Here is a 55093-nt window from a genome sequence, read left to right on the forward strand (position 1 = left end):
ACGACCGTATTCTTCTGGAAGCCGCCGCAATCGACCCGCCGCGGGCGCTCCTCCAGCAACTGACCGATGACGGTCGACTGGTGATGCCGCTTGGCACCGGTGAACAGTCCCTCGCTGTCGTGGAGGCCGACGGCTCGGTCACGCAACACGGCACCGTCGCGTTCCAGCCGATGCTCGTCGAGGGCGAGCAGGCCGACACCGTCGAGCGCAACCGGACCCATCGTGAAGACCGCGAGCGCGCCCGGCGGGCGGCCCAGTCCCGCGCCGGCTGGGAGCAGGAGTGGATCGACTGGGACGGCTAGGGCGACTCGACGACGAGCAGGTCGGTGTTCGAGCGGGCGTCCTCGTAGTTGCTCCCCGCTGGTGGTTTCACCTCGAACGTGACCGTGCCGTCCTGTTGATTCGGTCCGAGCGACGGCGACAGTGAGAGGGTCGCGTTCCCTGCACTCCCTGTCTCGCCAGTCTTGACCGACGAGAGCGTTGCTGTCCCGCTTTTCGCGACCACCGTCGCGCCGGAGACGGGCGACCCCTTCGAGTCGACGACAGTGACAACTACGTCCTGTGTCCCCGGATTAGCTACTTCGGGGTGTGGCTCAACGTCGACCTCTGTCACCTGCAGCGTCTCGATTCCGGAGATGGTGCTCATCATCACGGAGAGGCAGGCGACGCCGACCACCAGCGCGATGACCAGGCGGATCGGCAGTCCCTCGATAGCACGTTCGTCGTGCCACAACGAATCTGACATGTGCTGGGGTGGCCCCGGGTTCGTACTTGAATCCCCGGACAAACGTTCAAATATCAGAGCGAAGCAACCGCCGGCATGGTCGTTATCGGACGTGAGGGGGCGACGGGGGCGACGGCGCGGCTGGGTCACTATCGGGCCCGCGACGGGAGCCGCGGCGCTGCGGTCGACCTCGATGTCGACCGGCCACACGTCGGTCTCGTCGTCGGCAAACGCGGGTCGGGGAAGACGTACACGCTCGGCGTCCTCGCCGAGGGCCTGCTGGCTGCCGAGGGGGTCGCGCCGGTCGTCGTCGACCCGATGGGAGCGTTCACGCCACTTAGCGCCGCGGACGTGTCTGCCACGGTGGTCGACCCCAGCGTTCGCGCGGACGCGCTCGACCCGCGCCAGTGGTGTACGGTGCTCGGCCTCAACCCCGAACGGGGCGCGGGCGCGCTCGTGTGGCGAGCGGCGAGCGAGCGTGCGACGCTTGGCGGGATGCGTTCATGGGTGGCCGATGCCGATGTGGCGGCGAGCACCGCCCGCGCGGCGACGAACCATCTCGCGCTCGCCGCGTCCTGGGGCGTCTTCGAGCCTTCGGGTATCGAGGTGGAGACGCTGTGCAGCGACGGCCTGACCGTGCTCGATATGTCGGGATTCGCTTCCCGGCCGGCCGGTGCGGTCCTCGCCGCTGTCGCGACCGCGCTGTACGATGCCCGGGTGACTGACCGGACGGACCGACTGCCCTGGCTGCTGGTCGACGAAGCCCACGCGTTCACCGACGGCGTCGCCCGGCGTCCGCTCCGTCGGCTCGTCACCCGGGGCCGCCAGCCCGGCGTGAGTTGTGTGCTCGCGACACAGCGACCTAGCGCTGTGCCACCGACGACCGTCTCACAGACGGACCTGCTCGTCGCCCACCGACTGACGAGTACGGCAGACATCGACGCGCTACAGGCGGCCCAGCCGACGTATCTCGACGGCGATTTCACGGCTCGACTGCCAGAGACGACCGGCGACGCGCTCGTCGTCGACGACGATACTGAATCCGTTCATCATGTAACGGTCCGCGAGCGGCGGACGCCCCACGGCGGCGAGACGCCGCGAGCCAGCGATCTCAAAGCAGACAGGGAGCACGAAGCTCGTACAGGGGGTTCTGAAATCTGATGGTCCGGCACGAATCACACGATCTGTACGACGCCCCAGGCCAATCCGATCCCGGCCAGCGCACAGGCGAGGTTGGCGACGGCGTTGAGTACGGCCAGCGCCACGTAGCCGTCCTCCCATAGCCGCACCGTCCCGACCGAAAACGAGGAAAACGTCGTGAACGAGCCACACGCGCCGACACCGACCAGCAGCGCTGCATCGCCGGTGACGCCAGCAAACGTCAGCAGTCCGAGGACGAAGCTCCCGATGACGTTCACCGTGAGCGTCCCGAGCGGGAACGTCTCTCGCTGGACAGCCCCCGCCAGGTAGTGACGACAGAGCGCGCCGATAGCGCCGCCGGTCCCGACCAGATGCGCCGGCTCGATAGCGACCATCAGCGGCCACCTCCGGCGAACAGCCGGACGGCCTCACGGCCGACGAGGACACCGGCAAACCCCAGAGCGTAGCTGCCGACGATGTTCGCGACAGCCCACTCGGGCGTTAACACCGTCTCCACTGCGAACGTGCTGTAGGTGGTAAACGACGAGATGAAGCCGGTCGACGCGGCCAGTTTCGTCTCGCTGGCCAGCGCACCGACCTGCAGCCCTTCGTACACGAGCACGCCGAGCGCGAAACTGCCGCAGACGTTGACCAGCAGTGTCCCCTGTAACCCCGGAACAAAGAGGCCGACGAAGTACCGGAGGTTCGAGCCGGCGAAGCCCCCCAGACCCACAAGGACGATAGTTTCGACCGTCACCAGTGGGTGGGTGTCTGCCATCTTCACTCCCCAAGTATCTCCGCTAGCCGCGCTTCACCGAGCGTGTCGACGAGCTGTGCGAGTTCGATAACCCGTTCTTCGCCGAGCGCGTCGACGAGTTCACGGATCTCTGCCGGGTCGAACGTTCGGGCGACGTAGCCGAGGTTCTCCACCATCCGCGTCGTCCGGTCTAGTGTCTCTTCGTCGGGTCGTAGCGTTAGCGGCCGGTTCGTGAACTTGCCGTTTTCGTTGAAGTAGCAGAACCGTAACTCGGCGGTGTCGCTGTCATCCGGATCGACGATCTGCAAGACACCGTACCCACTGTCCCACTCGTCCAGTTCGACCTCGAGCAGCGTTTCGTAACGGGTCATACGACCTGCTTCCGATCACGCCGACTTATAGGTTGGCATCTGAAGAGACTCACAAGCGGTTAAGATTGCTATCCACAATAAAACAGTAGTATAAGAGAGAAAAACCTCCTCTCCCTCCCGTCAATCCTTCTGTATCGGAATAATATTGGTACAGGTGTTATTCCGGAATCGACTGTCAGTCTGTGCGCTGTCTGCCGTGTCTCATCGCCGTCGAGTCTGGCGTGTCCGCCCGCACTCGGGGCGCCAAGTGTGTAATTTGGTTTTCGGCAATGAAATTATTTTTATATCCGCTCCGACTACAGCAGACCAATGCCAGAATCAAAGCAAGGATCTAGTGTCGCCCATTTTGATGTCACCAATATCGGTGGGATCGACGAGACATCAGTCGATATTCCACCGGGTGTGACGGTGCTGACGGGAAAGAACGCCACAAACCGGACGTCGTTTCTGCAGTCTATTATGGCGGCAATGGGGAGTACGCAGGCCACGCTGAAAGGCGACGCCGACGAGGGGAGCGTTGCCCTCACGTATGGGGATGAGGTGTACGAACGGACGCTCACGCGGGCGGGGGATGCTGTTCAGTTTGACGGCGACGGCTACCTCGACGACCCCGAGGTCGCCGACCTGTTCGCGTTCCTCCTCGAAACCAACGAGGCGCGCCGGTCCGTGGCTCGTGGCGACGATCTCCGCGAGATCATCATGCGGCCGGTCGATATCGACGCGATCCGTTCGGAAGTCGAACAGCTGGAAGCGGAGAAAGGCGACATCAACGACGAACTCGCCACGGTTGAATCCCGCCAGCGCGACCTTCCGGACCTCGAACAGCGCCGGACCGAACTCCGCGAGCAGATCGAGGAGAAGCGCGAGGAACTGGCCGAGCGCGAGGAGGAGATCGACAACAGCAGCCGGGACATCGAGGAGAGCCGTCAGGAACAGGACGTCCTCGAAGAGAAACTCGACGAACTCCGCTCGACGCGGTCGGACCTCGAATCCGTCCGGCGGGACATCGAGGCACAGGAGGAGAGCATCTCCTCGCTGAAACGCGAACGGTCCGACCTCGAAGACGAACTGGACGAACTGCCGGAGACGCCGATGGGCGACCAGCAGCACCTCGAAGACGAGATCGCAAGCCTGCGCGACCAGCGCCAGCGGCTGAACAGCGAGATCTCCGACCTTCAGAGCCTCATCCAGTACAACGAGGAACGGCTCGAAGAGGAAGACTACGACGTCATTCAGTCACTCGAAGACGCGCCCGAAGGCTCCGACGGCGCGGTGACGGAGCAACTCCTCGAAGGCGAGGACGAGGAATCCGTCGTCTGCTGGACGTGTGGCTCGACGGTCGACCGCGAGCAGATCGAAGACACCGTCGACCGCCTGCAGGACCTCCGCCGGGGGAAGGTCGAGGACCTCAACGACATCAAGTCGGAACTCGACGATCTCAAGACCGACCAGCGCGAGGCGGAAAAGAAGCAGCGCCGTCGCGAGAACGTCGAGCGGAAGATACAGGAGACCGAAACGGAGATCGAACGCCGCGAAGAGCAGATCACCTCGCTGAAGGAGCGACGCGAGGAACTGACTGACGACGTCGAGTCGCTGGAAGACGAGGTCGACAACCTCGAATCCGAGGACTTTGACGAGATCCTCTCACTACACCGGGAGGCAAACCAGCTCGAGTTCGAGATCGACAGCCTGGAATCCGACCTCGACGACGTATCAGCCGAAATCGAAGAGATCGAGGAGATGGTCAAGCGGGCCGACGACCTCCGCGAGGAACGCGACGCCCTCGTTGAGGAACTCACCGACAAGCGGACGAAAATCGACCAGATCGAGGCTAACGCTGTCGACGAGTTCAACGAGCACATGGACGCTATCCTCGGCATTCTGGAGTACGAGAACCTCGAACGCATCTGGATCGAACGCGTCGAGCAGACCGTCCGCGAGGGGCGCCAGAAGGTCGACCGAACGGTGTTCGAACTCCACATCGTCCGGACCACCGAGAACGGCGCGGCTTACGAGGACACCATCGAGCACCTCAGCGAGAGCGAGCGCGAAGTGACCGGGCTCATCTTCGCTCTCGCGGGCTATCTGGTACACGACCTCCACGAGAGCGTTCCGTTCATGCTGCTCGACTCGCTGGAGGCCATCGATTCGGCGCGGATCGCCGAACTCGTCGAGTACTTCGCCGACTACGCCGAGCATCTCGTCGTCGCCCTCTTGCCGGAGGACGCGCAGGCGCTGGACGACGACTTCAACCGCATCACCTCAATCTAACCCCGTAGTCTTTTAGTTCCGGTTACCGTACGTGGGAACAACAGATGGCGAATACGACAGACGGCCGGCCGTCGAGCAAAGTCGCTCGGCTCATCGACGAGTACGAACTCGATGGACTCGGTGCGGAGATGGAGGCCCGCTGGACGGGCGACGGTGAAGAGCGCATGAGCCTTCGTGACCTCGCGGAGTTTTTCAACAAGCGCCTCCTCGAACGCGAGTTGGTCGATGCGGGCCTGAGTGCCCTCGAAAGCGACGTGGAATCGACCTACGAGAACCTCACCGGTGACGACATCAGCACAGGTGTCAGGACCGACACCGTCAACCGACTCGAACGCAACGGCGTCGACGTCGATGGTCTCGAAACCGATTTCATCACCTACCAGGCTATCCGGTCGTATCTGAAGGAGTGGCGCGGCGCGGAGTACCAGGGGCTGTCCGACGACGAGAAGATCGAAAAGGACCTCGAGAGCATTCAGCGGCTACTGACCCGAACGCTGTCGGTCACCGACCAGCGCATCGAGAAACTACGCGATACGGGCCGCATTGACATCGAGGACTTCGAGGTGTTTCTGGACGCGCAGGTGCTGTGCCAGTCGTGTGGCAGCCAGTACGCCGTCGCGGAGTTCTTCGAGCAGGGCGGTTGTGAGTGCCAGCAAGACTGAGTTACCACTCTACGTCTTCCCTGACTGTCGGGATAGACTCAACGATTCGAAAACGTCGAAACAATCGACAGAGTTTGTGAAACACAACAAAGTAGAATATACGGTAGCTACGGGTAGTCGCAGAACCAGAATCGTACTACTGTTCCGGAACCCCGACTGCGAAACTGCCTACTGGCTCACACAGGGCTGAAGGCGTCGGGGGCCATCGGAACGGACATGGACCCAGCCGAGCTCCGAGCGTCGATTCCGGCACTCGAACGGTGTACGTACTTCAACACGGGGGCAAGCGGGCCGACGCCGCGCCCCGTAGTCGACGCTGCGACGGCGTTTCTCGAACGCCACGCCTTCGATGCACCTGCCGGCGACGGCCCTTACACGGTTGCGTGGGACGCTATCGCGGCGGCCCGCGAAGTCGTCGCCGGCCACATCGGAACCGAGGCCGCCAACGTCGCGTTCACTCGCAGTACCGCCGATGGGGTCAACATGGTTGCAGGGGCTATCGACTGGCAGCCCGGCGACGTAGTGGTCCGGACTGACCTCGAACACCCCGCCGGAACGCTCCCGTGGGACCGGCTGGCCGACACCCACGATATCGAGGTCCGCGTACTGGAAACCGAGGGTGGTCGGCTCGACATGGCTGACGTAAAAGACGCCGTGGCCGACGCCAGACTGGTGGCGCTGAGTTCGCTCACCTGGACACACGGGACCAGACTTCCGGTCGGGGATGTCGTCGACGTGGTCCACGACGCCGGCGCACAGGTGCTCGTCGACGCCGTCCAGTCCGTCGGGCAACACCCCGTCGACGTGACCGAGTGGGGCGCGGATTTCGTGGCCGCAGCGGGGCACAAGTGGTTGCTTGGTATCTGGGGCGGCGGGTTCCTCTACGTCGACCCCGACGCCTACGACCGACTGCGCCAGACTCGCATCGGCTACCGGAGCGTCGAGAATCCCACTGGGGACGGATACGAGTACTACCCGGGCGCGCGCCGGTTCGAGGTCGGCACTACCTCACCGGTCCCGTACGTCGCGCTCGCGAACGCCATCGAGACGGTCGAGGCCGTCGGATTCGATACGATTCAGGCCCGCGTCGAACGGCTGACCGACCGGCTCAAGGACGGCCTCGGCGACCGGCTGCTGAGCCCCCGCGACTACGAGTCGGGACTCGTGACGTTCACTGCCGACGACCCCGAGGCGACCGTCGAGCGACTCGCGGCCGAGGGTGTCATTATCAGGTCACTCTCCCACCCCGAGGCGCTTCGGGCGTCGGTCCATGCGTTCAACACGGCTGACGATGTCGACCGCTTGCTCGACGCGCTGTAGTTCTCTCAACGCATCCCGCCTCGACTGTGGCTCTCACTGGCCCGGACTTTATTGCCCCGGCCAGCCGTTCACGCCCGTATGGAGACACGCCCTGTCGTGACGTGCTTCCTACGCAGCGATGGCGAGGTGTTGCTGTTGCGCCGGAGCGATGCAGTCGGCTCGTATCAGGGCCAGTGGAGCGGGGTCGCGGGACACGTCGCCGACGACGCCGGGCGAGATCGGGACCCGGAGACGGCCGCACGGGCCGAAATCGACGAGGAGACCGGGCTGGTCGACGCGGTGACGCTCGTCCGGCAGGGCGACTCGTTTCGGGTCGCTGACGACGACCGGGGCGTTCGATGGGTCGTTCATCCGTTCCTGTTCGACTGCGAGGCCCGCACAGTCGCGACTAACGAGGAGACGACCGAGACTGCGTGGGTCCACCCGCCCGACATACTGGTCCGCGAGACGGTCCCGCGGCTGTGGACCTCCTGGGACCGCGTTCGCCCGCGAGTGGCGACAGTACGCGAGGACCGGACCCACGGCTCGGCGTGGCTGTCGCTCCGGGCACTGGAGGTGCTGCGCGACGAGGCCGCCCTGGCCGATGCCGGACGGTCTGACGACCTGGAGACGGCCGAGCGGGACGGTGACGGCTGGGACATGCTCGCTGCCCTCGCCGCTGAAATCCGCGAAGCGCGCTCCTCGATGGTCGTCGTCGCGAACCGTCTCAACCGAGCGATGGCTGCCGTGACCGATGAATCGCCAGCGGCTGTCGAGCGGGCGGCGACCGAAACGCTGAATCACGCGGTGACCGCCGACCGCGTCGCCGCCGCCGTCGCCGCCGAGCACGTCGGTGACCGCCTCGCGACGCTGTCTCGCTCCGGGACAGTCCGTGCAGTGGTCGACGCCGCTGCCCCAGCGGCCGTGCTCGTCGCCGAGTCACGGCCCGGCGGTGAAGGCGTTGGCGTCGCGGAGACGTTCGCCGACAGCGCCGCGGTGACGCTGACTACTGACGCAGCGTTCGGTCACGAACTGGATGTGTGGAATGCCGACACGCTCGTCGTCGGGGCCGACCGAGTTCTTCCGGATGGCCGCGTGGTCAACAAAGTTGGAACCTGCCCAGCAGCTCTGTCGGCGGCCGCCGCGGCCGTGGACTGCTACGCCGTGTGTGCCACGGACAAGATCGCGCCACGCGCTGCGTGGGGCCGAGAAGAGCGGGAGCCAGAGGAGGTGTACGACGGTGACGCCGACATCGCTGTGTCCAACCCCACCTTCGACCTGACGCCGGCATCGGCAGTGACGGTCGTCACCGAACGCGGCGTTCTGGGGACGGACGACATCGAGGAGATCGCTGAGGCCCACCGGGAGCGGAGCGGGTGGGCCGACGGTGGCTAACGCCGATCTTTCGCCCGCTCACTGCTCGTCTAACACGACCGGGACGCCGGCTTCGGCTACGTCGGCAGCGAACTCGCGGGAGTCGGCTTCGAGGTTGGAAAAGGTGTTGTAGTGGACCGGCATCACGAGGTCCGGGTCGATGGTCGCGGCCAGCGAGGCGGCCTCGTGGCGGTCCATGGTCGCCCGCGGGCCGATAGGCGGACACAGCAGCGATACCTCAAGGGTCCGATGCCCCGGCAGTACGTCCGAATCGCCCGGATAGAACGCTCTGGTCCCCTCGACGGCGATCATGAAGCCACAGCCGAAGCCCTCCGGGTGGTAGGGCGTTCCATCGGGGAGCGTATGCGGGCCGTCCGGTTCGTTGTACGCCGGCGTCGACCAGATCGGTACGTCTTTGACGGTCTTCTGCGATTTCATTCCGACCTCGACCACGTCGTAGGGCAGCGAGGACAGTGGTGGGAGGTCCCGGTCGCCCACGCGCTCGTCGATACCCTCGTAGGCGACGATAGTCGCGTCCTCGCTCGCGACGCGCTCGATGCCGTCTGGGTCGTAGTGGTGGACGTGGGTCACACACACCACGTCGCCGTCTTCCGCGCGGTAGTCGCTGCTTGGCGGGTGGCCGATACCGTCCGTATGGGGCTCCCATTCGCCGGTGAGCACGCCGTACCGGCCCGGGTCGACGTACACCACCGTGTCGTCGCTGGCGAACCGGAGCGTCGCGTACCCCAGCCAGTCGACGATCAGCCCGTCGTGTCGAACTGTCATTAGGTGTCCGTACACGCTACACCCTGAATAAGGCCGCTACTCGCTGGCGTCGCCCCCATCAGAAGATATACCCGGCCACTGTCCGTTTGCTTGCCCGTGCGAAACTTCCACATCACGACGGTCTGGGGGATTCCGATACGGGTCAACGTCTCGCTGCTGATTTTCCTGCCGGTGCTGGCCTGGATTATCGGTAGCGGGGCTCAGATATCGGTGTACGCCGGCATCGTGAGCGCTCTCTCCGGCGTGACGCTCGACCCCACGGTGCTGACCGCGGGCCAGACGCCGTGGCTCATCGGCACCGCCGCGGCGGTGGGTCTGTTCGCCAGCGTCGCACTGCACGAACTGGGCCACGCCTGGGCGGCGATGCGCTACGGGCTCCGGGTAGAGTCGATCACGCTCTGGATTCTCGGCGGCCTTGCCAGCCTCGAATCCATGCCCAAGGAGTGGAACCGGGAACTCGTCATCGCGCTGGCCGGCCCGGCCGTGAGTATTCTGACTGGCATCGCCTGCTACGCCGCGCTGTTTGCCCTGCCAGCGAGCGCGCAGGTGACGCTGTTTGTCGTTGGCTGGCTGGCCGTCACCAATCTCTTCCTCGCCGTGTTCAATATGCTGCCGGCGTTCCCGATGGACGGGGGCCGCGTGCTCCGGGCGCTGCTCGCGCGAAAGCGACCCTACGCGACGGCGACTCGCATCGCCGCTCGTATCGGGACCGGGTTCGCCGTGCTGTTCGCCGTCGTCGGCGTCCTCTCGTTCAGCCCGCTGTTGTTGCTGCTCGCGCTGTTCGTCTACGGTGCTGCGTCGAGCGAATCCCGCACGGTTGCCCTGGCCGCCCTGCTGGAAGGGCTGACCGTCGACGACGTGGCCAGCCCGCTCGACGCGACTATCGAGGCCAGCGCCAGTATCGAGGACCTCGTCGACCGGATGTTCGCCGACCGGCGGACGGAGTTCGCTGTCACGCGCGGCGGCGACGTGGTCGGCGTCGTCACCGTCGGCGATTTCAGGGAACTCTCGAAGGCCGAACGTGAGGCCGACACCGTCGCCGACCTGATGGAGACCGACCTGCCGCGCTTTGCCTCGGAAACTGCCGCTTTCGACGTGCTCGTCGAACTCGACACCGCCAGAGCCACCGCCGCCTTCGTCGACGGCCCCGAGGGGACCCGTGTGGTCTCCCGCGAGGACTTCTCCAGTGCGATGGAGATGCAGCGGCTCGTTGGGTCGCCGGAACCGTTCTAACACAGCGTTTACTCGCTCGAATATGGTCCCTACCAGCTAGAAGGCGCTACCTGAAGCCGGCTGGACAACCTGGGCGAGCCGGGGTTTTCCGATTCTGTACGGAGACGACGCCAGAACCTGAGACGCCACCTCCCGACTGCCGGTACATCCAAGAGGGGGCGACGTCCACTACTCGACAATGCAAACCGGGTTCGTCGAACTGTTTGTCGACCTCGTCGGCACCGACCCGCTCATAAACGGCCTCGTAGGTGGGACCATCATCGCGACGATGAACCTCTTCGGCGCGTCGCTCGTGCTGGTCTGGCGTGACCCCTCGGAGCGGGCGCTGGACACGGCGCTCGGGTTCGCCGCCGGCGTGATGCTGGCCGCCGCGTTCACGAGCCTTATCATCCCCGGCATCGAGGAGTACTCGGGCGGGAACCCGATTCCGACACTCGTCGGTGTCGCACTGGGGGCGCTGTTTCTCGACCGCGCGGACGGCCTCGTCCCGCACGCCCACTACCTCCTGACCGGGAGCCGGCGGTCGGACGCCGCCAACCCCAGCCAGGACCTCTCGATTGACGAATCCAAACTGACGGGCGTCATCCTGTTTATCCTCGCGATCACGCTGCACAACATCCCGGAAGGGCTGGCCGTCGGCGTCGGCTTCGGCGCGGCCGCCGGCGACCCGCTCCGGATCGGGGGCGCGCTCTCGCTGATGCTCGCCATCGGCATCCAGAACATCCCCGAGGGGCTGGCCGTCTCCGTCGCAGCGATCAACGCTGGTCTGGACCGTCGGCTCTACGCCGTCTTCACCGGGATTCGTTCCGGCGTCGTGGAAATCCCGCTCGCGGTGCTCGGCGCTGTCGCCGTCGTGACCGTCGAACCGCTCCTGCCCTACGCGATGGGGTTTGCGGCGGGCGCGATGCTGTTCGTGATTTCCGACGAGATAATCCCCGAGACCCACCAGCGCGGCTACGAGCGCGTCGCGACGCTCGGACTGATGGCGGGCGTCATCGTCATGCTGTACCTAGATATCGCGCTCGCAGCTTGAGTCCTGTTTCGTATCTGCTATTCCTCGTAAGGCCAGTTCGGGTCGCGGTCGAGGCCGGTCGGCTCCTCGCAGTCCCCGGCCTCGTCGGGGGAACACGCCCCGTGTTCGCTGAAGTTCTCGCGCGCTTCCGTCAGCGACACATGGTTCGTATCGCTGACGAACTCCGCGTCGCCGAACTGGATTGGGTCGTCGAGCCAGTGACACACCGGACACATCTCGTACGACCCGGGCCGCCCCTCGGGGAGTGTCTGGTAGCCACAGCACGGGCAGTAGCCCAGCTCCCGTGCGGCTGGATTACCGGGCGTCTCGGTTGACATATTTCGTGGTATGTGTCTTCACACCATAGAATTACCGACCCGTAGCGGTGCACGCTGAGACGAACAGACTACTCCGATTGCGCGTCTTCGACCTTCCCGGCGTACTCCTCCAGTTCGGCGGCGAGTTCGCGTGCCTGGGCCGCCGACAGCGTCACTGAGTCCGCGTGTGGCTTCACTGCGTCGAGATCGGTGTTGTCCATCTCTAACTGGAGTTCGACGTGGTCCGGGTTCTTCCGCGGCGCGGTCACGTTCAGCACGGCCAGGGCCTCCTCCTCGAAGCCGTGGCCCTCTACCTCACCGTCGAGCAGGTCGAAGGTCGTGTACGCGTTGACCTTCATGATGCGGTCGACCATACCGCGTGTTCGCGGGCCCGAGACTTAACGCCCGTTACTCGGCTGCGGTCGCGCCTTCGTAGTCGACCCGTTCGGCGTCCGCCGCCGCGCGGTCGATGGCCCCGTCGAGGTCGAACTCCCTGACGATGTCTCCGTCACGAATCAGTGGGTCCAGTAGCGATTCGGCGTCCTCCGGCGCGTCGCGGTCGGCCAGGCCGATGTGGTGGCCGCCGTCGGCGGTACGGTACACCGATTTTGTGCCGGTAAGCTTCCCCCGCTTGGCCGCCGGCTCGCCGTCCAGTTCCACGATATCCAGCGCGAAGTCCAGCGGATCGGCGTTGGCGACGTAGCCCCCGACGCCGAAGCCGTCGGCCACGTCCCGTAGCTCCCGGAGCGTCGTCGGGGTAAGTCCGCCGGAGAGGAACAGGTCCACGTCCTCGTGGCCGTGGGCGTCCAGCGTCCAGCGAACCTCCCGGACGATGTGGCGGAAGTCCCCGCGGCGGGATCCAGTCGTATCCAGTCGGACGCCCGCGAGGTCGTCGACGGCTTCCGCTGCGCGGAGCGCCTCGTCGACCTCGTCGCTGTAGGTGTCTGTCAGCGCGATGCGGGGCGTCTCCTCGGGGACGGCGGCGTCGAACGCCTGCCACGCCTGTTCCTGATTACCGCGGCCGAAACAGATCATGAGCGCGTGGGGCATCGTCCCACCAGCGTCCCGGTCGATGACCTCGCCCGCAGCGACGTTCGAGATACCGTCGAGACCGCCCAGCAGCGCCGAGCGCTCGATCATCGCCGCTATCGACGGGTGGACGTGACGCGAGCCAAAGGAGAGCACCGTCGACTCCGGTGCGGCGTAGCGGGCCTCTAGCGCCCGCGTCGCGATGCCTGTCGGATGCGAGAGAAAACCAAGGAGCGCCGTCTCCAGGCGACAGAACTCCCGGTACGGCCCCTCGATTCGCATTACCGGGCCGCCGTCGAACAGTTGTCCTTCGGGGAGCGCGTCAACGTCGACGCTCCGTCCTTCAAGCAACTCGGCGGCGTCTTTCAGCCCCGCCAGCAGCTTCCACTGCCCCGTCGCGAACTGGTTCGCCGTCACTTCGGCGACCACGTCCGGGTTCTTTCCGGCGTGTTCCAGCGTCTCCATTGTCCGGTCGAAGTAGGCGTCGGTCGCCCGCCCCTCGCGAATCGCCTCTGGCGAGACGACGTCGAACTCCTCGGTCATAACACGGTGTTTTCAGTGTGGCGAAAAAAGCGGTCCGGTCGGCGACTGGCCCTCAGGACTCCGCTGGCTGGTGAATCTCGTCGAGATCGCTCACTGTCGGGCCGTTGACGATGCGGACGGTCTTGCCGGACCGGACGACGCGGAAGGCGTCGTTGAACTGGTCGTCCGCTGGGACGACGTAGACGTTACTCCGGGGCTGGCTGGCGTCGTGTTCCTCGGTCAGTGCCGCCCGATACGCCTGTGCGAACTCGCTGGCGTCCTCCTCGGTATCCCAGCGGATCTCCCAGACGTAGCCGTAGCCGCCGGAGCCGTTGCGGTAGGGAACGACGAGATCACCGCCCCAGCCCGCCGACATCTCGCTCTCGTAGCTGTAGCGGTCGCCCTCCGTCTGGCCGTTGTGGTACATCATCGCGTACATCGAGGTCTCCCCGACCGTGTCGCCGACCGGGTCGTGGTCGAAGCGGCTCCACTCGTCGGTCGAGCGGTCAGCGACGCTGACGTTCACGGGCTCTTCGTCGGGATATTTCTCCGGATGGAGCACCTGCTCGGTGCTGTCGGGGAAGTCGTCGTGGAGGGCGTCGACGGCGTCCCAGCCGCCGTCAGCGCGCACCTGGTCGACGAACCGCGGCCCGGTGACGTACGGCTGGTAGAGGACGGTGAACAGCCCCTCGTTGTAGCTCGGCTGCTGGCTGGCGTCGTCTCCGTCGCTGCTTCCGCCGTCGTCACTGGTCCGGTCCGGGAGCGCGATACAGCCCCAGCCGTCACCACAGCGGCGCTCGTAGAGGATGCGGACGTAGTTGGCCTCGCCCTCGGTGACGCCCTGCCGTGACAGTTGCGTGTCCTGCGTCTCCGCGGAGCCGTTCAGCCCGAAGTGCTGGTCCTGCAGGGCGTGAACGAGTTCGTGTGAGAGCGTGCGCCGGTCGATCTGTGGCGTCTCCGTCGGGCTGACGATGACGATTTCGTCCTCGCTCGGTGAGTAGTAGCCCTGCACTGTCGTCGAGAGCGTGTCGTCGATTTCGTCGCTGCTGCCCGAATCCTCGCCGATGAGCAAGAGCGCTTCCCACACCTGGTCGTTCCAGGGGTCCTGTGGACGACTGCTGCCGCCGCCCTCGTTGCCCCCGGACCGGTTCTGGTACTCCGCCCGGGAGATGACCGAAACCGGGACTGGCTCTTTGAATTCCAAGTCACGGACCTGCTCGACGCGGGCCATCGTCCGGGCGACGACAGCCTCTCGCTCCGTCTCGTTCAGGCCGTCGTCGGTCGTCACCGACACCGAGTCGTCGTACCAGTAGCCGCTCTCGTAGCCGATGGCATCGTCACCGGTCGGTGTTGCAGGGTGGTCGCTGCCGCCGAAGGATGGGACCGTACAGCCCGCCAAGACGACCGCCAGCGCAATGAGCAGTTCCTTACGCATCGTGGACCTCGTCGAGTTCGTCGGCTGTCGGCGCGTTCACGACGGTGACCGTCTCCCCATCGACTCTGACGGCGACAGCGTCGGTGTAGGGGCTATCTTCCTCGATGACCCAGTGGCCCTCCGCGGTTCTGGTACCGCCCCAGTGGGCGATGACCGCTTCCCAAGCGTCAGCGAACTCGCGGGCGTCGGCCTCGCTGTCCCAGGTCGTCTTCCAGACGTAGGCCGTCTCGTCGCCGTTGTCGTAGATGTGCATCCGGCCGCCCTGCCAGCCGTCGGTGGCGGGCAGGTCGTAGTTGTACGGGTCGTCGCTGTCCAGCGATCCGTCCTCGTAGTTGATGACGTCACGCGTCCGGACGACGCTCGACTCGTTGTAGTCATCGGCGATGGTGTACGCCATCGACCCGGCGATGGCAGAGGGACCGACGACGGCGTAGTCGGGCCGGTCCCGGTCGGTCGAGGGTCTGACCCGCTCCCAGTCGTCGCTGGACCGGTCCGCCAGCGAGACGGACTCGGGTTCCCATTCGGGGTAGCGCTCGGGGTAGGTCACTTCGGCGGCCCCGTCGGGATAGTCGTCGTAGGCGTCGTTGACAGCACTCCAGCCGCCGCGTTCTCGGAGGGCTCCAATCAAGCCGGGACCGTCGCTGTAGGGGAAATACTGCATGAAGTTGATGCCGAAGTGACGGTCGCCGCCGCCACCGCCGCTCTGGGCGGGCCTGTCGATACAGCGCCATTCCTCGCCACAGCGGTCGGTGTAGGTCTGGGTGACGGCGACGGCGTCGCCTTCGACCATTCCGTTTCGACCCTGCACCTGATCCCGCGTCCGCGCGTCACTTTCGAGGCCGAAGTGCTGGTCCTGCAGGGCGTGGACGAGTTCGTGGGCCAGCGTCCCCCGGCTTATCGTCGGCGTCTCGGAATCACTGACGATGACGATTTCACCGCGCTGGCTGCTGTAGTAGCCAAGCACGCTCTCCCCGCGGTTGCTGTTCTGGACGGCGATGGAGTCGCGGTCCTCGCCGATGAAAAACAGCGCCTCGAACTTCGCGTTGTCGAACCGACGCAGCGAATCGCCGGTTTCGCCGCCGCCCGTGTTGTTTCGATACTCGGCTCGCGAGACGACGGAGACCGGCACTGTCTCCTCGAACTCCAGCCCGCGAACCCGCTCGACGCGGGCCATCGTCCGGGCGACGACGGCTTCCCGCTCCGTCTCGTTCAGCCCGTCCCCGGTTGTTATCGACAGCGATTCGTTGTACCAGTAGCCATTCTCGTAGCCCAGCCGGTCCGTCGCAGGCGCTGGCGGGGCGGAGTCGTTGCTCCCGTAGTCGGTCGCGGGCTCACTTGGCGTCAGGTCGTCGCCACCAGTTTCCATCTCGGGCGACGCACTGGGTGCCTGACAGCCCGCCAGTAACAGCACAACGGCACAGAGAACGACGAGGGCGAAAGGGCGGCGCATCTACCTTTACGCTGGGTTACCACAGTGAAAAGTCACACGCTAATCGCGGGAACGTTCGTCGGTCAGAAAGACTGCTCGTGTTTGTTCCCGCCGTCCGAAATTCACCGTGGGAGTAACTTTCGTAGTCGCGCCCTCCCAAGGTCCCGCATGGAACTCGACCCAGCACAGACCGCTCTGGTCGTCGTCGATATGCAGAACGGCTTCTGTCACCCCGATGGAAGCCTCTATGCACCGGACAGCGAAGCAGCCATCGAACCCTGTGCCGAACTCGTCGACCGCGCCCGTGAGGCCGGCGCGAAAGTCGTGTTCACTCGCGACGTGCATCCGCCCGACCAGTTCGAGGACACCCACTACTACGACGAGTTCGACCGATGGGGCGAACACGTCGTCGAAGGTTCCTGGGAGACCGAACTCGTCGAGGACCTCGACCCGCAGGACGAGGACCTGACCGTGGTCAAGCACACCTATGACGCCTTCTACCAGACGGAACTGGAGGGATGGCTCGACGCCCACGGCGTCACGGACCTGGCTATCTGTGGCACGCTCGCGAACGTCTGCGTGCTCCACACCGCCTCTAGCGCCGGCCTGCGGGACTACCGCCCGATCCTCGTCGAGGACGCCGTCGGCTACATCGAGGACGACCACCGCGAGTACGCACTAGATCACGCCGACTGGCTGTTCGGCGAACTGACCGACCGGGGCGAACTCGCCTTCGCCTGAGATGGGGGCTGACCCATTCGCGGCGACATGGCCGAGGTCAAGGAAGGTCCCGAGTACGACCTGGACTTCCGCGCACATCCCGAGCGGTACGACAAATCGTAGTTACAGAGACGCCTCGTCACCGGTCGTGGCCTGCTCGATAGTCACCTGCACCTCGTCACCGACGGCGAGGTCGATGGTCTCACCGACGAGCTTCGCGCCGAAGCGTTCGCGGCCACAGAACAGCGCGATGCCGGTTATCGGTTCGCCGTTTGCCAGGACGGTCAGGTCGTCCCATGTGACCGTGCGGCCGTCCGCTGTCCCGACGTGCTGGCCTGCAAGGGCTGCGGCGTCGGTTCCGTCACGGCCCAGCAGCCCGCCTCCGGAGTAGTGTGGGAGCCCGCCGTCGAGGACTCCGGAATCGCCGCCGTCGGCGTCGTTGGCGATGCCGACGAAGGATTCACCAGGTGCCGGATGAGCAGGTTCGTCAAGTCGGACCCACGTTTCGCCGCCGGCGACGACGGTGCCGGTCCCGTCCCAGGAAAGCGGCGTCACGTCGACAGCCACGTCGACCGGCAGCGACCCCGACGCCCGGTAGGGGTTCGCGTCGGGATCACGGAAGCCGAGGTGGATGTGGTTCGGGACCCACGGCGCGAAAAAGCCCGCCCGGACCAGCTCCCCGAGGTCGTCGCCGACGGCCACCGTCTCGCCGGGTTCGACGGCGGGGTCGACATGCAGCAGCCGAGCCACAGTGTCGCCGGTGTCGATCAGGATGAGATGGTCGTGTTCGGCGGCGTAGGCCTTCGGCGGGGCCTGCACCGTCTTCGTGTCCAGCACTTCGCCGGCGACCGGCGACGGCGCGCGCTCGCCGTCTGGGTAGAGGTCGATGGCACACCCCTTGTCGTGGGCGTCGAACGGCGAGTTGTACAGGGAAAAGCGGTAATACTGAAAGAGTACGCCTCGCGGTATCGTGACGACCATCGGCGGCGATTAGGCGTGTGTCGGTATGGCTCTGTCGCCCGAGAGTTCAAGACCCATGCCGAGGCCACCGGTTCGTGTGCGCTGACGACGACCGCGGCGGGGGCAGCGGGAGCGCGACACGTCCCGCCGCGACGGCCATGTGTCGCCTGTTCGCTATCCACCGCTGAGGGGTATCTGCTTGACCGGCGGACCGTTTTAAGCCCGAGGGGCCGTACGGTCCGCTATGCGTCTGCTACGGGGTCGCACCGCTGACCCGGAAACTGACTTCGAGCGGACCCGCAAGATGGCCGAGACGGTCGCCGAGGACCGCGAGCCAGCCCTGCGAGCCTGGCGACCGCACAGACAGGTCGCATTCGGCCGCCGTGACACGAACAGCGACGGCTACAACCGAGCGCGCCGGGCCGCTCGCGACCGGGGCTACACCGTCATCGAGCGCGCCGTGGGGGGTCGCGCCGTCGCCTACACCGGGTCGACTGTCTCGTTTTCCATTGCCGTCCCGACCGATGACCCGCGAGGGTCTATCGATGACCGCTACGAGTGGGCCAAAGCCGCTGTGAAGCGCGCGCTCGACGACTGCGGCGTCACCGCTCGGACGGGCGAACCGGACGCCTCTTTCTGTCCGGGGAGCCACTCGCTGCAGGCCGATGGCAAAATCGCGGGGCTCGCACAGCGCGTCCGCCAGTCCGTCGCTGTCGTCGGCGGCATCGTCGTCGTTCGGGACCACGAGGCTATCGCCGAGGTGCTGGCTCCCATCTACGAGGCAATCGATGTCCCGTTCGACCCCCAGAGCGTCGGGAGCGTCGCCAACGCTGGGGGAACCGACGACCCCGAACAGGTTATCGTGGCGCTGGAGCGGTCGCTGGCTGACGGCCCCGACGTGTCGGTGAGCGCTATCCGAGAGACTTAGGGGTGCGCCCGGCCGACTGGGCGTATGCTCATCCGTAACGCGACGCTGCCGGACGGCCATCAACGCGATGTCCGGGTGCGTGGCGAGTCCATCGTCGAAGTCGGCCGCGACCTCGACGCATCCGACCAGCACGTCATCGAAGCGACTGGCAAGCGTCTGTTCCCGGGAATGATTGACGCTCATGTCCACTTTCGCCAGCCCGGCTACCCGCACAAGGAAACGTGGGAGACGGGATCACGGTCGGCGGCGGCCGGCGGCGTCACGACGGTCGTCGACCAGCCAAACACCGACCCGCCGACCGTCGACGGTGAGGCGTTCGACCAGAAAGCCGAGTTCGCCGCCGACTCCGTCGTCGACTGGGGTATCAACGGCGGCGTCACGGCCGACTGGATTCCGAACGTCCTCCTGCGCCGTCGCCTGTTCGCACTCGGCGAGGTGTTCCTCGCGGATTCGACCGGCGACATGGGTATCGAGGCCGACCTGTTCGCCGACGCGCTGGAGGCCGCTGCTGACACCGACGTGCCGGTCACGGTCCACGCCGAGGACGCCGACTACTTCAACGACGATGCCAAGGCTCGCGACGACGCCGACGCATGGAGTGCGTTCCGGACCGCAAAGGCAGAAGCGGAGGCCGTCGAGCGGGCCTGTACAGTCGCGAAAGAACACGACGCGACCATTCACATCGCTCACACCTCCACGCCGGAGGGCGTCGACATCGCCAGCGAGGCCGGAATGACGACCGAAGTGACGCCCCATCACTTGCTGCTCTCTCGGCGCGACCTTTCGGAACTGGGGACGTTCGGGCGAATGAATCCGCCACTGCGCCGCGAGAAGCGCCGCCAGAAGCTCTACGAGCGTGTCGTCGACGGCACCGTCGACATGATCGCGACGGACCACGCGCCACACACCCGCGAGGAGAAAGACGCCAGCATCTGGGACGCGCCGTCGGGTGTTCCCGGCGTCGAGACTGTCCTCCCGCTCCTACTAGCCGAAGCCCGGGACCCGGACAGCGGGCTCACCTACGAGCGCGTTCGGGACCTCACTGCACGCAACCCGGCCGACGTGTTCGACATCCCACAGAAGGGTGCCATCGAAGCCGGCAAGGACGCCGACCTCGTGCTCGTCGACACGACCGAGACGAGTGAGATCAGCGGTGCGGCGCTCCACTCGAAATGCGACTGGACGCCGTTCGAGGGCCACGATGCGGTGTTCCCTGAATGGACGATGGTCCGGGGGACGGTCGTCTACGAGCGCGGCGACGCGTTGGCTGACGATGCAACGCCGCAGGAAGACGTGTTCTACGACCATCAGGGCGAGAACGTCTGCGGCGCGGACAGCGAGCGGCTAGAGTAACGCCGCGACGACTGAGGTCCCGACCATTATTCCGCCGCCACCGCCACAGAGTCGGGCCATCGCCCGCCGGGAGTCGCGTTCGGTCCAGTTGCTTCGCGTGTCCATGTGTTCCTGCATGGCTTCGATGCCGCGGCCGGCGAGTATCGACCCCGACCAGCCCAGCAGGCCGAAGCCGAACACGAGCGCACCGATGGCGAACACCGTCGCTTCACTCGACCGTGCATCACCGGTGTAGAGCGTCCAGCCCGCCGTTCCGAGGCCGCCAAGTACCAGCCCAACGACCAGGCCGCTCCCCACCAGTCGTGCCCGGGCCGCAACGTACTGCCGGAGTCGGGGTGGGTCACCGCTCTGGGCCATCAGTCGATCGCGTCGCGCATCCGCGGATCGAGTGCGTCCCGCATCCCGTCACCGAGCAGATTGAACCCGAGCACGGTGATTGCGAGGAACAGCCCTGGGAAGAAGGAGAGCCACCACTCGCCGGTCAGGAGGCCGTTCTCGACACCGCGGGATAGCATCAGGCCCCACGATGGCGTCCCTGCCTGCGCACCGAACCCGAGGAACGACAGCGCCGCGAGGTCGATGATGGCGAGCCCGAAGTTCAGCGTGGACTGGACGGTAATCGGCGCGAGCGTGTTCGGCAGGATGTGCCGGACGAGAACTCGCGGGTCGGTCGCGCCAAGCGCAACTGTGGCGTCGACGTACTCGTCTTCGAGCACTTTGAGCGCGGCACCGCGGACAACCCGGGCGAACCGCGGCGTGTACACCAGCACGAGCGCCACCACGGCCCGCCAGAGCCCCAGGTCCCGTGGGAAGATGGCGACCAGCGCGAGGGCGAGCAACAGTGGCGGGAACGCCAGCAGCACGTCCATCGTCCGCATGATGACGTTGTCGGTCACATCGCCGTAATACGCCGCAATAATCCCCAGGCCGACACCAACGGTCGTCGAGGTCCCAACCGTGATCGTCCCGAACTTCAGGGCCAACCACGCACCGTACAGGCTCCGCTTGTAGATGTCACGGGCCGCCGCGTCCGTGCCGAACAGTTGCTGGTTCGCCGGAGCGGGACCGAGCCAGCCGGGCGGCGCGCGGTCGGCGATTTCGGTGCCGAGCTGCGAGCTCGTAAGCGCGCCGAAGTCGTAGGTCACGCGGGCGTAGATGGCGACAGCGGCCATGCTGAGGATAATCGTCAGCCCGACGACGGCGAGGCGGTTCGTCAGCAGGTCGGCGAGGAACGGGGACGCCCGCAGGCGTCCCAGCGTGCCCCGTGTCTCGGTGTCCGTACTCATTGTTGAATCCGTGGGTCGAGATAGCTGTATGTGACGTCGACGAAGAGGTTCACGAGCGTAAACAGCAGGGCGAAGGTGAGCACCGTTCCCTGTACGACCGGGTAGTCCGAGACGCCGATGGCGGTGACGATAGTCAGCCCCATCCCGTTGATACCGAACACGGTCTCGGTCAGGACTGCCCCGCCCAGCAGCGTCCCGAACTGGATACCGATGACGGTGACGACCGGAATCAGCGCGTTCCGGAAGCCGTGTTTCATCAGCGTGATTTTCGCGCCCTGACCCTTCGCCCGCGCGGTCCGGATGTAGTCCTGCCGGATGACTTCGAGCATCGAGGAGCGCATCATCCGCGAGATCAGTGCCGTCGAGTAGACGCCGATGACCACCGCCGGCAGGAACAGGTGATGCGCCGCCGAGAGGAAGGCCTCGGTGTTCCCGAGCAGGATCGTATCGACTGTTATCATCCCGGTAAGGGGCAGCTCACGGCCGAGCAGCGTCCAGGTGTCGGGCAGAAATAGCGTTGAGGCGATACGCCCGCTGGTCGGGAACACGTCAAGGTACGTCGAGAACAGCAGGATGAGCAGCGGACCGGACCAGAATATCGGGACGGAAATACCCGTCAGTGCTCCGATCCGAGTGACGTGGTCCGTCAGCGAATCCTGCTTGACCGCGGAGATGATGCCCAGCGGCAGTCCGAGCAGGATACCCGCTGCCTGGCCGTAAATCGCGAGTTCGAGCGTGATCGGCAGTCGGTCGGAGATGACCGAGCGGACGCTGTTCCCGCGGCTAATGCTGTAGGACTGTCCGAAGTCGAACCGTGCTGCGTCCCACAGGAAGGTCAGGTACTGCTCCCAGAGCGGCCGCCGAAGTCCCAGTTCAACACGTATCTGTTCGAGCTGTTCGGCCGACGCTCGCTGGCCGGCGATAATGATAGCCGGGTCGCCCGGAGCCAGGTGGAGGATCGCAAAGACGACCGACGCGACGCCGAACAGCACCGGGATGAGCAACAGCAGTCGCTTGATGACGAACCGTGGCGGTACCACCGGCTCAGCCAGCCTGAAAAGAAACTGTGTCCAGTTCATTCGGAAGTTCCCTTGAAGCGCTACTGCAGTTCGACTGTGTTAAGATACGGGCCACCTACGGAGCTGATCGTGTAGGTGTCTTCGACGACAGCCTCGTTGACCGCCCGGAGCGTCTCGGCGTAGTCGATGAACACCCACGGGGACTCGTCGTAGGCTATCTGGCTGGCCTCTTCGTACATCGTCTCGCGGTCGCTCTCCGCGTAGGTCTTCTGGGCTTCCCGGACCAGTTCCATGTAGTCGGCGTTGGCCCAGCCGGACACGTTGAGGGTGTTGTACCCGTCGGCGTCGAAACTGACCCAGTCCTGCCCGTCGGGGACGGCGTCCATCTCGACCTGTGGGTCCAGCAGGACGTACAGGAAGTTGTCCGGGTCGGCGTTGTCGGTGTACCAGCCGAGGAAACACGCGTCGTGTTTCCCGGCCGACGTGTAGTCCAGATACGGCCCGAAGTTGGAGAACTGGTTGATGTTGACCGTCAGACCGATTTCCTCCAGGTCAGACTTCACCTGGTTCGCCGTGTTGACCGGGCTGGGGTTGTATCCGCGAGGGTTCGAGAACGTCGCGAGTTCGAACTCGAAGCCGTCGCCGTAGCCCGCCTCTTCGAGCATCGACTGGGCCTTCTCCTTGTCCGTCGGATACGGATCGAGGTCGTCGTTGTGCCCGAGCACGTCCGGTGGGAGCGGCTGGGAGGCCTGGGTCGCAAAGCCCTGGTAGATCTGGTTGACGATGGCCTCGGTGTTGACGGCGTGGGCGATGGCCTGGCGGACCTGCCGGTCCCGGAACGGCTCGAACCGCGCCATGTTCATCGCCATGTAGCCGTGGTTGATGCCGTCCTTCCGCAACAGCGTCGCCGTCCCGCTTTCCTCGGCGCGCTGGAAGCCGGAGGAGTCGAGGTTGTCTGTGATGTGTGAGGCCCCGTTGATGACGTCCTGCACTCGCGTGCTGTTTTCGGTGATGGTCTTGAAGATGACCGTTCCGACGTTCGGGCCGTCGCCCCAGTAGTCGTTGTTGGCCCGCAGTCGGATGCGCTCGTTCGGGTTGTCGAGCGTATCGAACTGGAAGGCCCCGGTGCCCGCGGGTTCGCTTCCGAGGTCGGCCTGATTGTCGCCCATCGATTCGATCTGGGCTTTCGAGAGGACTGCCGAGGCGAACATCGCGAGGTTCCGAAGGAACGGCGCGAACTGCTGTGTAAGCTCGATTGTCAGCTCGTAGTCCTGGCTCGCGTCGACGCTTTCGATCCAGTCGCCGAGCGTGAACGGACCGTACCCCGACCGGGTATCGTCGCCGAGGTAGTACTCGTAGTCGCTCTGGGTGAACCGCTGCCAGGTTGCCTTGAAATCTGACGCGGTGAACTCTTCGCCGTTGTGGAAGGTTACACCTTCGCGAAGCGTCAGCGTCGCGGTAGTTCCCTCGAGAGTGTAGTCGGTCGCGAGCGCGTCTTCGAGTTGGCCGCCGCTCCCGGCCGCGAACTGGATGAGGGTATCAAACACCTGATTGGTGACCTTCGCCACCTCGCCGCTGGTCGACTGCTGTGGGTCGTAGTTTTCCGGGTGGTCACCGCGGGCGTACACGAGCGTCTGGTCGCTTCCGCCGTCCCCGCCGTCGCTACCAGTGCCGTCGCCACCGTCTCCACCTTCGGTTCCGCCACCATCGCCGCCGTCGCCGGAACAACCTGCGAGCGTTGCGGCTGCCGCGGCACTGCCGGCCGCGGTAAGGAAGCTCCGTCTGTCCAGAGAATCACCGGATGACATGGAACTTTGTTCAAACAGATATATTATAATTGTACCGGATAGATCAATGATTCTGCTATATATATGTTGATAGTTATGTGCAGCTAAGTAATATTATTCAGTTACTGCTTTCCTCCTCCTGTTCGTAGAGGTGACACGCTGCTGGGTGGGAGTCCGGTTGCAGTTCGGGATGCTGTGTCTCACAGACGCTTTCGAATCGATCCCGTAGCGCCGACGCGGCGGCGTCCCAGTCCTCGTCCGCGAGATGCTCAATCGACGTTTCGACGACGCGGCGGTTCTCTCCGGTCAGGCTCGTTTCGAAGAACCGGTCGAACATCGTCTGTTTGAACGCTGCCATCGGTACCTCCCCCCTGCCGCTCGGCGGCTCGGTAAGGTCCGCGCCACCGTCCGTCGCCGCTGTGGCACTGTCGGTTTTTCGGGCCTGCTTCCGAACTGCATCGATGGCGATGGCCTCGTCCTCGACCCGTTGCCGGTAGTCCATTACCTCGCGGTACGTCTCCTGTTCGATGTCGATGTCGGGCGGGATGACTTCGGGACAGCGTGTCCGGAAGTGACAGCCCGACGGCGGGTCGATCGGCGACGGAACGTCGCCTTTCAGCAGTATCCGGTCGGCCTCCACGGTCGGGTCCGGTTCCGGGATCGCCGACATGAGTGCCCGCGTGTAGGGATGTTTCGGGTCCGCGAACAGGTCCGGCGTGTCGGCGACTTCGACCACCTCACCGAGATACATCACCGCGACCCGGTCACAGATGTGGCGAACCACGCTCAGGTCGTGGGCGATAAACAGATACGTTAGGCCGAACTCATGCTGGAGGTCCTCCAGAAGGTTGATTATCTGTGCCTGGACGCTCACGTCCAGCGCCGAAACGGGTTCGTCACAGACGATGAAATCGGGGTCGACGGCGAGCGCGCGAGCGATGCCGACCCGCTGGCGCTGTCCGCCTGACAGTTCGTGCGGGTAGCGGTCGTACTGGTCCGGATCGAGCCCCACCGCCTCCATGAGGTCGGCCACGCGGTCGACCCGCTGTTCCCGGCGTGAGCCGTCACCGGTGTCTTCCGGCAGGTCGTGGATCTTCAGCGGCTCCATGATCGTCTGGCCGACTGTCATCCGCGGGTCGAGGCTGGACATCGGGTCCTGGAAGATCATCTGCAGGTCCCGACGGACTTCCCGCAGGCCATCCTTGTCGAGGTCCGCGAGGTCTTGGCCGGCGAAGACCACGGTCCCGTCTGTCGGTTCTAGCAGTCTGAGGATGGTCCGGCCAGTCGTCGACTTCCCACAGCCGGACTCGCCGACGAGCCCCAGCGTCTCGCCCTCGTAGATATCCATCGAGACGCCGTCGACGGCCTTGACCGACTCCGGCTCGCGCCCGATGTACTTGTCGAGCAGGTCGTCGGCCCGCGAGAAGTGTTTTTTCAGCCCGTCGACCTCCATGAGCTGTCTGTCCGTTCGCGTCGTCTCCGTCGCGGCGACGCCGGCGTCGCCAGTACCGTATTCGTCTGTATCGAACGATTCGAGGATACATTTCGAGCGGTGGGTGACGTCGTCCGGCCCGTGCTGGAGATACGGAATTTCGCCCTCGCGACACTCGGGCTCGGCCCACGGACAGCGGTCAGCGAAGTGGCACCCTTCGGGCATGTCGATGAGGCTGGGAACGTTTCCTTCGATTGGAGTCAGCCGCTCCGTTCCCTCGCCCGGTATCGATTCCAGCAGCGTGTACGTGTAGGGATGTGACGGGTTCTGGAATATCTCCTCGACCGGCCCCTCCTCGACGATTTCGCCGGCGTACATCACGGCGACGCGGTCGCAGGTCTCGGCGACGACGCCGAGGTCGTGCGTGATGAACAGGACCGACATCCCGAGGTCCGCCTGGAGGTCGTCGATGAGGTCCAGAATCTGTGCCTGGATAGTCACGTCGAGCGCCGTCGTCGGCTCGTCGGCGACGAGCAGCTTCGGGCGGCACGCCAGCGCGATGGCGATGAGGACGCGCTGGCGCATCCCGCCGGAGAACTCGTGGGGGTACTCGTCGACGCGGTCGGCCGGCTCCGGGATTCCGACCTCTTCCAGCAGCGAGATAACGTCCGACCGGATCTCCTCGTCCATCTCGCTGCCCCGGCTGAGCGAGGGCGTAATCTCCCGGACGGCGTTGAACCACGAGTCGTTCCGCTTGCTCCCGTAGCGGTGGAGGCGCAGGCTCTCCGCGACCTGCTCGCCGACCGTTATCGCGGGGTTCAGCGATGTCATCGGGTCCTGGAAGATCATCCCCATATCGCCGCCGCGGATGTCCCGCATCACCCGCTCCGGGGCTGCCGTCAGGTCGACGTAGCCGTCGGTGATCGTGACGGGCGCGTCGCCGCCCTCCGGAAGGGCCTTTTTCGGAGCTTTCCGAATGAACTGCTCGGCGAGCGTCCTGTCGTCAGCCGTCGTCGAAACCGAGTCGGGGACACGGTTCCGGTCGACCGTCGCCGCGTCGATGGTGATGAAACCGCTGTCGCTGTCGGCCGTCCGTACTGCCTTCGGATACTGCCGAGACAGCCGTGTGACTGTCTCAAGCGCGCCGAACCGGATCTCCCCGCCGGCGATGTGTCCGGGCTCGTCGACGATATCCATTGCCGATAACGCTGTGACGGATTTCCCTGATCCCGACTCGCCAACCAGACCGACGGTTTCGCCCTCCCTGACAGTGAGGTCGATGCCGTCGACGGCTTTGACGGTGCCGCGGTCCGTCTCGAACTGGGTTCGGAGGTCAGATAATGTTAAGAGGTCGCGCATCTGTCGCCTTCTTCTCAAAATACCAGTAAAACTGTTGTGCCACTGGCCCACCAACAATTTATCCCGGCCGCCGCCACACTCGACGTATGAACGACCCTGTCGACCCCGAGTCTAACCCCTTCGACCGTGTCGTCGGTCACTGGGAGCAGGTCATCGAGGACATGGCGGCCACGGCGACACAGTACCGCGACGACGGGCGCGAGGCTATCGAACTCCACCCCGGAGACGTGGCGGTACTGACCGGCGAGCCGCGAACGATGGCTGAACAGACTGGCGAATACGAGCCGGAGACCCGGCGGCTCGGTTTCGATGTCGTGGTTCCCGGCGACGAGTTCCGGCGGGTCGCCGACGCGCTCGAAGACCGCACCGTCGAGCGCAGCGAGGTGTTCCGGGCGACCGACGACGGGATGGTGTTCCTGCTCGTCGCGCTGGAATGTGGCGACGACCTCGCCGTGCTCGTGCCGCTGTACTACGACAAGACCGACCGCGCGGACCTCTCGCAGGTCGCCGCCGACCACGGACTCTACTCACACATCCGACCGCTCACCGACGACGAGGTGGTCACCGTCTCCCACGAGGACCCCGAACCGTTCTTCCCCGAGTGAAACCTGGTTCCGGACGGGTCACAGACCGCTTAGCTACGAGGTCTCTCGGACTCGGGTCAGCCGGTATGCCGGCACGCCGAAAACGATCCCGTAGAGCAGTCGGTTGCCGATGACACCGACACCGAAGCCCGAGAGAACGGCCGCGAGTACGAGTGTCACCGACGCCTCGGAAAGCGTCACGAGGCCGGCGACAGCCCCGGACAGCACGATGAACGCCGCCAGTGCGGCGACCTCCGGGTAGACGCCCGGGACCGCGTCGTGTTCGACGACAGCCACCGTGATCCCCGTCAGGAGTCCGAACCCGACAACCACCGCCAGTACGTCGACCAGTGCTGTCCCCGCCTCCGCGTAGCCAAGCACCGCCCCGCCGATGCCAATGGCGAGGTCGGTCCGCAGCACTTTCTGTGTCGCTTCGTGGACCGACATCGACGGCTGTGTGTCGGGGTCGATACCGTCCATCTCAGCCGTGTCTACTCGTCGACTTGGAATTCATTCCCACACTCCGGACAACACACCTCGTCGTGTCGCAGCGCCGCGGACTGCTCGCGGACCTCCCGCATTACCGAGGAAATCCGGTCTTCGGCCTCCATCTCGTCCTCGACGGCGAGGTCGACGCCCTCGACTTCGAGGAGGAACTTCGCGACCTCGGTGGCCTCGTACATCACGTCGTCGAGGTCCTCGGCGGTGAAGAAGTCACACATCGCGCCGTAGAGGAAGGTCGCCCCGGCCTTCCGGACCTTGTCCTCGAAGGCCGCACGGGCCTGATTGACCGCCTGTGGCGTGTACGTGTCCGTCATGAACGGGACGAGTTCGGGCAGGTTCTCCCCGATCTTCGTCATCTCGACGCCCGTTTCGGTCCGGAAGTCGGCACAGAGGCGGGCGATGGCCCACTCGCGGGCGGTGATGTACGTCCGGTCCCGGAGGAAATCGTTCGCGCGGTCGTAGGTCCCGCCCTCGATCTTCTTGAAGCGGTCGTACTTCCGGACGTCGGACGGAACGTCACTGGCTGTGGCGGCCGTCGCCTCGCTGGCTGACTCAGCCGGTGCTGTCTCCTCGGTGGCCGAGTCGGCGGGGCCGCTTTCCGTGGTGTCGCCGTCGTCGGCCCCGTCATCCGCGGCCGCCGGGTCGTCCGGCTGGTGTCCGGCTGATCCGTCGTCTGCCGCCTCGACGTCCGTCTCGTCCGGCGGTGCGCCCTCAGTCATAGCCGGGAATGCGTGCCCGCGGTGAAAAAGGGTATCGCCGCCGCCCCGCTGTCATTGTCTCCAACCGACAGTTCAGCCGGGTGGCTTTTTTACCGCTCCCATGCATGGCCCGACTATGAAAATACTGCTCGGTGTCGGGGGCAGCGAACTGTCCTACCAGGCACTGACCGAGACACTCGAACGCGTATCGGAAACAGGTGACGAGCTGACCGTCGCTGTCTTCGAAAACGGCGACATCGACGCCGACCTCGAAACGGTCCAGCAGCGGATACAGGAGTATATCGACGAAAGCGGGCTCGAGCCGCCGATCCGCCACGTCGAAGGCACCTCTCCGGGCAGCGAGCTGGTGAACATCGCCGAGAGCGAGGAGTTCGATAGGATCGTCCTCGGCGGTGGCGGCCGCTCGCCGCTCGGGAAGATACAGCTCGGTCCCATCGTCGAGTTCGTCCTGCTGAACGCACAGACGCCAGTGACTCTCATCCGATGACTCGAACGTACCCAGACGAACCCGCCGAAGAGTTCCCACAGCCGCCGCGGACGATCACCGACCGCAAGGACCGTCCCATCGACGTCATTCCCGCCGACGACGCCGACACGGAGAGCCTCGTCGAGATGTATCTCGATTTCGACCCTGCCGACCGTGCGCAGGGTATCCCGCCGGTCAAAGAGGAAGCGATCCGTGAGTGGCTCGAAACGATCCTCGACGGCGACTGTGTCAACGTCGTCGCCAAACACGACGACACTGTCGCCGGCCACGCGACGCTGGTCCCGGACAACGAGGACGAGCACGAACTCGCTATCTTCGTGCTACAGGCCTACCAGGGCGCTGGTATCGGGACGGCGCTGGTCGAGACGCTGCTGGGTCACGGTCAGGCCGAGGGCATCGACCACGTCTGGCTCACCGTCGAGCGGTGGAACGACCCGGCGATATCGCTGTACGAGAAGGTCGGCTTCGAGATCAGTAGCGCCGAGAGCTTCGAGATAGAGATGGCGATCCGTCTCTAAACGGTGAGCACCGGCTGGCTGGCGTACTCGATGACGTAGATCGCCGCGCGCCCGACGGCCTCTTCGCCCTCGCTTCTCTCCTCGCGCGGGACGACGATGAAATCCGCGTCGACGTCCTCCGCTACGTCGAGGACGACGCTGCCCGGTGTCTGCATCAGTCGTGTCTCGGAGAACGCGGTCGCGGACGACGTTTCGAACGTGCCGTCGTGGACGTCGCGGAACCGTTCCCGGATGCTCTCGGTGAACGCTCGATGCTCCTCGGCGATCGCGGTTGCGCTCACGTCGCCGCTGTCGATATCCTGGTGGAGCCGTTCGTCGATGACGAACAGCAGGTGGAGATCGGCGTCGTACCGCTCCGCGACGGCGATCGCGTACTCGGCCGCTCGTTCCGACTGGTCGCTGCCGTCGACCGGCGCGAGTACGAGGTCGATGTCCATCACTCGCCAGTGCGGCCCCGGCCGGCAAAAATCCACCGAGGTTCGTGCCGACCCCGTGGCGTCCTCCGGAGCGTCCCTCGCCGTGACCAACAGTGTATTTAGTCGCGGCTTCGATGCGTGGTGTATGTTCGATACGGTGGTCATCGCCACGGACGGCTCCGGCAGCGCAGAGCGGGCCGTCGAAGCGGCGCTGGACCTGGCAGCGCGCTTCGACGCAACTGTCCACGGGCTGTACGTCGTCGACACCGGCGAGGTTGAGACGACTCCCGAAGAGGTTCGCGAGGCGCTGGAGCGCGCGCTGGCGACCACTGGCGGCCGCGCCCTCTCGTTCATTCTGGAGGCCGCCGACGCCGAGGCAGACGAGGAGCTCGTCACTGCCGTCCGGGAGGGTGACCCGGCCGACGAAATCTGCAAGTACGCGGCGGAACACGACGCCGATGTCATCGTCAGCGGGACTCGGGGCCGCCACGGCGAACATGGATTCCTGCTGGGAAGCGTCGCCGAGGAACTCATCCGGGAGGCCCCCATGCCGGTGCTGACGGTCCGCCAGCTCGAAGGCGAGCCAAACCCCGAGCGCGAGGACGTGTAACGGAACCCGACGGCTTCTTGACGCCCCGCCCGCTTGCTGGGGCATGGACGATTGGCTCATCGACGACGACCGTCTCTCTATCGGCCGCAAATCCGTACTCCCCGGCGAGGGGTTCTTTATCCCGGATTCCTACGAGGAAGAGCAAGCCGAAGCGGAAGCCGCCGAGACGCTGGACGACGCCGGTGTCATTGTTATCGCCGACCCGGACGCAGACGGACTGGCCTGTACCGCACTGATTCGCGAGGCCCACGGAGAAGGCGCACTGCTGCCTGCCGGCCCACACGAACTCACCGAAGCGCTCGAATGGACCGCCGAGTACGCCGACCCCGACGCGACCGTCTTCATCTGCGACCTCTGTCCCGACCGCGAATCCGACATCGCCCCCCTCGATTCGCTGATCGAGCGCGTCGAACGCGTCGTCTGGTTCGACCACCACCAGTGGCCCGACGATCTCGCCGACGACGTCGACGCGGCCGGCGTCGAGCGCACCGTCGGGGACAGCGAGGAAGTGTGTACCGCCGACGTGGCGCTTTCGGAACTCGACTACGACTTCGACGAGCAGTGGGCCGACCTCGCCGCCGTCACCCGCGACCACGACCTCTGGATCCGCGACGACCCCCGAAGCGACGACCTCGCGGACCTCTCGTACTGGAGCGAACCCGAGGAGTACATCGAGGCGGTTCGCGACCACGGCCCCGACCTCTCGCCGGAGTTCCACGAGTTCCTCGACGAGAAGCGCGTCGAGAAGGAGGCGCTCATCGAGAAGGCCGTCGAGCGGGCCGAACTCCGCGACGTCGGCGAGTGGACGGTCGGCGTCACCTACGGCCGCTGCTCACAGAACGAGGTCGCCGAGGCGCTGCGCGAGCAGGGCGCTGACGCCGCCGTCATCGTCAAGCCCGCCGGCTCCGCCTCGATTCGTGGGACGGATAACTTCGAGCGCGCCCACGAGGTCGCCCAGCAGGTCAACGGCGGCGGCCACCCGAAGGCGGCGGGCTGCAAGCCCGACATCTACGACGACATGATGGACTACGCCCACCACTGGACGACGCAAGGGGCCGTGGCGAAACAGGCTATCGTGGACGCCTTCCGACGGCTGCCCGAGGAAGAAGTGGAAGGCGTCGATACCGACCGATAGGCGGGCCCGTGAACGAACTGAACGGTATCTCGCCCCCTGACACAACGTTGATTTATCTCTCCGTCGTCACTGCCGGGTGATGTCCGAGACCCTCCACACGCGAATCGCGCGCGAAACAGCTGTGCGACGGCGACTCGGAAGCGCCGTTGCCGTCGGCGTGACGCTGTACGTCCTCGACGGCTCGGTACGGTATGCTGCGGTCGCAGCGGCGCTCGCCTTCTGTGTCTGGCTCGTCGCCGACGCCGCCCAGGCCACTGTCGGCGACTACGCCGACCACATGGTGTTCGGGCTCCTCGTGTTCGGCTTCGTGGCGTACACGGTCGCGGCCGCCGGCCTAACGTGGGTCGTCGTCCCCGGGGCGCTTCTCGGCTGCTGGTTCATGATTGACGGCATCCAGCACCTCCGGCACGGCGTCACCCGCAATGAGGTCGGGGTGTCGTACTCACACGATGGCGGCCCCGTGACGGGCCTGCCGAAGGCACTGCTTGTCAGACTTGCCGAACCGTTCCTGCTGTAGGCCCGGGGACTACTCCCCGACGACCCACTTGTCGCTGTACCGTTCTCCACAGGCACAGACCGCGTAGGCGTGGACCACGTCGCCCTCGGCGTAGAGCCCGCCTACGTCCTCGTTCTGTTCCTCGGCGAAGGCGAAGACGAATCGGGTCGTGTGGTCGCTCTCCGGTTCCTCCTCGGCGACCGGACAGACTGCGCCGGTCAGGTCGTCGTTGATGTCGCCCTCCGTACCCATCGCCTGCTGAGCCAGTCCCATCGGGTCGATGCCCGTCGCCGACTGGAACGCGCTGCGGCCGTCGTCGCCCGGCAGGACGAGGACGTGGCCGTCCTCGACTTCGTCGGCGTACTCGGCCAGCGCGCCGGGGTTCGAGACGGCGTCCTCGTGCAGGAAGAAGAGCACGTCTTCAGGCCGCTCGCCCGCCAGAAACTCCGTGTGTTTGGTCATGCAGGGGGAGAGTCACTCGCCGGGCAAAAGTGCCGCGTTCCGCTCGGGAACGAGACGCGCTGTGTCGCCGCCCCTTCCAGCCTCACTTTTAGGCTCATTCGTCTGGTATCGTCGTCCATGACCGACTTCGGCGAGTACGTCACGGATATCGTCCACGAACCGACCCAGACCGACAGCCCGGGGTTCGACCTCACCGTCGGCGAAGTGTACGAGGTCGTCGAGCCGGGGCGGATCGACTTCGGCGGCGGCGAACTCGACGCGGCCGGCGTCACACCCCATTCGAGCGAGAAGCGGAATCCGGACGACGACTACGAGTGGTGGACGCTGCGGGCCGGCCAGTATCTCGTCGAGTACAACGAATCGCTGACCGGCGCGGCGACGGTGACGCTCCAGCCGCGGACGGAACTGCTCGAACGCGGCGCGACGCACTCGACACTGCACGTCGACGCGCTCCCGCGCGTGCCGCTATCGGTCGGCGGCGCGGGGCTACAGCTCAAAGAGAATGCCAGAGTCAGTACGATTGTCGCGGCCGAGGAGTAAACGGGTAGACAATCCGCCTCATACGGATTGTTGTAGCGATTTACCGGTATGTGTCGACCCCGTGATCGGCACTATCCGGAAATAATCCACAACAATCCGTATCAGGCGTTGACGTCTTCGAGGTGGCGGCTGGCGACGACCTTGCCCGTCGGCGTGAGCGTCGGCCCGTCGGACGCGTCCTGAACGAGGCCGTCCTCGGCAAGGTCCTGGAGAATCATCGATACCTGTGAGGAGTCCTTGCCGAGAATGCTCGCTAGCGGCATCCCGTCCATGTCGCCGGTCGAGTACATGGCGACCAGCACCTCCTTCTTGTCCTTCGTGAGCTCGACGTTTTTGAGCTCCTCCATGAGCTCGGCGTACTCGCGGCGGAGATAGCGCCCGAGGATCGACATCTTTCGACTCGAAGCCATCGCGGCCAGCGTCGTCATGGCCGTCCCGTCTTTCATGTGCCGGACTGTCAGCACCGGCCGGCCCGTGCCGTTGATCTCCCGCGTGTTCCGGTCGAAGTCTGACACCGTTTTGAGATCGACGTTGAACGATCCGTCCTTGCGTCGGAACTCGACGTTACCGGGTGTGAGAAAGAGCTTCGCAGTCTTGAACGACTCGTCGGTGACGCGGCCACCGACGCGGGCGCGCTCTTTGACCGTCGTTTCGGTGCCGTTGATGACAGCCTTGAACAGCACTGTCCCGAACTTCTCGATCTTCTCGTCGCCAGCCTCGATGGCTGCGACGAGCCGCTTCCCCCTGTGTTCGAAGGCGATCGTCACCGTCGAGTCGAAGAAATCGCCCAGGTCGGGCGGGACCTGCCCGATGGCAATGTCGAAAATCGAGTCCAGCGGGATCGTCAGCTTGTCGTCCTCGCTTGCGGCCAGTACCAGCCGCTTTTGCGAGAGGACGATCCGACCCCTGATAGGGTCGCCCCGACCGGCCACTTCGGAGTTGAATTTGCCGACGAAATCCGCGATCACTGATTCCGACATTCGTCCGTTACCCGATGTACAGCAGCACTGATATTGAGCGTTTCGCGCGAGTATCAGCAGCAAAAATCGGCTTCATTCGGGAGAACGGGGGCTAACGGCGTCAGTTGTCGAGGTTTCGAGCAATATCTGACAGCGAGGCGTCCGGCCCGCCGGTCGCCGTATAGACGACGCGCTTGCCCGGCGTTCGGAGGCCGTACTCGGTTCCGTCGGTTACCACGTCGAGATGTGCTGACCCGCCGAGCGAGACTTCGCCGTCGGCGACCCACTCCGCGAGGCGGTTCGTCCCGTCCCGTTCGCGGGCCAGTCGGCGGTTGTCGGCGACGTGTGAGAGCACCGGCTCGCCGTCGAGATTCGTCTCGACGACGGCGTGGTACCGGTCGCCGTCCAGCGCAAGGCGGACGGTGTCGCCGTCGTCGAAATCGAGTTCGTCCGGGAGCACGACCCGGGGTCGGTCGGTTCGGCCGACCGACTCGACGGGAACGCGATGCGTCTCGACGGTTTCGTGGTCACTGGGAACGCGGTCCGGCACTGACTTACTCGTCGTCGTCGCCGAGGAGTTCGGCCACGTCGTCGCTGCCGCGGGCCGTGATCTTCGCGTTGATCTGGCGCGTGTCGTCGCTGACCTCGCGGCCGCGGACGGTGATGCGCTTGCGCTCGCCGTCGGTGGTCGGTTTGAAGCCGACGCCGCCGTCGGACATGATTTCTTTCGTCATGACGCCGCGAACGTCGGGTCGCATCGGTCGGCCCGAGGTGTCCGACCCGCCGGTCAGTTCGAGCGTGTAGCCATCGAGGCCGACAGCGCCGCCGTCGACCTCGTCGCCGAGCTCGCGGCCGATGAAGCGGTTTGCGTCCTGTCCGTCGACGTCGATCTGGTAGGTGTGGCCGTCCTCCGGATCGGAGACGGCGACCGTGAATTCTGCCATACCTGTTCTCAATCAACCGCGCTTCAAAAACGCGTCGAACCGTCCGTCCCGGTCGCACCGTCTCAGCGTCACGGTTACTGGTCAGCCATCGCATCGCTCGCGATTGAGCGGCCGCGGGCCTCAAGCTGGACCTCCCGGCGTGTCCGGACCGGTTCGAGGATATCGGCTTCCATCAACCGGTCGTACACGGCTTCGACTTCCTCTATTTCCATATCGACGAAGTCCGGAATCTTGAACGGCGAGATGCCGGAGTACAGCGCCATCAGCACCTGCGTCTCCTTATCCGAGAGGTCCACGTCGTCGGCGATGTTGCGCTGCTCACCTTGCCGGACGAGTCCCTCGATGAGCGAGACGTGACGTGGCGTCCCCGAAATGTGAGTCTCGACGCTGGTCCCTTCGATGGTGTGTTCGACCTCCAGCAACGGTCGCTCGTCGCCCCGAATCGTCTTCTCCTTGGCCTCGACGGTCCCCACGTCGTCGATGTCAAGTTCGACGAACGTACCGCTGGCGATGGCCAGATTGATGCAGTCGCCGTCGAGTTTGAGTCGCCCCTTCTCCCAGCCGCCGTCCTGAACAACACCACCCTTGACTGCGGGGTGGTTGACGAGGACGACGGTCTGGTCGAGCAGCGTGCTGTAGAGTTTCTCCTGGAACTCCTCGGCCTTTTTCGCCGAGATGAGCGTCACGTTCCGGCCGGCTTGCACCTTGACGTAGCTGTCCACCTGTGCGAGGGGCTGGTTCATCTGGCTGGCCGTGACGCTGCTGACTTTCGACAGTGGGATGGTCCGCTTGCCGTCGTTGGTTGCGAGGACGAGACGCTTGTTCGAGAGGAGTATCCGACCGGGTAGCCACTCGATGTCGTTTCGCTTGCGCCCGTCCGAGACGACCTGGACGAACTTCCCCTTCGTATCGACCAGTGCGTGTTCTCCGTCGCTCATCGGTTAGCCAGCTATCGCTCTGGTGTACGCCCCGCCGCGTCTTAATCCACTCGGCTGACTCATCCGCGGCCACCGAGCTTCGAGATGGCCGAGAAGGCCTTCTTCCTGACCACGTCGTGTTCGGTCTCGTCGATGAGTTTATCCAGCGTCTTTCGGGACCGCTCGCCGCCGACTTTCCCGAGGGTGAAGATGGCCTGGCCACGAACGTTGGGGTCGACGCCGTCGTCCTGGACAATTTTGAGTAGTCGCCGCTCGACCATGTTGTCGTCGTCGCCGAGTTCGGCGAGGCTGGTCGCGGCGAACTGTCGGAGCATCTGGTCGTCGTCGTCGAGCGCGTCGACCAGTGATTCGATGACGCGGTCCCGCTCTTCCTGGCTAGTGACTCGACCGAGCATCCAGGCGGTGTTGCGCCGCTGGGCCGACTGCGTGCTCTCTTCGAGAATTTCGACCAGCGGCACGACGACGCTCCGGTCGTCCGTGTTTGAGAGTTTCTCGACGACGGTGTCGCGGATTTCGTGGCTCTGGTCGGTCGGGACGTTCGACAGGAGTTCGATGAGCGAGTAGACTGCCGTCCGCCGAACGGCAGCCGACTCGTCTGAGAGGGCTTCGATGAGATAGTCCACCGGCCGGTCGTTGCCGAAGTTCCCGAACGCGCCGACGGCGATGCGCCGGACCCGTTCGTCGTCGTCCTCGTACAGCGGCAACAGCGCCTGGAGCGCCTGCCGGTTCCCGATGTTCCCCAGCGCGTCCGCTGCCTCGCGCCTGACGGCGGCTTTGGGGTCCGACAGGACGTTTTCGAGCGGGTTCGTCGCCCGCGAGTCGCCGATCTTCCCGGCTGACCGGGCCGCTCGCGCCCGCACTCGTGGGTCCGGGTCCTCGAAGCGCTCTGCGAGCTTCGGGACCGCGTCGGCCTGGTCTAAGTTTCCGAGGCCGTTCGCGGCCGCCATCCTGAGTTCGGGCACATCGGCGTCAAGCACCTGCATGTACGCCTTCGCCTTCACCCAGTCTGCGGCGTCGTCTTCGAGGTCGACGCCGGCCATTCCCCCGATGAGTTGCGTGATGGCGTCGTCGCCGAGTTCGTCCAGCGAGTCGATAGCCGCGCCGGTGATCGCGTCGCTGTCGCTCTGGGCCGCGTCCACGAGCGCGTTGACCACGTCGCGCCGGTCGTCGTGGTCGTCGAAGTTCCCCAGTAGCTCCGCGGCGCGGGTCTTGACCCGCTCGTTGTCGCTTTCCCTGAGGAGGCGGATGAGTTCCTGTGCCTTGCCGTCCCGTTCCAGTTCGTAGAGGCTCATTGGTCGCTACACACGCCGGTAGATGCGGTGTCGTTTGTCGACCGCTTCGAAGGAGTCCCGACACTCCGCGGGCAGCGTCTCGGTCATGCCGATCATGAGATATCCGCCCTCGCGGAGCGACCCGCGGATTGTCTCGAAGATGGGGACCTTGAACTCCGAGTCGATGTAGATGAGGAGGTTCCGGCAGAACACCAGATCGAAATCGCGCTTGGGGTCGCCCCGGATGAGGTCGTGTTGCTCGAACGTGACCATCTCTTTGACCCGGTCCCGGACCTCAAACGTGTTGCCGTCCTGCTCGATGTACTTCGTGTAATCGTCCAGCGGCTCCAGCTCGTCTGCGATGTCGGTCGTCTGGGAGGTCGCGTAGGTACCCATTCGGGCTTCTTCGAGGATGTCGGCGTTGATGTCCGTCGCCGTGATCTCGACCCGCCGGGCGTCGATCTCGGGGTCGTCGAGTGCCAGCATCGCCGCCGAATACGGCTCGCGGCCGTCGGCACTCGGGGCCGACCAGAGCCTGACGCGACGGTTGTTCTCCGTGAGGTCCCGGAGGACCGGCCGCAATCGCTCCCAGGCGTCCGGGTTCCGGAAGAAACTGGTGACGTTGATCGACAGCGAATCGAGCAGTTCCTCGCGCTCGCCGTCGTCGCGCTCTAGCAGTCGCTGGTAGGACTGGTAGTCCTCGGTGTCGGTCCGGCGCATCCGCGCGGTGATGCGGCGGTCGAGATACGAGTCGTTGTAAAAGCCCGACTCGAAGTCCATCTCCTCGCCGATGAACTCCACGAGGTCGTTGAAGGTGCGCTCGCTACCTTTGTTCATAGCGTCACCACGTCGAGGATGTGGACGATGTTCCCGTCGCCGAGAACGGCCGTGCCCGAGAGGCCGGGTGTTCCCGAGAGGATACCCTCCAGGGGCTTGACGACGACCTCCTCCTGGCTGTTGACCGAGTCACAGTGGAGCGCGACCTGGCGTTCGGACTCGCGGATGCGGACGAGCATCCCGTCGCCGTTTGCCGTCTCGCCCTCGATGTCGAAGGTGTCGTCGAGGTGGATGACCGGGTAGATCTCGTCGTTGTGCTTGATGACTTCCTGGCCGTTGACCTGCTTCGCCTCCTCTGTTCCGGTAATCTCGTCGACGTTCTTGATCGGGACGCCGTACTCCTCGCCGCCGACCTTGACGAACAGCACTTTGACGATAGCCATCGTCACCGGCAGGCGCAGCGAGACCGTCGTTCCCTCGCCCGGTTCGGAGTCGACGCTGACCGACCCGTCGAGCTGGGAGACCGTGTCGTGGACGACGTCCATGCCGACGCCGCGCCCGCTGGTGTCAGTCACTTCGTCGGCCGTCGAGAAGCCGGGGTGGAACACGAGGTCGTACACCGCGGAGTCGTCCATCGCGTCCAGTTCCTCGGGCGAGCGGACGCCCTTTTCGACGGCCTTCTCCCTGATTCCACTCACGTCGAGCCCGGCCCCGTCGTCTTCGACTTCGATGATGACGTGGTCGCGCTCGCGGGAGGCCCGGAGCGTGATGTGGCCCGTCGGGTCCTTGCCTGCCTGTTCTCGCTCCTCGGGCGACTCGATGCCGTGGTCGACGGCGTTCCGGAGGATGTGCATCAGCGGGTCCGAGATCTCGGTGAGGATGGTCCGGTCGAGTTCGATGTCCTCGCCCTCGATATTGAACTCGATGTCCTTGTCGAGTTCGCGCGCGAGGTCGCGGACGAGCCGCGGGAACTTCCCGACGACCTTCTTCAGCGGGATGAGCCGCATATCCATCACCGTGTTCTGGAGGTTCGCCGTGATCTTGTCCAGTTCGTTCAGCGTCTCGCCAGTGGAGTCGAGGTCGTCTTTCTCGACACCACGCCGGAGCTTGATTCGGCTCGTGACCAGTTGCTCGACGAGCCCGTGGAGGTCGTCGAGCTGGTCCACGTCGACGCGCACGGACTTGATCTCGTCGACGCTGTGTTCCTCTTCGGCACCCGGGTCGGGGTCCGAACCGGAATCAGCGTCCGTGCCGCTATCGTCGACAGCCTCTGCGTCGCTTACCAGTTCGTCGGTCACGTCGGTCACGTCGAAGCTGTCGACCTTCCCAGTCGTTCCCAGTTCGGCGTCGACGGTCGCCGCGTCGGGGCCGTCGAGATACAGGACGAACGTGTCCTCGAACTCGCCGTCCTCGATATCGGCACGGCTCGGACTCGAATCGAGAATGTCGAACCGCCCCTCGATGGATTCGACGGCCAGCATCGAGTCGACGCCGAGCATGTCAGACTCCCCGACGCTGATTTCGGCCTGCAGGACTCGCTCGTTGACAGCGTCGGCGTCGATGTCGGCATCGCCGACGCTGGCATCCGCGGAGAGCGACTCATCGCTGTCCGAGGAGCCACCGTTGTCTGCCGTTTCGGTGTCGCCCGCGGCGGCGGCCCCCTCTTCGAGAACGGCTCGGAGTTCCTCGACCATCTCGTCGGTCTCCGTCCCCGATTCGCCGTGCTCTTCGATCTCCCCGACGATGACCTCGATCTTGTCGACGCCGGCGAAGACGAGGTCCATCAGGTCCGGCGTGACCTCCATCTTGCCCTGGCGCATCTCGTCGAGCAGGTCCTCCATCGCGTGCGCGAGGTTCGCTGCGTTGTCGAAGCCCATCGCTCCGAAGTTGCCCTTCAGCGTGTGGGCTGTCCGGAAGATCGAATCCATCGCCTCCGTGTTGGAGGGGTCGGATTCGAGTTCGAGCAGCGAGTTGTTGAGTTCGGTAATCGCTTCTTCACTTTCACGGATGAATGCGTCTAAATACTGGTCGTCCATTGTCAGGTCACCTCAGTGGTAATCGTGTCGATAATGCCGTCCGCAATGTCGTCGATAGGCAAGACAGTGTCCACACAGCCCGTCTCGGCGGCGCGCTTTGGCATGCCGTACACCGCGGACGTGGCCTCGTCCTGTGCGATGGTCTTGCCACCGGCTTGCTTGATCCGCCGAATCCCGTCTGCGCCGTCTTCGCCCATCCCAGTGAGGATGAGTCCGACGAGCGGGTCGTCGATTGTCTCCGCGGCCGTTCGCATCGTCACGTCGACGGCCGGCCGGACGCTGTTGACCGGTTCGTCCTGTGTCAGCTTCGTCCGCAGTCGGCCGTTCCGGTAGTTCTTGACCTCCATGTGCCGGTCGCCGGCAGCGACGAGTCCCTCGCCGCCGCCGATGCGCGCCCCGTCTGTGGCCTCCCGGACCTCGTAATCGCTTCGCGTGTTGATCCGCTCGGCAAACCGGCCGGTGAACCCCTCCGGCATGTGCTGGATGATGAGCACCCGGAGGTCAGCCTCGATGGGGAGGTTTTCCATTACCTGTTCCACCATCTTCGGGCCGCCGGTCGAAGAGCCGATGACGAGCGTCGGGTTCGCAACGTAGGTCGTCTGACTCGACGAGCCTCCGGTTGCCCTCCGGTCAGTGGCTGAACCGCCGGTTGTTGGTGAGCCCGCTCCGCTGTCGCTGCTTGTCCCGCCGTGGCTGTGTGTCGCGCCGACATCGACCGCCGCGACGGAGCTGACCATCTCGACCAGCTGGTCTTTCAGGCGTGACATCTCCATCGATACCTCGCCACCGGGCTTGGTGAAGAAGTCGACCGCACCCTTATCGAGCGCCTCGAACGTCACATCGGCGTTCTCGTCGGTGTGGGCCGACAGCATCAACACCGGCGTCGGAGACTCCGACATGATGCGTTCCGTCGCCTCGATGCCGTTCATTACCGGCATCTCGACGTCCATCGTCACGACGTCCGGTTTGTGTTCGATAACGGCCGACACTGCCTCCTCGCCATCACGCGCCTGCGCGACGACATCGATACCGCCATCGCTGAGGATATCAGAGATGACACTCCGCATGAAGTGAGAGTCGTCTGCGACCACGGCGCGGACACCATCTGCCATATCACCAACGCTCCCGTCGGACAGGAGACATCGGCGAACGAGACATCCTCATACCTACTTCCAAATCCCGTCCGGCCCCGAAATAAATACTCCGCCCACGTAATCAAAGTTGATAGCCCAGCAGGCACCTTTATGCGCCCCTGTCCGCGACAGTTTGGATAAGAACCGCAATGGCAGCACAGTCAGCCACCACCGGCCAGGTACTCGAGTTCCAGCTCGGCTCGGAAACGTACTGCGTGAGTATCGACTACGTGACTGAGATCGTCGATATCGGCGAACTCACGTCCGTCCCGAACGCCCCGCCGCACGTCCGTGGCGTCATGGACCTGCGCGGGCGCACGACATCAATCGTCGACCCCAAGGTCGTTTTCGGTATCGAGGACGAGGGCGAAGAGAAGCGCATCATCGTCTTCGACCCGGAGATCGTCGAGGAACAGGGTGCGGCCGGCTGGCTCGTCGACGAGGTGTATCAGGTAGTCCAGATCACGCCGGAGCAGGTCGACCGGTCCCCCGCGAACGACGCCGGCTCAATCCGGGGCGTGATCAAGCGAGATGACAGTTTTGTTATCTGGGTGGACCCCGCCATCGTCCACGCTGGTGACTGATTCCGGTTTGTTTAGCGACACACCAGCAAGACTTTTTAACATTCCCGACAGAGAAGTATCTAATCAACTTCCAGTTCCTTCCGAAACTATGATTGAGCAAACCAAAACGGGGATCGAGGGCCTCGACGACATTCTGAACGGCGGTATTGTGAAGAACTCAACGACACTGGTGAGCGGTAACCCCGGTGCCGGAAAATCGATCCTCTGTCTCCAGTACATCTACAACGGCGTCGAAAAATACGACGAGAAGGGCATCTATCTCTCCTTCGAGGAAGACGCGTCGGACCTCCGAGAGGCCGCCGAATCCATCGGCTTCGAAAACTGGCAGGATCACGTCGACAACGGCGACATCAAGGTGTACGACAAGCAGGTACTCCTGCGCGAGAACGACTTCACGTCCTCACTGGATATTCTCCTGGATGAGCTCGAAGACGGCGACTACGACCGGTTGGTGCTCGACTCACTCGCCATGTTCGAACTGTTCTTCGAAAACGAGAAGGAGAAGCGGACGTATCTCCTGAAGTTCACCGACATCCTCAGCGACAGCGGTCTCACGACGCTGATGACCAACGAACAGGGGGCCGTCTTCCCGGACACCGAGATCGGGCTGGAGAACTATCTGACCGACGGCAACATCTACCTTATCCAGACGCCGACTGATACCGGTGTGAACAGATATGTCTGGGTCGCCAAAATGCGAAAGCAAAACATCGAGACGGACATCTATCCGATGGAGATCGACCGCGGCGGTATCGATGTCCACCAGAACGCCAGCGCCTTCTCGATGATGAGCGAGGAAGAATCACCAATTTAGCGATACAATAAAGCCATTATTACTCGGTAGAACGATGGATACAGCGGCACAGGCCGCTGTTTTCGCACGAGCGTCCTGTAGTGCGTGTTTGTCTCCTTTCAGTCGATATCACAGGCGATAGCTTTATTATCGACTGAATTTATTATTTGATAACGATGGATTCAGGGGAGATTCTTCAGACGCTTGGCAATAAATACAGTGCCGAAATCCTCGACGCGACGGACGAACCGGTCTCCGCACAGGAACTCAGCGACGAACTCGGAATCCCCATCGCGACGTGTTACCGACGCATCGACGAACTGACCGAACACGACCTCCTGGAACTACACGACAACATCCTCTCTGACGACCGCCGACGTATCAAGGTGTATCGGCGGAACGTGGACGAGGTCCGGGTCGATTTCGACGACGAACTGACTGTCCACATCGAAGAGCGGTCGGAAGTGACCAACAAACTCGACGAGGCGTGGCGGACCCTATCTGAGCGGTAGAACGCCTCTTCTCGGCGTTATCACGAAAGATATTTTCGAGCGTGGATTTAATAACGGGTTCGCTGTAGCCCTGTACAGTGCTGATGATAGAACTTCTCTATGCCATATCGACGCTGGTGTTCGTCGTGGCCGGACTGACAATGGTCGGGATGGCCATGCGGGCGTACGTCCAGACATCCCGGCAGGCGATGCTTCACCTCTCGGTGGGATTTTCGCTTGCAATCGCGGGCGCGGCCGCGACGATGATTAGCGCGTTCATCAACGACTTCGAGGGCGTACGGTCGTTGTTGCTAGTCAACAGTGGGTTGACGACGTTCGGCTATCTGTTCGTGATGTACAGTCTCGTCACGTACGAGTGAGTGTGTTTCTCGACTGCATCAGTTGACCACCCTGCCCGTGAGCGGATTTCTCTGTGACTCATCTCATTGTCGACTCCGGTTTCAACGTCTATTTTCGTATAGACCGCCCCAGCTTGCACGCAACACGATACCTCCCGACCATACACCAGACAACCAGCTATTTCCATCGCTGATACCGACCTATAGAAGCAATTAAATCTGATTCTTAGAGGCGACGTAGCTCAGTTATCTTCTTCAGACCTAACTATAGGTATTCTTCTGGCAAAAACCTCCACAGCCCCTCAGGACCCTATTATCAAGTAATATAATTTGGGGGGAGGTATTATTACTGACGAAAAGAACGGTTGGATAGGGTCAGACAGACCCGGATTAACAATGCTAACGGAACTAACGAACGACGACGACCGCGGGCAGGTCGGTATCGGCACCCTGATCGTGTTCATCGCGATGGTGCTGGTGGCGGCAATCGCTGCGGGCGTCCTGATCAACACGGCTGGCTTCCTCCAGAGCAGTGCGGAGGAGACCGGCCAACAGAGCAGTGACCAAGTGACGAACCGACTGCAGCTCGTCAACGCCGTCGGTGAAGACATTCAGTCATCCAGCAGTACAATCAACACGGTCAAGCTGACGGTGAAGAAGGCACCTGGTGCAGGGAACATCGATATCGGTAGTACGATCGCCCAGTGGGTCGACTCCAGTGGCTCGTACGACCTCACCTACGAAGGAACCTACGACGGTGACCCGGGCGCGAGCGAATTCTCTGTCGCTGACGTTCAGGACGATGACGGATCGATTTCAGGGAGCCAGGTCCTGAACGACCCGTCTGACCGCGCGACGATTATCTTCAGTGCTGATCAGATCCGCGGCGGCGCTGCCGATGACGGCCTCGGTGAGGGTGAGACGGCGACGGTTCGCCTGAACACCCAGTCCGGTGGCACGACGACTGCTCGGTTGGTCGTCCCGGAGACTCTGTCTGGTAACTCCGCAGTCAGCCTCTAAGGCGTCATATCTTTCAGTTTCAATTGCTGATATACTCGTAGCTTATTTCTGCCTTCTGCGTGCTTTCCACCGGTTAGCTTGCGGCACACTACTGGCTCCGACACGTAACGGTCATTTAGAAGTCCTCACACGGCCAGACGTTTTTGTTGACTACTGCTCTCAGAGATAGAATTCAGCGCTCCGTCTATTCTCGGACAAATATCTGCTTTGGCCGCTGAGACTGTTGCTTACGACGATCAGTGACTTGGTTATCAAGACGTATAATTTGAGAGGAGGTATTATTACCCATGAAAAGAGTCAACAGATAGGGTCAGACAGACCCGGATCAACAATGCTAACGGAACTAACGAACGACGACGACCGCGGGCAGGTCGGTATCGGCACCCTGATCGTGTTCATCGCGATGGTGCTGGTGGCGGCAATCGCTGCGGGCGTCCTGATCAACACGGCCGGCTTCCTCCAGAGCAGCGCCGAGGAAACCGGACAACAGAGCAGTGACCAAGTGACGAACCGACTGCAGCTCGTCAACGCTGTTGGTGAAGAAATCGATTCTTCAAGCAGCACGATCGACACGGTCAAGCTGACGGTGAAGAAGGCACCCGGTGCGGGCAACATCGATATCGGTAGTACGATCGCCCAGTGGGTCGACTCTACTGGCTCGTACGACCTCACCTCGTCTGGCTACAGTGACACTCCGGACCCTGACGGGTCTTCCTTCGCTGTCACTGATGTTCAGGACGACGACGACTCGATTTCGGGGAGCCAGGTCCTGAACGACCCGTCTGACCGCGCGACGATCGTCTTCAGCGCCGAGCTGATCCGCGGAAGCGGCACCGGTGATGGCCTCGGTGAGGGTGAGACGGCGACGGTTCGCCTGAACACCCAGTCCGGTGGCACGACGACCGCTCGGTTGGTCGTCCCGGAGACTCTGTCTGGTAACTCCGCAGTCAGCCTCTAAATTCGGTTATCTTTTCGGTTCGACGTAGTTCTCTTTTCGTCCACCCTGACCAGCGACGGAGTTATACGATAGCCTCACACACTAGTACCTATGGCTCGGCGGTCAGACGAACCGAATCCAGAGGAGGGCAAGGTACTCTCGCCCGAAGAGCTCGATATCGCCGACGACGAGCACGTCACTGAAATCGACGAGGGCCGCTACGTCGTTTCGTCGGACGTCCGCACTGACGACTCCTACGGGAACCACGTCTCATCGGATTCGGCGTCTGAATCCCCGCCGTCTCCTGCACCGGACCCGGAGCCGTCGACTCCCGAGTTCTCCGATGCGAACGTCCACGAGTGGCTTGCCGAACAGATGGCCGACTCGAACGCCAGATACGGCTTCGACGTGACCGCGAAGTTCGACGGCGACGTCGACCAGCAGCAGCTCGCTTCCAACGACATTGTCACTGTTTTCGAGAGCTTCATGCTCTGGTACGGTCGCCAGATGGACGGGTCGACACCGGTCGAAGAAGTGCTGGGTATTCTGCTGTCGGAATCGAACGTGCCGGTTCGCTATCCGCCGGCAGTCATCAAACAGCTCGTCCGGTCGACGCAACTGACGCCGGACGATTCTATCGCTGATCTCTTGGAAGCCGTCGAGGCCGCCGACGGTGCCGAACTCTGAGACGGGCCGCTGTAGGTCATTTCCACAACGACCACCTGCAATCGAGCAGCTATCGCGATGAACAGGGGCAGCAACCTGCCCAACCGACGAGGGATTTAAATCCGGGCACGGCAGTGTGTAGGGTAGATAATGGTCCCGCGCCATCCGCCGACGGCCGTTGCCCTGTTCGTTCTGGTAACGCTCGTCGTGACGGGACCGCTCGTCGGCGTCGACGCTGTCAGGCCACAGCCGACGACTATCGGCGACGGGACGGCGACTGTCAGTTCCGTCCAACTGCCGACGTCGGAATTACGGTTCACGGACGGCCGATTCGGCACGAACGTCGTGTATCTCAGAGTGCCCGATGCCAGCGTGTCCGTCGACTCCGTGACGGGGCGTCCGAGACTGCTGTATCAGGTCGCAGTCCCTGCGCTCGACATCTCCCTCGAAGACGAACAGGTCCTTTCGGACGGTCAGTCCGGGACGTACCGGCTCGCACCCGGTGACAGAGCGGTCACGCCGTCGTCACTGGAGCGGGACGTGTACAGGGGAACCGTCCTGCTTCGGGTCCAGAGCTTCGAAACCGCTGAGACAATCGTTGCTGAAAACGTGACAGTGCAGGTGGAGCAATGATTCGAGACATCGAACGGCTCACTGGCCGCTGTCGCCAGATCGGAACGGCAATCTTCGGTGACCGCTACGGCTATGTCCTCTGGCTCGGCCTGCTCGTGACGTTCGGGCTCTACTGGCGCGTTGGCATTTTCGTCACCGACACGTACACCACTGCCAACGCCCTCGTCGCTGTCTCGAACGGGCACCTCCACATCGTAGAGACGCCGTACTCCCTGACACTCGGCGCGCAACCGGGTCTGCACGAGGCCGGCGGCAGGCTTTACGGACGCAACTACGGCCAGATACTTCTGGCTGTTCCGCTGGTCTGGGCGTTGCAAGCGCTGTCCGTGCTCATTACACCCCGGCTACTGCTCCTTGGACTCTGGTCGGGCACTGCGCTCGTCTTCGTGGCTCACGTCAGCGTGCTCGGACAGCGCCACACCAGTATCACCAAGCGCACAACTCTGTGGGTCGGTAGCGGTCTGGTTGCGGTCCTGTTTCTGATCGGTGCGCTGACAGCGACAGCCCTCCCGGACACTTCGCTCCCAATAGCCGCGTTCCAGATATCGACGATGCTCGCAGCAGCGACGACCAGCGTCGTCCTCTACCGCCTCGTCGGAATCTGGCACGACCGCTCAGTCGCCCTGGCGGCTGGTGTCGCAATCGGTATCGCCTCGTCTGTCGGGTTCTGGGCTTCGCTTCCGAAACGGCACGTTCTGGTAGGGCTATTGACACTGACGACGGTGTATCTGTTCGCTCGGAGCCGAGTTGCGTATGCCGACGCCGAATTTCGGCTCGGGCTGGGTTTTCGTGCCGGCGCGTACATCGCCGCTGGTCTAGTAACCTGGACCCACGCCTTCGAGGGCTTTTTCCTCGTGGTGACGCTGGCTCTCGTAGACCTTGTCACTGCAAGGCGAAACTCGCTTCTCCATCTGGCCGTTGCCGCCCTCGCGCTCTTCCTCGGCTCGCTCCCGATGCTCGTGACGAACTTCCTTATCTCTGGTAACCCGGTCAAACCGCCGCGGTTGCTCTCCGCCGTCGGGGGTGCGAACGTCGAATTCACACCTGAGACCGGCGGCGATGCCGGAACCGGTGGCGGTAGCGGCACTGGCGGCACTGAGGGTGTCGGAACGGACGGTGGGACTGGCGGGGGTTCCGACGGGAGTGATGGCGAGTCTAGTGGTGGCAGTGATTCCACAGGGGCGGACAGTGATACCGGAACGCCGATCATAACACCGATTCTCGGCCTGTTCGACCGGATCATGGGACCTGCGGCCCCCGCGATGGTGTTCGTTTCGGATGCGGTCAGCCGTGGTCTCGACGTCCTGGCTACGCCCGAGCGACTGTCACAGATTTTCCTGCGGAGCGGCTCCGCGCCACAGATCAACTACACCCCGAACTCCTACGAGGCGATCGAACTCACGATGGTCGAGGCCGTCCCGCTTTTCGGCGCGGTCGCGGCACTCCCCGTGGTTCTAGTCCGGTCAGCTGTTCAGCGGATGCGGCAGTGGAATGTCCGTCCGTCGTACTATTCCCCCCGAACCCAGACCGATATGCTCGTTGCGACCCTCGCAACTGTGTTCACGCTCGTCTATCTGAGCCGCCTGCCACTGCACACACAGCTCACTGTTCGATATCTGCTGCCGACGGTCCCGCTGATCATGTACGGCGTCGTTCGGATTCCGGCGGTCCACGAAACCGTCAGCGACGCGAAGCGGTGGCTCGCCGGCGGGTACGCTGCGAGTACAATTGGTGGTCTCCTCATCGGACTCGGCGTCGTTGCCGGACTTGATCTGGCGCTCGGGGAAGCGGTACAGTTCCACGCACTCCTCAATCTCGGTGGTGCTGGTGTCTGTGCTGGGACTGTACTGGGCCGCACACTCGTTCCCGACCGCGTCCCGTCCAGAGTAGTCGCACTGGGTCTGGCGCTCCCGGCGGGGCTGACGACAGCGTACCTCCTCCTCTCGGGGCTCGTGTACTTCCAGTATGGCCCCTTCGCGCTCGATTTCATTCGCGTTCTCACACCGCATCTCCCCGCGGTGTAACTGGGTTTCGGGACCCACCGATATCACACGCGATAATTTACGGGACACCTTTATCTAACTCATCACGATATGTAGGCTTGATAGGCATGCCAGACGTACTGATCGCCGACGATTCAGAGTTTATGCGTAACCTCCTCCGCGAGATTCTCGAAGAAGACCACGAGATTGTTGGGGAGGTCGAGAACGGTGTCGAAGCTGTCGAAGTGTTCAAAGAAGAAGGGCCAGACCTGGTGATGATGGACATCGTGATGCCCATCCGGGATGGCATCGAGGCCACGGACGAGATCAAATCTTCCAATCCCGATGCGAACGTCATCATGTGTACAAGTGTCGGCCAGGAAGAGAAAATGAAGGAGGCAGTGAAAGCGGGGGCTGACGGATACATCACCAAGCCGTTCCAGAAACCCAGTGTGATGGAGGCCATCGAGGACGTCGTCCCCTCATAGATGAACGTCGATATTCAGTCGCTCGGTACGTTCAACCAACTCGCTCACGAGGGGGCCGAACAGGCCACGCAGTCGATGGGCCAGATGACGGGCATCGATGCCGTCGTCGACGTAACCAAGATAACGCTGCTCGACAGAGCAGATGTCGGCGAGGAACTGGCCGGCCGCGACTTCGTCGGCGTCCAGTTCTCTTTCGATGGCGTTCTGGAGGGCGATACCGTTCTTGCCTTCGACGTAGACAGCGCCGGCACGATCACCGAGGAGATGATGCCCGGTAGCAGCGACGACGAGGCGATGGCCAGGAGTGGCATCGAGGAGATCGGCAACATCATGATGAGCGGTTTCATCGACGGTTGGGCCGACTACGTCGGTGCGACCATCGACCACTCGCCGCCGGAGTACATCGAGGAGTCCGGCGGTGACGTGCTTCCCGATGCACCCGAGAACGGCGACCACCAGCAGGTGTTCGTGTTCAAATCGGAGATCGAATGGATCGACGAGTCGGTGAACTTCTACATCTACATGCTCCCTGAGTACGAAGCGCTCACGGAGATGATGATGGACCACGTCGACACGGACGGCGACGCCATCCCCATCGACAAGCTCCAGACGTTCAACGAGATGACGACTAGCGGCACCCAGAAAGCCGCTGACAACGTCGAGATGATGACCGGCATCCCGACCGAGTCGGAGGTGACTCAGATCAGTTTCGCCCCCATCGAGGACGTGCCAAAGCAGATCGGCACGGACACGTTCGTCGGGACGGTCGTCGAGTTCACCGGGACGCCCAGTGGCTACCTCATGGTGCTGTTCGACGAGGTCTCCGCGATCAACGTCGCAGAGGCGATGATGCCCATCGAGATGGACAGCGACGAGCTAACCGACCAGCACAAGGCCGCCATCGAGGAACTGGGGAACATCATGACGAGCGGGTTCGTCGACGGCTGGGCGAACGTCCTCCAGACGTCAGTCGAGCACACGCCGCCGCGGGTCGTGCACGACATGGGGCGGGCGATTATGGACCCGCTGGCGGCGCAGGTCGGACAGTATCAGGAGCACGCGTTCATCATCGACTCCCAGATGCGGACCGACGACATCGAATTCCAGGCTGAGATTCACGCCCTGCCCAACGAGAAAGAGTTACGCGCCGCCCTCGACGACCTCGATGTCGAGCGGGCGACCGAGACGGGCGCGGACGTCGAACAGATATTCAAATAATGAAAGTATACGATGGTAGCCAAACAGAGAGTCCCGAACAAAGTACGCCCGAGCGTATCAAAGTCGGCATCGCGGAGTACAAGGTGACCACAGAGCCGGCTGTGCTGACCACGAGCGGGCTGGGCTCCTGTATCGGTATCGCGGTATACGACACCCGTAACACGGTGGCCGGGCTCGTTCACGTCATGCTTCCGTCGGCGGCTGATATCGACGGCGGCAACCATGCGAAGTTCGCGGACACGGGCATCGAAGTGCTCATCGAGGCCATGGCGGATGCCGGGGCGTCGACGGAGGCGATGGAGGCCAAAATCGCCGGCGGGAGCGATATGCTCGACTTCTCCGAGAACGGCTCCTCTATCGGTTCGCGAAACGCCAAGAAGGTGCGCGAGACGCTGGATGCACACGGCGTTCCCGTTGTCGGCGAAGACCTGGGTGGCGACCACGGCCGGTCCGTCAAACTAGAAGCGGACACCGGCAATTTCATCGTCAAAAGCGCGAACACGGATTCGATAACGCTGTGACGTCTGCGAGCAGGACTCGTGCGCGACTCCGGACGTCAGACGGGTGACTGCCGTTCGTCTGCCGGGGGCGCACTGACACACTCTGTTCCCCGATCTTCCGTCCGAAATTAATCTGAAATGTAATGGGCTAGTACTTGAATAGTTAATTTACTGTATCTGAGCCGGGAAAATGGGATATTATTATCAAATATGATACGCTAAGGGGAATATTCAAGAGTAGAAACAGCATGAGATACAAGAGATGAGTAGTCTCGCTCTCGTGCCGCTGGCTCCAGCCGTCTCACCGGAACTGGTTGGACTGGCACCCGCCCTCTTTGTCTTGCTGACCGGCGGGCTGGTCGGTATGAGCATCAAGAATATGTTCGATTCGATCCTGTCGGACGACGAGAGCGGGGATGCGAGCGAGGACGGCGGTGGCGGCGAGATGGCCGACGGCGGCGGTCTGATGGCTGACGACGGCGGTGGCGGCGACGACCTCGGCGGTCTGGGTGGGCTCGACGACGGTGGCGACGACATGGGTGGGTTCGGTGACGACGAGTTCGGCGACATGGAAGACGCGAGCGGACCCGACACCGACGAACTGGAACACCGTCTCGACGAACTGGAAAACGAGGTCGGTAGCCTCTCTTCGACGGTCAACACGGTTCGGACAGAAAACGAGAGCATCTCCGAGTCCGTCGAAGAGACCGAGGAGAACGTCCGGAAGCTGCTCGATATCTACGAGATGGTCACCCGTGGCGTCAACCCCTTCGCCGACGACGTCGACGGCGGTATGGGCGGCATGGGCGAAGGCGGCGGCTCTTTCGGCCTGTTCGACGACGACGGGAGCGACGATACAGAGGAGGACATCGACGACGACGTCGCCAACGCCGACGCAGAGGGCTTTTTCGACGAAGACCTGACGGAGGACACTGGCGGCGACATGTCGATGGACGACGGCGGTGTCGACGACATGTTCCCCGACGACGGTGGCGACGACATGGGCGACTTCGAGGACGACGGCGGGTCGTTCGACGAGGAGTTCGACGACTTCGACGACACGGAGGACGACATGAGCATGGACGACGGGGAGAGTATGGACGAGGACAGCGACGACGGCGACGGCGGCAAATCGTTCGCAGAGCTCAAAGACGAGTACGAGTCCGGCGACGCCGAGTGGGCCGAGGGCGAGGAACCCGAGGAAGAAGCGGACGACGACGATGACCTGCTCGGCGAAGGCGATGACGACCTGCTGGGCGAGGAGGACGATATGCTGGGCGAGGAGGATTCGGACGACGATATGGGCGGGCTGGAAGACGACGACCTCTTCGACGAGGTCATCGAGGACGACGGGAGTGACGAGGCCGAGGCGGCTACGGAAGCCGAACCGGAACCGGAGCCAGAGCCGGAACCCGAGCCAGCCGTGGAACCGGAGCCCGAGCCCGAGCCGGAACCGGAGCCCGAGCCAGAGCCGACCGCCACGCAAACGGACACGGCAGCCGCCGGCAGCGGCGATGAATCAACGGTAGACGACGGCTCGGATGCGGACGCGGACGACGACGGGAAACCGTACCTGGCGACGATGCCGGAAGGGTTCGCGGCGGACCTCATCATCGTCGAGTGGCTCGAGTTCCTGGTCCAGCACTCGGGCTACCGCGAGACGGCTCGCGCTATCGACTACTACGAGACTATCGACTGGATCGACGAGTCGGTCGCGGACCAGCTCAAGGAGTACCTCCGCGGCTTCAACGACGTGAACGACACCGGGGATGGGCTGTCTATCGACCACCACACGGAGAGCCTGCACTACATCTCGCAGCTTGACAGTGACAGCGGGGCTGACGCCGTTGCGCTCTCGAAACTGGTCGGTGGAGGTGGTTCCGATGGGATTCAGCGTTAGCGGCTCGGCAGCCGTCATCTTCGTGGCCGCGTTCATCGGCTTCGGAATGTTCTACTCCGCGACCGCGAACAGCTTCGAGCGCGTCAACGACGCTCGCGAGGACCAGCGAGACCAGCTGCTCGACCAGCAAAACACCGACATCTCGCTTGTCTCGGCGACATGGAACGCGAGCGGCAGCGAGAATCTCGTCGTGACCGTCGACAACACCGGCTCCGAGACGCTGTCGGTCGAAGCAACCGACCTGCTGGTCGACAACGACTATCAGGCGGGCTATGACACGACCGTTGACACCGACCCCTCGACGGATATCTGGGCGTCACAGGAACGGTTAGAGATTACCGTCACCTCACTCAGTAGTCAACCCGACCGGGTGAAAGTCGTCACCGAGAACGGCATCGCCGAAACGATGGTGGTGAGCTAACATGGCGAGCGTTTCCGTCTCTCACCTGATCCTGTTCATCGCGTCGATGGCTATCGCCGCGAGCGTGGCCGGCGTCTTTACGAGCAGTATCGGCGAGCTGAGCAACGCTGTCTCGGAACAGGGGCTGGACGTGAGCAGCGACGTTCGGACCGATGTCGAAATCATCTCCGACAGCGGCAGCAACACCATCTATGATAACGGCGCAAACACAATCACGATTCACGTCAAAAACACCGGCTCAGAGACGTTAGCGCCAGTCCCCGGGCAGATAGATGTGTTCGTCGATGGGGCCTTCACCAGTGACTACACGGTGACGCTGGAGCCGGACGGCGGTAACAGCTGGCGGCCCGGTGAAGTCGTTCGCATCGACATCAACGGCAACCTTGACGGTGGCGACCACCGCCTCAAGCTGATTGTCAACGGCGACGAGGAGGTGTTCGAGTTCAACACATGAGTATCGCAAGTACTGACCTATTCTCGCTCGGACTGGACGATCACGACCGACTGAACAAGGAACTGGGCGGCGGTATCCCGCCCGGCAGTATCATCCTCGTCGAGGGTGACTACGGGGCCGGCAAATCCGCCATGAGCCAGCGGTTCACCTACGGCCTTTGTGAGGAGGGCCACGAAGTGACCTACCTCTCGACGGAACTCACCGTCGGGAGCTTCCTCGACCAGATGCACTCGCTGTCGTATGACATGGTCGACCACATCCTCGACGAGGACGTGCTGTTCCTGCACGCCGACATCGGCGAGTCGAACGCGCTCACCGGCGGTGACGAACAGTCCGAGCGGAAGGAACTCCTCAAGCGGCTGATGGAGGCTGAAGTGATGTGGGACGCCGACGTCGTCGTCATCGACACGTTCGACGCCATCCTCCGGAACGACCCCAAGTTCGAAGCCCTCGTTCGGCAAAACGAGGAGCGACAGGCCGCACTGGAGGTCATCTCCTACTTCCGGGACGTCATCTCACAGGGCAAATGCATCATGCTCACCGTCGACCCGTCGACGCTGGACGAGGAGGCTATCGGTCCGTTCCGGGCCATCGCCGACGTGTTCATCGAACTGGAGATGATCGAGGTCGGCAACGACGTGCGCCGGCAGATCAACGTCCTCCGATTCGCCGGCATGGGCGAACAGGTCGGTGACACCATCGGGTTCTCGGTCCGCTCGGGAACCGGCATCGTCATCGAATCGCGCAGCGTCGCCTAGAGGTGATATAAGATATGACAGACCACGGACGTGCGAAACCGTCGGACGAACTTCGGCAGATGGCAGCGCGGCGGCCCCACCTGCGGGACCACCTGAAGAAGTTCAAGCAGATCACCGGTGAGTTCCCAATGCTCATCGACGAGGCCGACGACGAG

At 63.7% G+C, this 55093-nt stretch carries 63 protein-coding genes (2 of these 63 only partly in view); 35 read left to right on the top strand and 28 right to left on the bottom strand.

Features of this window, described 5'->3' with window-relative positions:
- Positions 1–302, top strand: partial view of a protein-L-isoaspartate O-methyltransferase gene (locus AV929_RS15755; protein ID WP_014041384.1) — the 3' end only. Its footprint begins 430 nt before the window's first position; 302 of the gene's 732 nt are visible here — the last part of the coding sequence; its start codon lies off the left edge, out of view; it ends in the stop codon at positions 300–302.
- On the opposite strand, the gene AV929_RS15760 is transcribed toward AV929_RS15755, so the two are convergent.
- A complete protein-coding gene (locus tag AV929_RS15760) occupies positions 299–745 on the bottom strand; it encodes a hypothetical protein (RefSeq protein WP_014041383.1) in 447 nt (148 codons plus the stop codon). The two genes, AV929_RS15755 and AV929_RS15760, sit on opposite strands and share 4 nt — an antisense overlap.
- 75 nt (positions 746–820) lie before the next feature.
- On the opposite strand from AV929_RS15760, the gene AV929_RS15765 reads away from it, so the two are divergent.
- Positions 821–1885: an ATP-binding protein gene (locus AV929_RS15765; protein ID WP_064288682.1), complete on the top strand. Its 1065-nt coding sequence runs from the start codon at positions 821–823 to the stop codon at positions 1883–1885.
- Positions 1886–1899: 14 nt separating this feature from the next.
- Here AV929_RS15765 and crcB read toward each other — a convergent pair whose 3' ends face one another.
- From crcB to AV929_RS15780, 3 genes are read right to left on the bottom strand one after another with little or no spacing between them, the layout of a single operon-like run.
- A complete protein-coding gene (gene crcB, locus AV929_RS15770; RefSeq protein WP_014041381.1) occupies positions 1900–2259 on the bottom strand; it encodes a fluoride efflux transporter CrcB in 360 nt (119 codons plus the stop codon).
- Positions 2259–2642, bottom strand: a complete 384-nt coding sequence (locus AV929_RS15775) for a CrcB family protein (RefSeq protein ID WP_023843421.1) — start codon at positions 2640–2642, stop codon at positions 2259–2261. Before AV929_RS15775 ends, crcB begins: the two co-directional genes overlap by 1 nt.
- A gap of 2 nt (positions 2643–2644) precedes the next feature.
- On the bottom strand, positions 2645–2992 hold the full coding sequence (locus AV929_RS15780) for a hypothetical protein (RefSeq protein ID WP_008307758.1): 348 nt from the start codon (positions 2990–2992) through the stop codon (positions 2645–2647).
- A 309-nt stretch (positions 2993–3301) separates the two neighbouring features.
- On the opposite strand from AV929_RS15780, the gene AV929_RS15785 reads away from it, so the two are divergent.
- The 4 genes from AV929_RS15785 (at position 3302) to AV929_RS15800 (ending at position 8619) form a co-directional block, all read left to right on the top strand.
- Positions 3302–5263, top strand: a complete 1962-nt coding sequence (locus AV929_RS15785) for an archaea-specific SMC-related protein (RefSeq protein ID WP_050007466.1) — start codon at positions 3302–3304, stop codon at positions 5261–5263.
- Positions 5264–5307: 44 nt separating this feature from the next.
- Positions 5308–5925 (top strand): rod-determining factor RdfA, encoded by a 618-nt coding sequence (rdfA, locus tag AV929_RS15790; protein WP_008307760.1) that lies wholly within the window; start codon positions 5308–5310, stop codon positions 5923–5925.
- Between the two features lie 216 nt (positions 5926–6141).
- The gene (locus AV929_RS15795) at positions 6142–7245 is read left to right on the top strand and encodes an aminotransferase class V-fold PLP-dependent enzyme (RefSeq protein ID WP_014041378.1); all 1104 of its coding nucleotides are present in this window, start codon (positions 6142–6144) and stop codon (positions 7243–7245) included.
- 78 nt (positions 7246–7323) lie between these two features.
- Complete coding sequence (locus tag AV929_RS15800; protein ID WP_064288683.1) at positions 7324–8619, top strand: NUDIX domain-containing protein; 1296 nt, start codon at positions 7324–7326, stop codon at positions 8617–8619.
- 18 nt (positions 8620–8637) lie between these two features.
- Here the strand turns inward: AV929_RS15800 and AV929_RS15805 are convergent, their stop codons facing one another.
- Positions 8638–9384 (bottom strand): MBL fold metallo-hydrolase, encoded by a 747-nt coding sequence (locus AV929_RS15805; RefSeq protein ID WP_050037119.1) that lies wholly within the window; start codon positions 9382–9384, stop codon positions 8638–8640.
- Between the two features lie 96 nt (positions 9385–9480).
- Between AV929_RS15805 and AV929_RS15810 the strand changes: the two genes are divergently transcribed.
- Both AV929_RS15810 and AV929_RS15815 read left to right on the top strand, forming a co-directional pair.
- Entirely contained in the window at positions 9481–10617 is a 1137-nt protein-coding gene (locus AV929_RS15810; RefSeq protein ID WP_064288684.1) for a site-2 protease family protein, read from the top strand.
- Between the two features lie 178 nt (positions 10618–10795).
- Positions 10796–11650: a ZIP family metal transporter gene (locus AV929_RS15815; protein WP_064288685.1), complete on the top strand. Its 855-nt coding sequence runs from the start codon at positions 10796–10798 to the stop codon at positions 11648–11650.
- A 17-nt stretch (positions 11651–11667) separates the two neighbouring features.
- On the opposite strand, the gene AV929_RS15820 is transcribed toward AV929_RS15815, so the two are convergent.
- From AV929_RS15820 to AV929_RS15840, 5 genes are all read right to left on the bottom strand, one after another.
- Positions 11668–11967, bottom strand: a complete 300-nt coding sequence (locus tag AV929_RS15820; RefSeq protein ID WP_014041373.1) for a CPCC family cysteine-rich protein — start codon at positions 11965–11967, stop codon at positions 11668–11670.
- Positions 11968–12035: 68 nt separating this feature from the next.
- Positions 12036–12320 carry a DUF6360 family protein gene (locus tag AV929_RS15825; RefSeq protein ID WP_004590818.1) on the bottom strand — a complete coding sequence of 95 codons (285 nt, stop codon included), beginning with the start codon at positions 12318–12320 and terminating at the stop codon, positions 12036–12038.
- Between the two features lie 34 nt (positions 12321–12354).
- Positions 12355–13518, bottom strand: a complete 1164-nt coding sequence (locus AV929_RS15830) for a nicotinate phosphoribosyltransferase (protein ID WP_064288686.1) — start codon at positions 13516–13518, stop codon at positions 12355–12357.
- A gap of 52 nt (positions 13519–13570) precedes the next feature.
- Entirely contained in the window at positions 13571–14932 is a 1362-nt protein-coding gene (locus tag AV929_RS15835; RefSeq protein ID WP_064288687.1) for an Hvo_1808 family surface protein, read from the bottom strand.
- Positions 14925–16382, bottom strand: coding sequence for an Hvo_1808 family surface protein (locus AV929_RS15840; protein ID WP_064288688.1), 1458 nt, complete (start codon positions 16380–16382; stop codon positions 14925–14927). The genes AV929_RS15835 and AV929_RS15840 overlap by 8 nt, the downstream gene beginning before the upstream one ends.
- A 147-nt stretch (positions 16383–16529) precedes the next feature.
- Here AV929_RS15840 and AV929_RS15845 point away from each other — a divergent pair, with 147 nt between their 5' ends.
- A complete protein-coding gene (locus AV929_RS15845; RefSeq protein WP_014041369.1) occupies positions 16530–17102 on the top strand; it encodes a cysteine hydrolase family protein in 573 nt (190 codons plus the stop codon).
- Between the two features lie 102 nt (positions 17103–17204).
- On the opposite strand, the gene AV929_RS15850 is transcribed toward AV929_RS15845, so the two are convergent.
- Positions 17205–18062: a hypothetical protein gene (locus tag AV929_RS15850; protein ID WP_050037113.1), complete on the bottom strand. Its 858-nt coding sequence runs from the start codon at positions 18060–18062 to the stop codon at positions 17205–17207.
- 223 nt (positions 18063–18285) lie between these two features.
- Here AV929_RS15850 and AV929_RS15855 point away from each other — a divergent pair, with 223 nt between their 5' ends.
- On the top strand, positions 18286–18969 hold the full coding sequence (locus AV929_RS15855; protein ID WP_050037112.1) for a lipoate--protein ligase family protein: 684 nt from the start codon (positions 18286–18288) through the stop codon (positions 18967–18969).
- A 24-nt stretch (positions 18970–18993) separates the two neighbouring features.
- Positions 18994–20322, top strand: coding sequence for a dihydroorotase (locus AV929_RS15860; RefSeq protein ID WP_064288689.1), 1329 nt, complete (start codon positions 18994–18996; stop codon positions 20320–20322).
- On the opposite strand, the gene AV929_RS15865 is transcribed toward AV929_RS15860, so the two are convergent.
- The 5 genes from AV929_RS15865 to AV929_RS15885 all read right to left on the bottom strand — a co-directional run bounded on the left by AV929_RS15865 (position 20314) and on the right by AV929_RS15885 (position 27205).
- A complete protein-coding gene (locus AV929_RS15865) occupies positions 20314–20679 on the bottom strand; it encodes a hypothetical protein (RefSeq protein ID WP_014041365.1) in 366 nt (121 codons plus the stop codon). The two genes, AV929_RS15860 and AV929_RS15865, sit on opposite strands and share 9 nt — an antisense overlap.
- Positions 20679–21608: an ABC transporter permease gene (locus AV929_RS15870; RefSeq protein ID WP_007189332.1), complete on the bottom strand. Its 930-nt coding sequence runs from the start codon at positions 21606–21608 to the stop codon at positions 20679–20681. Before AV929_RS15870 ends, AV929_RS15865 begins: the two co-directional genes overlap by 1 nt.
- Positions 21605–22687 carry an ABC transporter permease gene (locus AV929_RS15875; RefSeq protein WP_014041363.1) on the bottom strand — a complete coding sequence of 361 codons (1083 nt, stop codon included), beginning with the start codon at positions 22685–22687 and terminating at the stop codon, positions 21605–21607. The genes AV929_RS15870 and AV929_RS15875 overlap by 4 nt, the downstream gene beginning before the upstream one ends.
- A 20-nt stretch (positions 22688–22707) precedes the next feature.
- On the bottom strand, positions 22708–24435 hold the full coding sequence (locus tag AV929_RS15880) for an ABC transporter substrate-binding protein (protein WP_014041362.1): 1728 nt from the start codon (positions 24433–24435) through the stop codon (positions 22708–22710).
- 97 nt (positions 24436–24532) lie between these two features.
- Positions 24533–27205 (bottom strand): ABC transporter ATP-binding protein, encoded by a 2673-nt coding sequence (locus tag AV929_RS15885; RefSeq protein ID WP_064288690.1) that lies wholly within the window; start codon positions 27203–27205, stop codon positions 24533–24535.
- An 86-nt stretch (positions 27206–27291) separates the two neighbouring features.
- On the opposite strand from AV929_RS15885, the gene AV929_RS15890 reads away from it, so the two are divergent.
- A complete protein-coding gene (locus AV929_RS15890) occupies positions 27292–27810 on the top strand; it encodes a hypothetical protein (RefSeq protein WP_014041360.1) in 519 nt (172 codons plus the stop codon).
- Between the two features lie 33 nt (positions 27811–27843).
- On the opposite strand, the gene AV929_RS15895 is transcribed toward AV929_RS15890, so the two are convergent.
- Together AV929_RS15895 and AV929_RS15900 are read right to left on the bottom strand one after the other, a co-directional pair.
- Positions 27844–28269 (bottom strand): hypothetical protein, encoded by a 426-nt coding sequence (locus AV929_RS15895; protein WP_064288691.1) that lies wholly within the window; start codon positions 28267–28269, stop codon positions 27844–27846.
- A gap of 11 nt (positions 28270–28280) precedes the next feature.
- Positions 28281–29012 carry a DUF5806 family protein gene (locus AV929_RS15900; protein WP_008307799.1) on the bottom strand — a complete coding sequence of 244 codons (732 nt, stop codon included), beginning with the start codon at positions 29010–29012 and terminating at the stop codon, positions 28281–28283.
- A 115-nt stretch (positions 29013–29127) separates the two neighbouring features.
- On the opposite strand from AV929_RS15900, the gene AV929_RS15905 reads away from it, so the two are divergent.
- The gene (locus AV929_RS15905; RefSeq protein ID WP_014041358.1) at positions 29128–29499 is read left to right on the top strand and encodes a universal stress protein; all 372 of its coding nucleotides are present in this window, start codon (positions 29128–29130) and stop codon (positions 29497–29499) included.
- Positions 29496–30017, top strand: a complete 522-nt coding sequence (locus AV929_RS15910; RefSeq protein ID WP_008307801.1) for a GNAT family N-acetyltransferase — start codon at positions 29496–29498, stop codon at positions 30015–30017. The genes AV929_RS15905 and AV929_RS15910 overlap by 4 nt, the downstream gene beginning before the upstream one ends.
- Here the strand turns inward: AV929_RS15910 and AV929_RS15915 are convergent.
- Positions 30014–30454, bottom strand: a complete 441-nt coding sequence (locus AV929_RS15915; RefSeq protein WP_008307802.1) for a universal stress protein — start codon at positions 30452–30454, stop codon at positions 30014–30016. The genes AV929_RS15910 and AV929_RS15915 overlap by 4 nt on opposite strands.
- A gap of 124 nt (positions 30455–30578) precedes the next feature.
- Here AV929_RS15915 and AV929_RS15920 point away from each other — a divergent pair, with 124 nt between their 5' ends.
- From AV929_RS15920 to AV929_RS15930, 3 genes are all read left to right on the top strand, one after another.
- Positions 30579–31043: a universal stress protein gene (locus tag AV929_RS15920; protein WP_014041357.1), complete on the top strand. Its 465-nt coding sequence runs from the start codon at positions 30579–30581 to the stop codon at positions 31041–31043.
- Positions 31044–31086: 43 nt separating this feature from the next.
- Positions 31087–32178, top strand: coding sequence for a DHH family phosphoesterase (locus tag AV929_RS15925; protein ID WP_064288692.1), 1092 nt, complete (start codon positions 31087–31089; stop codon positions 32176–32178).
- A 79-nt stretch (positions 32179–32257) separates the two neighbouring features.
- Positions 32258–32695, top strand: coding sequence for a hypothetical protein (locus AV929_RS15930; RefSeq protein WP_014041355.1), 438 nt, complete (start codon positions 32258–32260; stop codon positions 32693–32695).
- A 9-nt stretch (positions 32696–32704) separates the two neighbouring features.
- Here AV929_RS15930 and AV929_RS15935 read toward each other — a convergent pair whose 3' ends face one another.
- Complete coding sequence (locus AV929_RS15935; RefSeq protein ID WP_064288693.1) at positions 32705–33136, bottom strand: DUF5807 family protein; 432 nt, start codon at positions 33134–33136, stop codon at positions 32705–32707.
- Between the two features lie 117 nt (positions 33137–33253).
- On the opposite strand from AV929_RS15935, the gene AV929_RS15940 reads away from it, so the two are divergent.
- On the top strand, positions 33254–33676 hold the full coding sequence (locus AV929_RS15940) for a dCTP deaminase (RefSeq protein ID WP_014041353.1): 423 nt from the start codon (positions 33254–33256) through the stop codon (positions 33674–33676).
- Between the two features lie 101 nt (positions 33677–33777).
- On the opposite strand, the gene AV929_RS15945 is transcribed toward AV929_RS15940, so the two are convergent.
- The 8 genes from AV929_RS15945 to AV929_RS15980 all read right to left on the bottom strand — a co-directional run bounded on the left by AV929_RS15945 (position 33778) and on the right by AV929_RS15980 (position 41713).
- Positions 33778–34656, bottom strand: coding sequence for a CheF family chemotaxis protein (locus AV929_RS15945; protein WP_014041352.1), 879 nt, complete (start codon positions 34654–34656; stop codon positions 33778–33780).
- Between the two features lie 100 nt (positions 34657–34756).
- Positions 34757–35185, bottom strand: coding sequence for a hypothetical protein (locus AV929_RS15950; protein WP_014041351.1), 429 nt, complete (start codon positions 35183–35185; stop codon positions 34757–34759).
- A gap of 4 nt (positions 35186–35189) precedes the next feature.
- Positions 35190–35579 carry a 30S ribosomal protein S6e gene (locus AV929_RS15955; protein ID WP_014041350.1) on the bottom strand — a complete coding sequence of 130 codons (390 nt, stop codon included), beginning with the start codon at positions 35577–35579 and terminating at the stop codon, positions 35190–35192.
- 74 nt (positions 35580–35653) lie between these two features.
- Positions 35654–36517, bottom strand: coding sequence for a CheF family chemotaxis protein (locus tag AV929_RS15960; protein ID WP_050007267.1), 864 nt, complete (start codon positions 36515–36517; stop codon positions 35654–35656).
- 59 nt (positions 36518–36576) lie between these two features.
- Positions 36577–37809: a HEAT repeat domain-containing protein gene (locus AV929_RS15965; protein ID WP_064288694.1), complete on the bottom strand. Its 1233-nt coding sequence runs from the start codon at positions 37807–37809 to the stop codon at positions 36577–36579.
- 6 nt (positions 37810–37815) lie between these two features.
- Entirely contained in the window at positions 37816–38625 is an 810-nt protein-coding gene (locus tag AV929_RS15970) for a protein-glutamate O-methyltransferase CheR (protein WP_014041347.1), read from the bottom strand.
- On the bottom strand, positions 38622–40601 hold the full coding sequence (gene cheA / locus AV929_RS15975) for a chemotaxis protein CheA (RefSeq protein ID WP_064288695.1): 1980 nt from the start codon (positions 40599–40601) through the stop codon (positions 38622–38624). The genes AV929_RS15970 and cheA overlap by 4 nt, the downstream gene beginning before the upstream one ends.
- 2 nt (positions 40602–40603) lie before the next feature.
- Positions 40604–41713 (bottom strand): chemotaxis response regulator protein-glutamate methylesterase, encoded by a 1110-nt coding sequence (locus tag AV929_RS15980; RefSeq protein ID WP_064288696.1) that lies wholly within the window; start codon positions 41711–41713, stop codon positions 40604–40606.
- A gap of 170 nt (positions 41714–41883) precedes the next feature.
- Between AV929_RS15980 and AV929_RS15985 the strand changes: the two genes are divergently transcribed.
- From AV929_RS15985 to AV929_RS16065, 17 genes are all read left to right on the top strand, one after another.
- The gene (locus AV929_RS15985) at positions 41884–42318 is read left to right on the top strand and encodes a chemotaxis protein CheW (protein WP_008307828.1); all 435 of its coding nucleotides are present in this window, start codon (positions 41884–41886) and stop codon (positions 42316–42318) included.
- Positions 42319–42406: 88 nt separating this feature from the next.
- The gene (locus tag AV929_RS15990; protein ID WP_050037098.1) at positions 42407–43132 is read left to right on the top strand and encodes an ATPase domain-containing protein; all 726 of its coding nucleotides are present in this window, start codon (positions 42407–42409) and stop codon (positions 43130–43132) included.
- A gap of 155 nt (positions 43133–43287) precedes the next feature.
- Entirely contained in the window at positions 43288–43623 is a 336-nt protein-coding gene (locus AV929_RS15995; RefSeq protein WP_004515272.1) for a helix-turn-helix domain-containing protein, read from the top strand.
- A gap of 83 nt (positions 43624–43706) precedes the next feature.
- Positions 43707–43982: a hypothetical protein gene (locus AV929_RS16000; protein ID WP_008307830.1), complete on the top strand. Its 276-nt coding sequence runs from the start codon at positions 43707–43709 to the stop codon at positions 43980–43982.
- Positions 43983–44357: 375 nt separating this feature from the next.
- Positions 44358–44981, top strand: coding sequence for an archaellin/type IV pilin N-terminal domain-containing protein (locus tag AV929_RS16005; protein WP_064288697.1), 624 nt, complete (start codon positions 44358–44360; stop codon positions 44979–44981).
- A 331-nt stretch (positions 44982–45312) separates the two neighbouring features.
- Entirely contained in the window at positions 45313–45939 is a 627-nt protein-coding gene (locus tag AV929_RS16010) for an archaellin/type IV pilin N-terminal domain-containing protein (RefSeq protein ID WP_064288698.1), read from the top strand.
- Between the two features lie 90 nt (positions 45940–46029).
- Entirely contained in the window at positions 46030–46605 is a 576-nt protein-coding gene (locus AV929_RS16015) for a hypothetical protein (protein ID WP_014041342.1), read from the top strand.
- A gap of 129 nt (positions 46606–46734) precedes the next feature.
- On the top strand, positions 46735–47217 hold the full coding sequence (locus AV929_RS16020; protein WP_064288699.1) for a hypothetical protein: 483 nt from the start codon (positions 46735–46737) through the stop codon (positions 47215–47217).
- Positions 47214–49241 carry a hypothetical protein gene (locus tag AV929_RS16025; protein ID WP_064288701.1) on the top strand — a complete coding sequence of 676 codons (2028 nt, stop codon included), beginning with the start codon at positions 47214–47216 and terminating at the stop codon, positions 49239–49241. The genes AV929_RS16020 and AV929_RS16025 overlap by 4 nt, the downstream gene beginning before the upstream one ends.
- Before the next feature lie 86 nt (positions 49242–49327).
- Entirely contained in the window at positions 49328–49687 is a 360-nt protein-coding gene (gene cheY, locus AV929_RS16030; protein ID WP_004515265.1) for a chemotaxis protein CheY, read from the top strand.
- Complete coding sequence (locus tag AV929_RS16035) at positions 49688–50905, top strand: chemotaxis protein CheC (protein WP_014041338.1); 1218 nt, start codon at positions 49688–49690, stop codon at positions 50903–50905.
- Positions 50905–51426: a chemotaxis protein CheD gene (locus tag AV929_RS16040; RefSeq protein WP_014041337.1), complete on the top strand. Its 522-nt coding sequence runs from the start codon at positions 50905–50907 to the stop codon at positions 51424–51426. The genes AV929_RS16035 and AV929_RS16040 overlap by 1 nt, the downstream gene beginning before the upstream one ends.
- 241 nt (positions 51427–51667) lie before the next feature.
- Positions 51668–53305, top strand: coding sequence for a FlaD/FlaE family flagellar protein (locus AV929_RS16045; protein WP_064288703.1), 1638 nt, complete (start codon positions 51668–51670; stop codon positions 53303–53305).
- Positions 53289–53726, top strand: a complete 438-nt coding sequence (locus AV929_RS16050) for a flagellar protein F (protein ID WP_014041335.1) — start codon at positions 53289–53291, stop codon at positions 53724–53726. Before AV929_RS16045 ends, AV929_RS16050 begins: the two co-directional genes overlap by 17 nt.
- A 1-nt stretch (position 53727) precedes the next feature.
- Entirely contained in the window at positions 53728–54180 is a 453-nt protein-coding gene (locus AV929_RS16055) for a CARDB domain-containing protein (protein WP_014041334.1), read from the top strand.
- Complete coding sequence (locus AV929_RS16060) at positions 54177–54938, top strand: ATPase domain-containing protein (protein WP_014041333.1); 762 nt, start codon at positions 54177–54179, stop codon at positions 54936–54938. The genes AV929_RS16055 and AV929_RS16060 overlap by 4 nt, the downstream gene beginning before the upstream one ends.
- Before the next feature lie 14 nt (positions 54939–54952).
- Positions 54953–55093 carry the 5' portion of a type II/IV secretion system ATPase subunit gene (locus AV929_RS16065; protein WP_023843417.1) on the top strand. It continues 1533 nt past the right edge of the window, so the window shows 141 of its 1674 coding nt (coding positions 1–141); the start codon lies at positions 54953–54955; its stop codon lies beyond the right edge, outside the window.

Source organism: Haloarcula sp. K1 (genome assembly GCF_001647155.1).
Taxonomy (GTDB): Archaea; Halobacteriota; Halobacteria; order Halobacteriales; family Haloarculaceae; genus Haloarcula; species Haloarcula hispanica.

Coding starts and splice junctions, on each gene's coding strand:
- AV929_RS15880 (WP_014041362.1), bottom strand. CDS start 24,435: ATGTCATCCGGTGATTCTCTGGACAGACGGAGCTTCCTTACCGCGGCC.
- AV929_RS15945 (WP_014041352.1), bottom strand. CDS start 34,656: ATGTCGGAATCAGTGATCGCGGATTTCGTCGGCAAATTCAACTCCGAA.
- AV929_RS16040 (WP_014041337.1), top strand. CDS start 50,905: ATGAAAGTATACGATGGTAGCCAAACAGAGAGTCCCGAACAAAGTACG.
- AV929_RS15840 (WP_064288688.1), bottom strand. CDS start 16,382: ATGCGCCGCCCTTTCGCCCTCGTCGTTCTCTGTGCCGTTGTGCTGTTA.
- AV929_RS15760 (WP_014041383.1), bottom strand. CDS start 745: ATGTCAGATTCGTTGTGGCACGACGAACGTGCTATCGAGGGACTGCCG.
- AV929_RS15905 (WP_014041358.1), top strand. CDS start 29,128: ATGAAAATACTGCTCGGTGTCGGGGGCAGCGAACTGTCCTACCAGGCA.
- AV929_RS15915 (WP_008307802.1), bottom strand. CDS start 30,454: ATGGACATCGACCTCGTACTCGCGCCGGTCGACGGCAGCGACCAGTCG.
- AV929_RS15815 (WP_064288685.1), top strand. CDS start 10,796: ATGCAAACCGGGTTCGTCGAACTGTTTGTCGACCTCGTCGGCACCGAC.
- AV929_RS15850 (WP_050037113.1), bottom strand. CDS start 18,062: ATGGTCGTCACGATACCGCGAGGCGTACTCTTTCAGTATTACCGCTTT.
- AV929_RS15825 (WP_004590818.1), bottom strand. CDS start 12,320: ATGGTCGACCGCATCATGAAGGTCAACGCGTACACGACCTTCGACCTG.
- AV929_RS15940 (WP_014041353.1), top strand. CDS start 33,254: ATGACCGACTTCGGCGAGTACGTCACGGATATCGTCCACGAACCGACC.
- AV929_RS15855 (WP_050037112.1), top strand. CDS start 18,286: ATGCGTCTGCTACGGGGTCGCACCGCTGACCCGGAAACTGACTTCGAG.
- AV929_RS16010 (WP_064288698.1), top strand. CDS start 45,313: ATGCTAACGGAACTAACGAACGACGACGACCGCGGGCAGGTCGGTATC.
- AV929_RS15890 (WP_014041360.1), top strand. CDS start 27,292: ATGAACGACCCTGTCGACCCCGAGTCTAACCCCTTCGACCGTGTCGTC.
- AV929_RS16020 (WP_064288699.1), top strand. CDS start 46,735: ATGGTCCCGCGCCATCCGCCGACGGCCGTTGCCCTGTTCGTTCTGGTA.
- cheY (WP_004515265.1), top strand. CDS start 49,328: ATGCCAGACGTACTGATCGCCGACGATTCAGAGTTTATGCGTAACCTC.
- AV929_RS15865 (WP_014041365.1), bottom strand. CDS start 20,679: ATGGCCCAGAGCGGTGACCCACCCCGACTCCGGCAGTACGTTGCGGCC.
- crcB (WP_014041381.1), bottom strand. CDS start 2,259: ATGGTCGCTATCGAGCCGGCGCATCTGGTCGGGACCGGCGGCGCTATC.
- AV929_RS15885 (WP_064288690.1), bottom strand. CDS start 27,205: ATGCGCGACCTCTTAACATTATCTGACCTCCGAACCCAGTTCGAGACG.
- AV929_RS16015 (WP_014041342.1), top strand. CDS start 46,030: ATGGCTCGGCGGTCAGACGAACCGAATCCAGAGGAGGGCAAGGTACTC.
- AV929_RS15900 (WP_008307799.1), bottom strand. CDS start 29,012: ATGACTGAGGGCGCACCGCCGGACGAGACGGACGTCGAGGCGGCAGAC.
- AV929_RS15980 (WP_064288696.1), bottom strand. CDS start 41,713: ATGGCAGATGGTGTCCGCGCCGTGGTCGCAGACGACTCTCACTTCATG.
- AV929_RS15775 (WP_023843421.1), bottom strand. CDS start 2,642: ATGGCAGACACCCACCCACTGGTGACGGTCGAAACTATCGTCCTTGTG.
- AV929_RS15800 (WP_064288683.1), top strand. CDS start 7,324: ATGGAGACACGCCCTGTCGTGACGTGCTTCCTACGCAGCGATGGCGAG.
- AV929_RS15990 (WP_050037098.1), top strand. CDS start 42,407: ATGATTGAGCAAACCAAAACGGGGATCGAGGGCCTCGACGACATTCTG.
- AV929_RS16025 (WP_064288701.1), top strand. CDS start 47,214: ATGATTCGAGACATCGAACGGCTCACTGGCCGCTGTCGCCAGATCGGA.
- AV929_RS15895 (WP_064288691.1), bottom strand. CDS start 28,269: ATGGACGGTATCGACCCCGACACACAGCCGTCGATGTCGGTCCACGAA.
- AV929_RS15935 (WP_064288693.1), bottom strand. CDS start 33,136: ATGACCAAACACACGGAGTTTCTGGCGGGCGAGCGGCCTGAAGACGTG.
- AV929_RS15985 (WP_008307828.1), top strand. CDS start 41,884: ATGGCAGCACAGTCAGCCACCACCGGCCAGGTACTCGAGTTCCAGCTC.
- AV929_RS15955 (WP_014041350.1), bottom strand. CDS start 35,579: ATGGCAGAATTCACGGTCGCCGTCTCCGATCCGGAGGACGGCCACACC.
- AV929_RS15795 (WP_014041378.1), top strand. CDS start 6,142: ATGGACCCAGCCGAGCTCCGAGCGTCGATTCCGGCACTCGAACGGTGT.
- AV929_RS15835 (WP_064288687.1), bottom strand. CDS start 14,932: ATGCGTAAGGAACTGCTCATTGCGCTGGCGGTCGTCTTGGCGGGCTGT.
- AV929_RS15925 (WP_064288692.1), top strand. CDS start 31,087: ATGGACGATTGGCTCATCGACGACGACCGTCTCTCTATCGGCCGCAAA.
- AV929_RS15785 (WP_050007466.1), top strand. CDS start 3,302: ATGCCAGAATCAAAGCAAGGATCTAGTGTCGCCCATTTTGATGTCACC.
- AV929_RS15930 (WP_014041355.1), top strand. CDS start 32,258: ATGTCCGAGACCCTCCACACGCGAATCGCGCGCGAAACAGCTGTGCGA.
- AV929_RS16005 (WP_064288697.1), top strand. CDS start 44,358: ATGCTAACGGAACTAACGAACGACGACGACCGCGGGCAGGTCGGTATC.
- AV929_RS15780 (WP_008307758.1), bottom strand. CDS start 2,992: ATGACCCGTTACGAAACGCTGCTCGAGGTCGAACTGGACGAGTGGGAC.
- AV929_RS15965 (WP_064288694.1), bottom strand. CDS start 37,809: ATGAGCCTCTACGAACTGGAACGGGACGGCAAGGCACAGGAACTCATC.
- AV929_RS16060 (WP_014041333.1), top strand. CDS start 54,177: ATGAGTATCGCAAGTACTGACCTATTCTCGCTCGGACTGGACGATCAC.
- AV929_RS15995 (WP_004515272.1), top strand. CDS start 43,288: ATGGATTCAGGGGAGATTCTTCAGACGCTTGGCAATAAATACAGTGCC.
- AV929_RS15960 (WP_050007267.1), bottom strand. CDS start 36,517: ATGAGCGACGGAGAACACGCACTGGTCGATACGAAGGGGAAGTTCGTC.
- AV929_RS15875 (WP_014041363.1), bottom strand. CDS start 22,687: ATGAACTGGACACAGTTTCTTTTCAGGCTGGCTGAGCCGGTGGTACCG.
- rdfA (WP_008307760.1), top strand. CDS start 5,308: ATGGCGAATACGACAGACGGCCGGCCGTCGAGCAAAGTCGCTCGGCTC.
- AV929_RS15805 (WP_050037119.1), bottom strand. CDS start 9,384: ATGACAGTTCGACACGACGGGCTGATCGTCGACTGGCTGGGGTACGCG.
- AV929_RS15820 (WP_014041373.1), bottom strand. CDS start 11,967: ATGTCAACCGAGACGCCCGGTAATCCAGCCGCACGGGAGCTGGGCTAC.
- cheA (WP_064288695.1), bottom strand. CDS start 40,601: ATGGACGACCAGTATTTAGACGCATTCATCCGTGAAAGTGAAGAAGCG.
- AV929_RS16050 (WP_014041335.1), top strand. CDS start 53,289: ATGGGATTCAGCGTTAGCGGCTCGGCAGCCGTCATCTTCGTGGCCGCG.
- AV929_RS15870 (WP_007189332.1), bottom strand. CDS start 21,608: ATGAGTACGGACACCGAGACACGGGGCACGCTGGGACGCCTGCGGGCG.
- AV929_RS15910 (WP_008307801.1), top strand. CDS start 29,496: ATGACTCGAACGTACCCAGACGAACCCGCCGAAGAGTTCCCACAGCCG.
- AV929_RS15845 (WP_014041369.1), top strand. CDS start 16,530: ATGGAACTCGACCCAGCACAGACCGCTCTGGTCGTCGTCGATATGCAG.
- AV929_RS15970 (WP_014041347.1), bottom strand. CDS start 38,625: ATGAACAAAGGTAGCGAGCGCACCTTCAACGACCTCGTGGAGTTCATC.
- AV929_RS15765 (WP_064288682.1), top strand. CDS start 821: ATGGTCGTTATCGGACGTGAGGGGGCGACGGGGGCGACGGCGCGGCTG.
- AV929_RS16000 (WP_008307830.1), top strand. CDS start 43,707: ATGATAGAACTTCTCTATGCCATATCGACGCTGGTGTTCGTCGTGGCC.
- AV929_RS15860 (WP_064288689.1), top strand. CDS start 18,994: ATGCTCATCCGTAACGCGACGCTGCCGGACGGCCATCAACGCGATGTC.
- AV929_RS16045 (WP_064288703.1), top strand. CDS start 51,668: ATGAGTAGTCTCGCTCTCGTGCCGCTGGCTCCAGCCGTCTCACCGGAA.
- AV929_RS15920 (WP_014041357.1), top strand. CDS start 30,579: ATGTTCGATACGGTGGTCATCGCCACGGACGGCTCCGGCAGCGCAGAG.
- AV929_RS15830 (WP_064288686.1), bottom strand. CDS start 13,518: ATGACCGAGGAGTTCGACGTCGTCTCGCCAGAGGCGATTCGCGAGGGG.
- AV929_RS16055 (WP_014041334.1), top strand. CDS start 53,728: ATGGCGAGCGTTTCCGTCTCTCACCTGATCCTGTTCATCGCGTCGATG.
- AV929_RS16035 (WP_014041338.1), top strand. CDS start 49,688: ATGAACGTCGATATTCAGTCGCTCGGTACGTTCAACCAACTCGCTCAC.